General features: G+C 39.2%; 44 protein-coding genes (2 of these 44 running past the window's edge). 29 read left to right on the top strand and 15 right to left on the bottom strand.

Annotated elements, in window-relative coordinates; translation table 11 throughout:
• The 7 genes from M2448_RS09715 to M2448_RS09685 form a co-directional block, all read left to right on the top strand.
• Positions 1-295: the 3' portion of a DUF4099 domain-containing protein gene (locus M2448_RS09715; RefSeq protein ID WP_280645962.1), read on the top strand. 1,112 nt of this gene lie to the left of the window's left edge; the window shows 295 of its 1,407 coding nt (coding positions 1,113-1,407); its start codon lies off the left edge, out of view; its stop codon occupies positions 293-295.
• A 131-nt stretch (positions 296-426) separates the two neighbouring features.
• Complete coding sequence (gene topB / locus M2448_RS09710; protein ID WP_280645961.1) at positions 427-2,562, top strand: type IA DNA topoisomerase; 2,136 nt, start codon at positions 427-429, stop codon at positions 2,560-2,562.
• 216 nt (positions 2,563-2,778) lie between these two features.
• Positions 2,779-3,198 carry a DUF1896 family protein gene (locus M2448_RS09705; protein WP_280645977.1) on the top strand — a complete coding sequence of 140 codons (420 nt, stop codon included), beginning with the start codon at positions 2,779-2,781 and terminating at the stop codon, positions 3,196-3,198.
• The gene (locus M2448_RS09700; protein WP_280645960.1) at positions 3,188-8,737 is read left to right on the top strand and encodes a helicase-related protein; all 5,550 of its coding nucleotides are present in this window, start codon (positions 3,188-3,190) and stop codon (positions 8,735-8,737) included. The genes M2448_RS09705 and M2448_RS09700 overlap by 11 nt, the downstream gene beginning before the upstream one ends.
• 107 nt (positions 8,738-8,844) lie before the next feature.
• Positions 8,845-10,734: a hypothetical protein gene (locus tag M2448_RS09695; protein ID WP_280648021.1), complete on the top strand. Its 1,890-nt coding sequence runs from the start codon at positions 8,845-8,847 to the stop codon at positions 10,732-10,734.
• A 158-nt stretch (positions 10,735-10,892) separates the two neighbouring features.
• Positions 10,893-13,124 (top strand): beta-glucosidase BglX, encoded by a 2,232-nt coding sequence (gene bglX, locus M2448_RS09690; protein ID WP_280645958.1) that lies wholly within the window; start codon positions 10,893-10,895, stop codon positions 13,122-13,124.
• A gap of 10 nt (positions 13,125-13,134) precedes the next feature.
• The gene (locus tag M2448_RS09685) at positions 13,135-15,720 is read left to right on the top strand and encodes a glycoside hydrolase family 2 protein (protein WP_280645957.1); all 2,586 of its coding nucleotides are present in this window, start codon (positions 13,135-13,137) and stop codon (positions 15,718-15,720) included.
• 65 nt (positions 15,721-15,785) lie between these two features.
• On the opposite strand, the gene M2448_RS09680 is transcribed toward M2448_RS09685, so the two are convergent.
• The 9 genes from M2448_RS09680 to M2448_RS09640 form a co-directional block, all read right to left on the bottom strand.
• Positions 15,786-16,589, bottom strand: coding sequence for an alpha/beta hydrolase (locus M2448_RS09680; protein WP_280645956.1), 804 nt, complete (start codon positions 16,587-16,589; stop codon positions 15,786-15,788).
• A 91-nt stretch (positions 16,590-16,680) separates the two neighbouring features.
• Positions 16,681-17,865 carry a glycosyl hydrolase gene (locus tag M2448_RS09675; RefSeq protein ID WP_280645955.1) on the bottom strand — a complete coding sequence of 395 codons (1,185 nt, stop codon included), beginning with the start codon at positions 17,863-17,865 and terminating at the stop codon, positions 16,681-16,683.
• A gap of 11 nt (positions 17,866-17,876) precedes the next feature.
• Positions 17,877-19,361: a hypothetical protein gene (locus M2448_RS09670; protein WP_280645954.1), complete on the bottom strand. Its 1,485-nt coding sequence runs from the start codon at positions 19,359-19,361 to the stop codon at positions 17,877-17,879.
• A gap of 12 nt (positions 19,362-19,373) precedes the next feature.
• Positions 19,374-20,837, bottom strand: a complete 1,464-nt coding sequence (locus M2448_RS09665; protein ID WP_280645953.1) for a hypothetical protein — start codon at positions 20,835-20,837, stop codon at positions 19,374-19,376.
• Positions 20,838-20,887: 50 nt separating this feature from the next.
• On the bottom strand, positions 20,888-21,850 hold the full coding sequence (locus M2448_RS09660) for a hypothetical protein (RefSeq protein ID WP_280645952.1): 963 nt from the start codon (positions 21,848-21,850) through the stop codon (positions 20,888-20,890).
• Between the two features lie 15 nt (positions 21,851-21,865).
• On the bottom strand, positions 21,866-23,404 hold the full coding sequence (locus tag M2448_RS09655; protein ID WP_280645951.1) for a RagB/SusD family nutrient uptake outer membrane protein: 1,539 nt from the start codon (positions 23,402-23,404) through the stop codon (positions 21,866-21,868).
• Between the two features lie 12 nt (positions 23,405-23,416).
• Positions 23,417-26,560, bottom strand: coding sequence for a TonB-dependent receptor (locus tag M2448_RS09650; protein WP_280645950.1), 3,144 nt, complete (start codon positions 26,558-26,560; stop codon positions 23,417-23,419).
• A 94-nt stretch (positions 26,561-26,654) separates the two neighbouring features.
• Positions 26,655-27,671, bottom strand: coding sequence for a glycosidase (locus tag M2448_RS09645; RefSeq protein WP_280645949.1), 1,017 nt, complete (start codon positions 27,669-27,671; stop codon positions 26,655-26,657).
• A gap of 37 nt (positions 27,672-27,708) precedes the next feature.
• The gene (locus M2448_RS09640) at positions 27,709-29,286 is read right to left on the bottom strand and encodes a sodium/solute symporter (RefSeq protein ID WP_280645948.1); all 1,578 of its coding nucleotides are present in this window, start codon (positions 29,284-29,286) and stop codon (positions 27,709-27,711) included.
• 158 nt (positions 29,287-29,444) lie between these two features.
• Between M2448_RS09640 and M2448_RS09635 the strand changes: the two genes are divergently transcribed.
• The 7 genes from M2448_RS09635 (at position 29,445) to M2448_RS09605 (ending at position 38,304) form a co-directional block, all read left to right on the top strand.
• A complete protein-coding gene (locus M2448_RS09635; RefSeq protein ID WP_280645947.1) occupies positions 29,445-30,311 on the top strand; it encodes an AraC family transcriptional regulator in 867 nt (288 codons plus the stop codon).
• A 99-nt stretch (positions 30,312-30,410) separates the two neighbouring features.
• Complete coding sequence (locus M2448_RS09630) at positions 30,411-31,889, top strand: glycoside hydrolase family 30 beta sandwich domain-containing protein (protein ID WP_280645946.1); 1,479 nt, start codon at positions 30,411-30,413, stop codon at positions 31,887-31,889.
• A gap of 16 nt (positions 31,890-31,905) precedes the next feature.
• The gene (locus M2448_RS09625) at positions 31,906-33,564 is read left to right on the top strand and encodes a carboxylesterase family protein (protein ID WP_280645945.1); all 1,659 of its coding nucleotides are present in this window, start codon (positions 31,906-31,908) and stop codon (positions 33,562-33,564) included.
• A gap of 3 nt (positions 33,565-33,567) precedes the next feature.
• The gene (locus tag M2448_RS09620) at positions 33,568-36,414 is read left to right on the top strand and encodes a glycoside hydrolase family 2 TIM barrel-domain containing protein (RefSeq protein ID WP_280645944.1); all 2,847 of its coding nucleotides are present in this window, start codon (positions 33,568-33,570) and stop codon (positions 36,412-36,414) included.
• Positions 36,415-36,426: 12 nt separating this feature from the next.
• The gene (locus tag M2448_RS09615; protein ID WP_280645943.1) at positions 36,427-37,587 is read left to right on the top strand and encodes an esterase; all 1,161 of its coding nucleotides are present in this window, start codon (positions 36,427-36,429) and stop codon (positions 37,585-37,587) included.
• Positions 37,588-37,670: 83 nt separating this feature from the next.
• Positions 37,671-37,934, top strand: coding sequence for a hypothetical protein (locus tag M2448_RS09610; protein WP_280645942.1), 264 nt, complete (start codon positions 37,671-37,673; stop codon positions 37,932-37,934).
• On the top strand, positions 37,864-38,304 hold the full coding sequence (locus tag M2448_RS09605) for an RteC domain-containing protein (protein WP_280645941.1): 441 nt from the start codon (positions 37,864-37,866) through the stop codon (positions 38,302-38,304). Before M2448_RS09610 ends, M2448_RS09605 begins: the two co-directional genes overlap by 71 nt.
• 166 nt (positions 38,305-38,470) lie before the next feature.
• Here the strand turns inward: M2448_RS09605 and mobC are convergent, their stop codons facing one another.
• The 4 genes from mobC to mobA all read right to left on the bottom strand — a co-directional run bounded on the left by mobC (position 38,471) and on the right by mobA (position 42,645).
• Positions 38,471-40,474, bottom strand: coding sequence for a conjugal transfer protein MobC (gene mobC, locus M2448_RS09600; protein ID WP_280645940.1), 2,004 nt, complete (start codon positions 40,472-40,474; stop codon positions 38,471-38,473).
• Between the two features lie 156 nt (positions 40,475-40,630).
• The gene (locus tag M2448_RS09595; RefSeq protein WP_163309936.1) at positions 40,631-40,948 is read right to left on the bottom strand and encodes a DUF493 domain-containing protein; all 318 of its coding nucleotides are present in this window, start codon (positions 40,946-40,948) and stop codon (positions 40,631-40,633) included.
• Between the two features lie 58 nt (positions 40,949-41,006).
• Entirely contained in the window at positions 41,007-42,227 is a 1,221-nt protein-coding gene (mobB, locus tag M2448_RS09590; RefSeq protein ID WP_280645939.1) for a conjugal transfer protein MobB, read from the bottom strand.
• On the bottom strand, positions 42,211-42,645 hold the full coding sequence (mobA, locus tag M2448_RS09585) for a conjugal transfer protein MobA (RefSeq protein WP_280645938.1): 435 nt from the start codon (positions 42,643-42,645) through the stop codon (positions 42,211-42,213). The genes mobB and mobA overlap by 17 nt, the downstream gene beginning before the upstream one ends.
• 876 nt (positions 42,646-43,521) lie before the next feature.
• Here mobA and M2448_RS09580 point away from each other — a divergent pair.
• From M2448_RS09580 to M2448_RS09510, 15 genes are all read left to right on the top strand, one after another.
• Positions 43,522-44,283 (top strand): ParA family protein, encoded by a 762-nt coding sequence (locus M2448_RS09580; RefSeq protein WP_280645937.1) that lies wholly within the window; start codon positions 43,522-43,524, stop codon positions 44,281-44,283.
• A 3-nt stretch (positions 44,284-44,286) separates the two neighbouring features.
• Positions 44,287-44,703, top strand: a complete 417-nt coding sequence (locus tag M2448_RS09575; protein ID WP_280645936.1) for a DUF3408 domain-containing protein — start codon at positions 44,287-44,289, stop codon at positions 44,701-44,703.
• Positions 44,704-44,708: 5 nt separating this feature from the next.
• A complete protein-coding gene (locus M2448_RS09570) occupies positions 44,709-45,389 on the top strand; it encodes a hypothetical protein (protein ID WP_280645935.1) in 681 nt (226 codons plus the stop codon).
• Between the two features lie 133 nt (positions 45,390-45,522).
• Positions 45,523-45,822: a DUF4134 domain-containing protein gene (locus tag M2448_RS09565; protein WP_280645624.1), complete on the top strand. Its 300-nt coding sequence runs from the start codon at positions 45,523-45,525 to the stop codon at positions 45,820-45,822.
• Positions 45,823-45,901: 79 nt separating this feature from the next.
• Positions 45,902-46,231, top strand: a complete 330-nt coding sequence (locus M2448_RS09560) for a DUF4133 domain-containing protein (protein WP_280645934.1) — start codon at positions 45,902-45,904, stop codon at positions 46,229-46,231.
• Positions 46,228-48,723: a TraG family conjugative transposon ATPase gene (locus tag M2448_RS09555; protein WP_280645933.1), complete on the top strand. Its 2,496-nt coding sequence runs from the start codon at positions 46,228-46,230 to the stop codon at positions 48,721-48,723. Before M2448_RS09560 ends, M2448_RS09555 begins: the two co-directional genes overlap by 4 nt.
• Before the next feature lie 45 nt (positions 48,724-48,768).
• Positions 48,769-49,398, top strand: coding sequence for a DUF4141 domain-containing protein (locus M2448_RS09550; protein WP_280645621.1), 630 nt, complete (start codon positions 48,769-48,771; stop codon positions 49,396-49,398).
• 105 nt (positions 49,399-49,503) lie between these two features.
• Positions 49,504-50,607: a conjugative transposon protein TraJ gene (gene traJ / locus M2448_RS09545; protein WP_280645932.1), complete on the top strand. Its 1,104-nt coding sequence runs from the start codon at positions 49,504-49,506 to the stop codon at positions 50,605-50,607.
• Positions 50,608-50,634: 27 nt separating this feature from the next.
• Positions 50,635-51,258 carry a conjugative transposon protein TraK gene (traK, locus tag M2448_RS09540; protein WP_280645931.1) on the top strand — a complete coding sequence of 208 codons (624 nt, stop codon included), beginning with the start codon at positions 50,635-50,637 and terminating at the stop codon, positions 51,256-51,258.
• Between the two features lie 5 nt (positions 51,259-51,263).
• Positions 51,264-51,620 (top strand): TraL conjugative transposon family protein, encoded by a 357-nt coding sequence (locus M2448_RS09535; RefSeq protein ID WP_280645930.1) that lies wholly within the window; start codon positions 51,264-51,266, stop codon positions 51,618-51,620.
• Positions 51,574-52,866: a conjugative transposon protein TraM gene (traM, locus tag M2448_RS09530; RefSeq protein WP_280645929.1), complete on the top strand. Its 1,293-nt coding sequence runs from the start codon at positions 51,574-51,576 to the stop codon at positions 52,864-52,866. Before M2448_RS09535 ends, traM begins: the two co-directional genes overlap by 47 nt.
• Before the next feature lie 72 nt (positions 52,867-52,938).
• Complete coding sequence (traN, locus tag M2448_RS09525; RefSeq protein ID WP_280645928.1) at positions 52,939-53,922, top strand: conjugative transposon protein TraN; 984 nt, start codon at positions 52,939-52,941, stop codon at positions 53,920-53,922.
• 1 nt (position 53,923) lies between these two features.
• Entirely contained in the window at positions 53,924-54,499 is a 576-nt protein-coding gene (locus M2448_RS09520; protein WP_280645927.1) for a conjugal transfer protein TraO, read from the top strand.
• Between the two features lie 28 nt (positions 54,500-54,527).
• Positions 54,528-54,959: a TraQ conjugal transfer family protein gene (locus tag M2448_RS09515; protein WP_280645926.1), complete on the top strand. Its 432-nt coding sequence runs from the start codon at positions 54,528-54,530 to the stop codon at positions 54,957-54,959.
• Between the two features lie 345 nt (positions 54,960-55,304).
• A complete protein-coding gene (locus M2448_RS09510) occupies positions 55,305-55,682 on the top strand; it encodes a hypothetical protein (protein WP_280645925.1) in 378 nt (125 codons plus the stop codon).
• Positions 55,683-55,795: 113 nt separating this feature from the next.
• Here M2448_RS09510 and M2448_RS09505 read toward each other — a convergent pair whose 3' ends face one another.
• Entirely contained in the window at positions 55,796-56,491 is a 696-nt protein-coding gene (locus M2448_RS09505) for a hypothetical protein (RefSeq protein ID WP_280645924.1), read from the bottom strand.
• A gap of 29 nt (positions 56,492-56,520) precedes the next feature.
• On the bottom strand, positions 56,521-57,671 hold the 3' portion of the coding sequence (locus M2448_RS09500; protein ID WP_280645923.1) for a PcfJ domain-containing protein. The gene runs 118 nt beyond the window's last position; 1,151 of the gene's 1,269 nt are visible here — the last part of the coding sequence; its start codon lies off the right edge, out of view; the stop codon is at positions 56,521-56,523.

Below are 57,671 nucleotides of genomic sequence, written 5' to 3'. Positions count from 1 at the left end.
AACAGGTATGCTCGATAAAAAAGGAGAAACCTTCAATGCCTATATCAAAGTAAATACAGAAAAAGAAAAACTCGACTTTTTCAAATGGAATCCGGATAAAGCACAAAAGGTTACTCCCGACAACAACAGTAAGACTCAGGTTGCTGTCAACTCCGAAGGCAAAACCAATGAAGCAACCAAGAAGAATGAAGAACCTCTCAAACAGGGACAAACTCAGCCTTCTGAAAAACAACAGGAGAAGCAGGAAGAGAAAAAAGAGCAACAACAGACCAAATCACGAGGAGTAAAAATGTAGTTCCCTCTATTTCAGGCTAATTATCCAATATTTAGAGCAGCGAGAGCAGAGTCAAACCCTGTTTGAACTATGCCGAGTCGCGATAAATATCTTATTCAATAAAATTTATCCATTCTAACAAAAAAACAAATATGAAAACAGCTATAATAGCCGAAAAACTCAGCGTAGCCCGTGAAATAGCGGCTATTGTCGGAGCAAATGATAAAAAAGATGGTTACCTGTATGGTAACAGCTATCTTGTAACATGGGCACTGGGACATCTTGTAGGGCTATCCATGCCTGAAGGTTACGGATTCAAAGGATTCAAACGGGAGAACCTTCCGATTATTCCCGAAATATTTACACTTCAACCTCGGCAAATAAGAGGGGAAAAAGGTTATAGAGCTGATCCCGGAGCATTAAAACAGCTTAAAGTTGTAAAGAATGTCTTTGATGAATGTGATAAGATTATTGTTGCCACCGATGCCGGACGCGAAGGGGAGCTTATCTTTAGGTATATCTATTCTTATTTAGAGTGTAGAAAACCTTTTGACCGTCTGTGGATAAGTTCTTTGACTGAAAAGGCTATTCGTGAGGGATTAAAGAACCTGAAAGCAGGAACCGATTATGATAATCTGTACAAATCAGCCAAATCCCGGAGTGAAGCCGATTGGCTTGTCGGTATCAACGCCAGCCAGGCATTAAGTATTACTGTTGGGGAAGGTATTTATTCGTTGGGACGGGTACAGACACCGACATTAGCCATGATATGTTCCCGCTATAAGGAAAACAAACAATTCGTGCCTCAGACCTACTGGCAACTGGCATTAGGAATAGATAAAGACAATATCACATTTAAAGCTTATTCTAAAGACAAGTTTGATAAAAAAGAAGAAGCGGACAGGCTCTATGAATTACTGAAAAGTAATCCACAGGCAGAGGTAAAATCGGTTGAACGAAAAAATGTAACAGAAGAAGCTCCCCTGTTCTTTGACCTGACAGGCTTACAAAAGAAAGCCAACCGGTTATATGGGTTCTCGGCAGACAAATCATTAAGTCTTGCTCAGACTCTTTATGAAAAGAAGCTGATTACCTATCCCCGGACAGGTAGCCATTATATCTCTGAAGATGTGTTTGAGCAAATACCCGAATTACTCAGATGCCTGAAGATACATCCTCTATTTGTAGACCATGTAACCGGACTCCAAAAAGGCAACCTGAATAAGCAGGGAGTAAATGATAAGAAAGTTACAGACCATCATGCCCTGCTTATTACGGAAAACTATGCCCACGATATAGTAAAAGACGAACGTAAAATATATGACCTGATTGCAGGACGTATGCTGGAAGCCATTTCTCCAAAATGCAGTAAGGAACAGGTGAGAATTGCGTTTGTATCAAATAATTTGGAATTCGAAGTTAAAGGTTCTGTTATTATCAAAGCGGGATGGCGGGCTATCCTTTCTGAACAACCGGCAAAAGATAATGGTGAAAAACATACGGATGGAGAAGAAAACACATCAGTCCGTCTCCCTGCATTTAATGAAGGAGATACTATTCAATCCACTTCAAGTGTACTAATTGAGAAACAAACCAAGCCAAAACCACTTTATACTGAAAGTTCCTTATTGACGGCAATGGAAAATGCAGGCAAAGAACTGGATGATGAAGCACAACGAAAGGCCATGAAAGATTGCGGTTTGGGAACACCTGCTACCCGTGCATCCATAATCGAAACACTGATAACAAGAGGATATATCTTCCGTAAAGAAAAATCCCTTGTACCGACAGAGAAAGGACTGGCTATCTATGGAATTGTCAAATCGATGAAAATTGCTGATGTGGAAATGACAGGAATGTGGGAGGAAACACTGGCGAAAATAGAAAGAGGCGAGTTTGATGCAGATACCTTTATGAAGAGTATCAGTGTCTATACCTCTCAGGTAACGGGAGAATTGCTATCATCCAATATCGTATTCCGGGAAAAACAATCGGGAATATCCTGTCCGAAATGTAAAGAAGGAAATATCCGAATCTATCCGATGGTTGCCCGATGTAAGAATGAAAACTGCGATTTTGTACTTTTCAGGAACAAATCAGGGAAAACACTCAATGATACCCAGGTTGCCGAACTATGTAAAGGACAAAAGATCGGACCAATAAAAGGATTCAAAAGCAAGACCGGAAAAGACTTCGATGCTTCACTTGTTTTAGATGAAGAGTATAATGTAAAATTCATCTTTGCTGACAATAAGCAAAAAGGCAATAAATCCAAGAAAAAGCAATAACAAAGGGCCTGTGACTCCAAAACAAACGGCACTTGGGTATCCCTCCCAAGTGCCTAGCTAATTATCCAAGTTATCCGGTCTAACCCGATATGCCTCCCGACATATATCCGAAAACGGAGTAAATAACCTGAATAAACAAAGGTAGGCATAATTCCAATTCTCCAACAATCAAAAAATATAATTATGAAACGAAATAAGAATCAGAATAACAATCCAATGGAACTATCCTATTACAGACTAACCTTGCTTTCCTTTCTGAAAGAAAGCCATCCGCACCTGGCATCAGATAACAACTTCATTAAAAACAGAACAGACGAAGCATCCGAAGCCTATTCCAATGCCATAAAAGAAGGATTATCACAGACTGAAGCAGAAGAATTGGCAAACCTGACATTATTTAAAGGACTTCTATTCTCCAAGCATGATACTATTGTCAATGTGTTGTGGAACGAATTTTCTGATATTGTTCCACAAAGCGAAGCTAAAGATTATGCTGTCCGCATTTTATCCCAATGCGAGTTCCTGTTCCTGCAATATCCACTTTCCGATGAGTTCGCCTATTCTCCCGAATATGATGAACTCTATACCGAACTGACAGGATTCATTGACTTATGGCTGGAAGAAAATGAGCTTTAATAAAAAGGTTCATCTTCGGGCCAACATCGAAGCCATCCGTACTGTCCTTGCTCTCGAAAGGGAGCAACGGACAGCTACCGATAATGAAAAAAAGATAATGCAGGGCTATTCAGGATTCGGAGGACTTAAATGCGTTCTCAATCCTGCAACCTCTCTAGCTGATACATCCCAATGGGTTAAATCTGAACTGGAACTGTTTCCACTGGTAGCTGAATTACATCGGGTTATTAAGGATAATACTTCATCTGAAAAAGAATACAAGCAATACTTCAACAGCATCAAGAATTCTGTACTCACAGCTTTCTATACACCACCCGAAGCTGTACAAGCTATTACCGACGCGATTAAAGATAGCGGTATAGAAATAAGCCGTTTTCTTGATCCCTCAGCAGGTATGGGCGAGTTTTCCCGTGCCTTTGGTGGTACTAGTGAACGTATCAGTTTTGAAAAAGATATATTGACAGGAAAACTGTTATCCCATCTTCAACCTGACGATAAAGTAAAAATCGAAGGCTTTGAAACTATAGAGAACAGGTACAACAATTATTTCGATGTTGTTTCTTCTAATATACCATTCGGAGAAATGAGCGTATTTGATTCTGCTTTTATGAAGCAGGATGCCTTACATCGTGACTCTACACGGGCCATACATAACTATTTCTTTGTAAAAGGAGTAGAATCTCTTCGTGAAGGCGGTATTATGGCTTTTATAACATCTCAGGGAGTGATGAACTCTCCCAATAATGAACCTGTACGTCAATGGCTGATGGAAAATACAAACCTTGTATCGGCTATCCGACTACCCAATAACCTTTTTACCGACTATGCAGGAACAGAAGTTGGAAGTGACCTGATTTTATTGCAAAAAAATACAGCTAAAGACAAACTTCTGAATATCTGGGAGGAATACTTTATTAGCAGCTCGAAGTCAGAGGAAACGGAAATCTACAACAATGATTATTTCTATAATCTGAGCCGTGTCGTACAGACAAAAGAGTTCATAGATACCGATCCTTACGGCAAGCCTGCCCGGGTATTTATCCATGAGGGGAGTATGGAAGAAATCGCCGACTATATGGGGCAGATGCTCAAAAGTGATTTGAAGTTCAACCTCGATACTGAATTGTATAAGAAACATCGGATTAGCAATACTCAAAAGCAAACGGAGCCAAAAGTTGTCATTCCGCAATTTAACCGGCAGGAAGGAACAGAAAGACAAGAAGTAAAAGTAAGGACTTCTTATCAGGCCTTAGAGGTCAATGTTTCCGAGCCTGTAATGAGTTTATACGATTTGTTCGGTTTTACACAGGAAGAACGGACACAGGTAAAACCTGTCAGAAATAGAAAAAAAGCATCTGCATTGAAAGGAAAACCTGTACAGCTTAGCATGTTTTCTAAAGACAGCCCCCTAAATACCCCACTTCCTGTTCCTCCCCCTCGGGGAGGTCAGGAGGGGCTTTACCCCATAGAAGATGCCCGAATAGCCGAACAACAGGAAAGGCTTCGTGAGGAACAACGACAGGAAGAACGCAAACGCTCTTTTGAGCCACGTCCTTATTCCGGCGAACTGTTTGAGTTTCACAAAAGAGACTCTCTTGTAGAAGATAAGGGACAGGTTGGTTTCCTGAAAGAACGTTATCGGGATGATGCCGAATTTCAGGCACTGGACATATCCTTTGACCAACGTTCAAAGATTAGTCGCTATATAGAGATTCGGGATACCTACCATGCCCTCTATAACCACGAGGCCAAGCATTTGACCGAACACACCTCATTGCGCAGCAACCTGAACCTGTGTTATGACAAGTTTGTCCGTAGATATGGCTATCTGAATGACAAAAAGAATTTAGATATCATCAAGATGGATGCCGGAGGCAGGGAGATTCTCGCACTTGAAAGAAAAGCCCCCCTTAGTCCCCCCGAAGTGGGGAAACAGAGTCTCCCCTTTGGGGAGGTTGGAGGAGCTTTCATTAAAGCCGATATCTTCTCCATACCTGTTGCTTTTAACCCCAACGAGATTTCCGTTGCTAATACTTCAGACGAAGCCCTTATCGCATCATTGAATAAATATGGTGAAGTGGATATCGATTATATGCTCTCCCTGATGGAAGGAAAAGACAGGGATGAAGTCATTTCCGAATTGCAAGGACGGATTTACTTTAACCCATTGGTGCAAAACTATGAAGTCAGGGACAGGTTTATCGCAGGCAATGTGATTGAAAAGTCAGAAGCCTTAGAACGATATGTACTGAACCATCCTGATGATATTCCCTCGCAAGCATCACTGAAAGCCTTGCAGGAGGCTATACCGCAACCGATCAGATATGAAGAACTGGATTTCAATTTCGGGGAAAGGTGGATTGGTACGACTGTGTATGAGGATTACATGAGCAAACTCTTTGAAACGGATGTCGATATATCTTATTACGCATCCCGTGATGATTTTACCGTCAAAGCGGACAGAAGCAATATGATTATCAATGAAAAGTTTGCTGTACAGGGAGAAAGTAAACTCTATACAGGCATTCACTTACTCAAACACGCCCTGCTCAATACCACACCCAATATCACTAAAACTATCAAGGTAACAGACCCTGAAACGGGAGAAGACAAGAATGTAAAAGTACCCGACGGGCAAGCCATACAGATGGCAAATGCCAAAATAGATGAAATCCGAAACGGCTTTACCGATTGGTTAGATGGGCAATCGCCTGAATTTAAAAATGAACTGGCAGATAAATACAACCGCAAGTTCAACTGCTTTGTCCGTCCCCAATACGACGGCTCACACCAAACATTTCCCGGATTGGATTTGAGGGGCTTGGGTATTCCCGATTTATACCAATCGCAAAAGGATTGCATCTGGATGATTAAGCAGAATGGCGGGGGCATTGGCGACCACGAGGTGGGAACGGGCAAGACGCTGATCATGTGCTGTGCCGCCTATGAAATGAAACGATTGGGGCAGGCCAACAAACCGATGATTATCGGTCTGAAAGCAAATGTACATGAGATAGCTTCTACCTTCCGCACAGCCTATCCCAATGCCAGAATACTCTATCCGGGTAAGGAAGACTTTACGCTACAGAAAAGAGTAAAGATATTTAATGAAATAAAGAATAACAGCTGGGATGCTGTAATCCTGACCCATGACCAGTTCGGCAAGATACCCCAATCGCCGGAAATGCAGCAGCAGATATTCCAATCCGAATTAGAGTCCGTAGAGGAAAACCTGAATGTCCTGAGAGAGCAGGGAAAAGAAATCTCTAAAAGGATGCTTCGGGGATTGGAAATACGGAAGCAAAATTTAGAAGTAAAGCTGAGTAATCTGGCTGATACCATTAAAAACCGTACCGATGATGTAGTGGATTTTAAGATGATGGGCATAGACCATTTGTTCATAGACGAGTCGCACCAGTTCAAGAACCTTGCCTTTACCACCCGCCACGACCGAGTGGCAGGCTTAGGTAATCCCGAAGGAAGCCAGCGGGCCATGAATATGCTCTTTGCCATCCGCACCATACAGGATAGAAGGGATAAGGATCTGGGAGCGACATTCCTGTCGGGTACAACCATATCCAATTCATTGACGGAATTATACATCCTGTTCAAATACCTGCGCCCGAAAGAACTGGAAAAGCAGGGCATCAACTCCTTTGACGCATGGGCAGCTGTCTTTGCCAAGAAGACAACAGACTATGAGTTTTCGGTAACTAATCAGATAGTGCAGAAAGAACGCTTCCGATACTTTATCAAAGTGCCTGAACTGGCATCCTTCTATTCGGAGATAACAGACTTCCGTACGGCAAAGGATATAGGTATAGACAGACCCGAAAAGAATGAGGTATTATACAATATCCCACCTACACCACAGCAGGAAATCTTTATCGGAAAACTGATGAAGTTTGCTGAAACGGGAGATGCCACAATATTGGGCAGAGAACCATTATCTCGAAGTGAAGAGAAAGCAAAGATGCTGATAGCAACAGACTATGCCCGAAAGATGTCTTTGGATATGCGTATGATAGATATGTCTTACGGAGACCATGTGGATAACAAAGCATCCCATTGTGCAGCAAAAATCGCTGAATACTATAACAAATATGATTTTCAAAAAGGAACTCAGTTTGTCTTTTCCGATTTAGGAACCTATAAACCCAATGAATGGAATCCATATTCAGAGATAAAGAGAAAATTGATAGAAGATCATGGTATCCCTGCCCATGAGATACGCTTTATACAGGAAGCCAAGACCGATAATGCGAGAAAGACCATGATAGAAGCCATGAACGCAGGGCGTATCCGTGTATTGTTCGGTTCGACTTCTATGCTGGGAACAGGAGTCAATGCACAAAGGCGGGCTGTGGCTATCCATCATTTAGATACGCCGTGGCGACCAAGCGACCTGAACCAAAGGGACGGTAGGGCAATCCGCAAAGGCAATGAAATAGCCAAGTTGTATGCGGATAATAAGGTGGATGTCCTGATATATGCCGTAGAAAAATCATTGGACAGTTATAAATTCAACTTGCTTCAAAACAAACAGCTATTTATCAACCAGCTCAAAACAAATAATATGGCTACCCGAACCATTGACGAAGGTAGTTTGGACGAAGGTTCGGGCATGAACTTTTCGGAGTACGTGGCTATACTTTCAGGCAATACCGACCTGCTGGAAAAAGCTAAATTAGAAAAAAAGATCGCTTCTTTGGAGAGCGAACGCCAGGCATTTAACCGCAGTAAATCTTCTGCTATCTATAAGTTTGAGGATATTACGCGAACTGTGGACAGTAACTCTGAAATGATTAGCCGGATGACCAAAGATCTGACGGTATTCAATGAGAAACTTCAAGTAGATAGGGAAGGGAATAAGCTGAATCCAATAAAACTGGATAATCTCGACAGTACCGACCCAAAAGCTATTGGAGATAAGTTGAATCAGCTGGCGAATAACGCCAGAACCAATGGCGAATATTTTAAAATCGGGGAATTATATGGCTTTAAAATTCTTGTTAAGACTGAGGATAGCCAAAAAGAAGGCTCCATGTTCAAGGACAATCGTTTCTTTATCGAGGGAGAGGGGAATATTAAATACTCCTATAACAACGGGCATATTGCTACCGATCCGATATTGGCTTCAACTAATTTTCTGAAAGCTTTGGATCGAATACCTGCTTTGATTGATAAATACCAATCGGATAATCAAAAGCTGGAAAAGGATTTACCTGTATTGAAAGAGGTAATGACGGCTACATGGAAGAAAGAACCGGAACTGAAGGATTTGAAATCACAGTTGGATTTATTAAGCCGGCAGATAAATCTGAGTTTGGAGAATAAGAATCAGGAACTAAAAACCAATACAACAATCCCTGAAAGGAAACCAGAATTGTCTGCTTTAAAAATGAATAGTGAAGAACCTGATAGACATTCAGGAAAAATATTATCTATCAAAGATATAATAGATGCTAATCCTGATAGGATAATTATGGCAAAGCCTGATACTGGGAATCAAAATAAATCAAGAGGTATAAAAATATAATTATAAAATTAATTTTCAGAAAAGTATTAACATTTAGTTATATAGTATAATTGTTTGTCAATTAGTGTGTTTAGGTTTGCATTATACTAATTTTAACCATTATCATCATGAGAAAACTAATATTTAATTTAATTTTACTGCTAATTGCAATTACTAGTAGCTCTCAAAACAAAATTGTATCTAACTTTAATTATCTTTCGTCTAATTTTGATACGTGGGGAAATGTGTCAATCAATGTCCTAACATCTACGGACGGCAGTCTTGGTAAAGCAGGTCTTGTTTCTGTTCCTGCAAATAATGAAGGAGACGGAATTTATTTTAACCTGAATAACACATTTACAAAATCTAATTATTCGGGAATTAAAATACGGGTAAAGTCTGCTAATATAGGAACCTTCTCATTTGTGTATAAACTCGAAAATACTTCCACCGGAACTTCCGTGTCGGATTGGGAAACCTATCCAAAATACAATGCAAACGGGCAATGGCAGGATGTGATATTACCTTTAGACAGGCTTTCGGACGGGCAATTCAACAGGATTAGTTTAGTTCCGGGAGCCTATGAATCCAAACCGGCCTTTTCATTCTATATCGACGAAATTGCTCTTGTTAATAAAAACGTGAATTCTAGCAGTCCTACTGTAACCATCAGCGGTAATAAGTTCTATGCCTATGGTAAGCAAATTTTCTTCAACGGTATAAATACTGCATGGCAATGGAACAATGATTATCGTCTCGATTTTTTAGGAAGGAATTATAACCACCAATGGTGGCAGGAAGAATTCAGCCGTTACGAACAAAACAATATCAATCTGGCTCGGATATGGGTACATGGAGGAGGTAACACAAGCCCATCGTTGAATGGGGATGGACTGGTTACAGGCGCTACCTCACAGTTCTGGACCGATATGGACAAGCTTGTGGCATTGTCCAGAGAAAGACAAATATATATTATGCCCACTTTCTGGTCTTTCGATATGGTAATTAACAATTACAATGCAACCCGCTGGAGCCAGTTCCGGCAAATAATCAATGATGAAAACAAAACAAAATGGTATTGTGAATATTTTCTTGTTCCGTTTATAAAACGATATAATGACGAACCATATGTGATGGGCTATGATATATGTAATGAAATAGAACATATGTGGAGGGATGCCAGTTGTGGTAATTTATCCCGTGATAATGTTATACGATTTATAGCTATCTGTGCTTCCTACATACATAAACATACCAATAAACCTGTTACATCAGGTTCTATGTGGATTATATGCAATAGCAACAAATACAATAGTTGGACATGGGCAGATACCTATGCAGGCAATAATTATAGTGAAGCATCTTTGAGAGCACGATACAATGACCTTGATGCATTTCTTGACTTCTATTCTCCGCACTGGTATCAGTGGCAATCGTCAGGAGCTTTCTTTAATAAAACTATCGGAGAATGGATGGATGACGGATACAAAGCCGTAGTTATCGGTGAAACACCCGGATATAATGTAAATGAATCGGGCTGGAATATGACTTTGGCTAATGCTTACCTGAATGCATATTGGAATGGTTACAGCGGAGTATGTGCATGGAAAAGCCCTTGGGAAAATGACGGATACGGCACTTTTGCAGGAATAACACCGGCAACAAATAATTTTTATCAGAATTATCCACAATTAGTTTATCCTAATGGAAAACGACAGACATTTATGGCATCTGATTATTCCCTAACCGATAATCACCTTGTAGAAAGTAAAAAAATAGTAGATGATATTGAAATAACTGTTGTTAGCGGAGGTATACTGAAAGTTAACATAAAAAATGAATACAAAAATGCAACTATGCAAATAGTTGATGTATCGACAAGTCGTATATTATCCAATCAGAAAATAAAAAATCAAAACACAGAATTTAACCTCGACCATCTTGGTAGTAATAAAATAATAGGAGTTCAGGTCGTACGAGGCAACGATATAGTTTCAAGAAAGTTTTTCATAAAGTAATTACATCCTAATTTCAAAAATATAAGAGCAAAGCCGAAATATCAGCTTTGCTCTTTATGTTAAAGAAGAGTTATTTCAAAATAGTATAATCCTTCAATTATATTGTATAATTCATAAATCTAAGTTATTAATAGATTTGTACTATTAATATAAGTATTATGAAAAAGAAGCTTTTTACCATTATTGCTACTTATTTCTTATTCGGTAACTTATTTGCTCAAGTTAATATAGAATACAGAATAGAGGCTTTATTAAAACAAATGACCTTGGAAGAAAAAATAGGTCAGATGAACCAGTTGCATTGTGAAGACTGGAATAAGCTAAAAGAAGAAACTGAAAAAGGTCATGTCGGATCAGTAATGAGTATAACTGATCCCAATCTTTTTAACGAAATACAAAAAATAGCTGTTGAAGAATCACGTCTCGGCATCCCATTAATTAATGCACGAGATGTAATACATGGATTTAAAACTATATTTCCTATACCATTAGGTCAAGCTGCTACATTCAATCCGGAAATTGTTGAGAAAAGTTCGCAGATAGCTGCGACAGAAGCTTCTGCAGCAGGAATAAGATGGACATTTGCCCCAATGATCGATATTACTCACGATCCACGTTGGGGAAGAATAGCTGAAGGTTTTGGAGAAGATCCTTATTTAGTCTCAGAAATGGGTAAAGCATCTATCAGAGGATTTCAGGGTCGCAGTCTTCATAATCCTCGTAGTATTTTGGCATGTGCAAAACATTTTGTCGCTTATGGTGCTGCTGAAGGAGGAAGAGACTATAATTCAACTTTTGTGTCGGAAAGAAGATTGCGAAATCTATATCTGCGTCCTTTCGAAGAAGCAGTCCAATCCGGAGTGGCCACAATAATGACTTCATTCAATGATAATGATGGGATTCCGGCATCGGGCAGTAAGTTCTTATTAACTGATATTTTAAGGAATGAATGGGAATTCAATGGTTTTGTTATATCTGATTGGGCATCAGTCATTGAAATGGCAAAGCATGGTTATTGCAAAAACGGGAAAGAAGCCGCAATGAAAGCCGTTAATGCGGGATTAGATATGGAAATGGTCAGTGAAACATATATCAATCATCTACCTCAATTATTAAAAGAGGGAGAAGTATCCCTTTCAGACATAGATAATGCTGTAAGAAATATACTAAGGATAAAATTTGAATTAGGTATTTTTGAACAGCCGTACATACAAGATGAAAGAGAAGAAATATACTATGCTGAATCTCATTTAGAAGCTGCACAGGAGGCAGTCGAGCAAAGTACAATTTTACTGAAGAATGAAAATAATGTTTTGCCATTGAATATGAATAATATTAAGAGGATTCTTGTTACAGGTCCAATGGCAAATGCACCACATGATCAATTGGGAACATGGGTATTCGACGGAGACAAAAAATATACAAGAACTCCATTAATATCGTTACAAGAACAGTACGGACATATAATAGAAATAATATACGAACCTGCGCTGTCTATCTCCCGCGATACAAGTAAATACAATTTTAGTAAAGTCGTTGAATTAGCCAAAAAGGTTGATGTAATATTAGCTTTTGTAGGTGAAGAAGCTATACTTTCCGGCGAAGCTCATTCGTTGACAACTTTAAATTTACTAGGAGTTCAATCAGCACTCATTGAAGAACTGGCGAATACAGGAAAACCTCTTGTAACGACTTTTATGGCGGGGCGTCCTTTATCAATAGGGAAAGAAGTTGCTCTATCTGATGCTGTATTATACTCTTTCCATCCGGGAACGATGGGAGGACCGGCATTAGTTAGTCTATTGACAGGAAAAGTTATTCCATCAGGAAAATTACCTGTAACATTTCCTAAAAATGTGGGGCAGATACCAATATATTATAATCATAACAATACCGGAAGACCTGCCGATGGCAATGAAACAACATTATACCAAATACCTATAGAAGCTGAACAAACCTCATTGGGTAACAAATCTTACTATCTGGATGCAGGAAAAGACCCTTTATATCCATTCGGATATGGATTGTCTTATACTACATTTATTTATTCCAACCTCCAATTGTCACACAATAAGATCAAAAAAGATGATATTCTGGAAGTTTCTTTTGATTTATCCAATACGGGGAAATATGATGCTACTGAAGTTATACAGATTTATTTCCGTGATATAGCAGCAAGTATTATAAGACCAGTAAAAGAACTAGTACATTTTGACCGTATAAATCTTCAAGCTGGAAAAACAATGAAAGTTAAAGTTGAAATCCCTGTATCCAAACTTGCTTTTTGGAATATAGATATGCAAAAGGTTGTTGAATCTGGACAATTCGAATTATTTGTAGGAGGAAGCAGTGAAAATGTTATCAATACTAAATTTGAAATAATCAACTAAATATATACATATGAAAAGAATAACAGCAATACTACTTATGATTATGTCAACGATATTAATTTTAAATAATCTGCAAGCTTCTCCGATTTTAACGGAGATAAAATCGGAATGGAAATTTAAACAGGCAAGATTAAACAACTGGTATCCTGCTACTGTTCCCGGTGTTGTCCATACCGACCTGATGGATAACGGTATACTGGAAGACCCGTATTTCCGCTTGAATGAGAGAGGTGCACAATGGGTGGATAAGGAAGACTGGATTTATGAAACCACATTCCATTTGGATGAGGAAACTTTCCGAAAAGAAAATATTGATTTATACTTTAAAGGATTAGATACTTATGCTGATGTTTATCTCAACGAAACCAAGATACTTGAGGCAAATAATATGTTCCGGGAATGGCGTGTGGATGTGAAAAATATTATCCGACAAAAAGATAATAAGCTTAAGATATACTTTCATTCACCTATAAAGGTCGATATGCCAAAATGGGAAGCTTTGCCTTTTCAGTATGAAGCTATAAACGACCAATCAGAGAACGGCGGACTTTTCGACCGGAGATTAAGCGTATTTGCCCGCAAAGCAGGATATCATTATGGATGGGACTGGGGGCCCCGTCTTGTTACTTCCGGCATCTGGCGTCCTGTATTTGTGGAGGCATGGGACGGACTTCGTATTGATAACGTTCATTATATCCAGAAAAATGTTTCTGCTAAGAATGCGGATATCGAAACCGTATTGGAAATAGTAGGAGACAAAGACATAGCTTCCGCAAAAGTGGAAATAACAGATGAGCAGTCGGGAAAAGTATTGTCTTCTGAAGTCGTAAATATCCAAAAAGGGATAAATAAAGTGAAGTTGAACTTCACTATGAAAAACCCTGAATTATGGTGGTCGAACGGATTAGGCAAACCTCATCTCTACACTTTCAATGTAAAGGTATCGATAGACAACAGGACGATTGACAATAAAAGTGAAAAAATAGGAATTCGTTCTGTTAAGCTTGTAAGAGAGCCGGATAAATTTGGTAAAAGCTTTTATTTCGAACTGAATGGAGTACCTGTTTTCTCAAAAGGGGCGAACTATATACCCTGTGATATTTTCCTTCCGCGGGTCACAAAAGATATATACAAGAAAACTATTCTGGATGCAGTAGATGCTAATATGAATATGCTCCGCGTATGGGGAGGCGGTATTTATGAAGACGATTACTTCTATGAGCTTTGCGATGAATATGGCATCATGGTTTGGCAGGACTTTATGTTTGCTTGCAGTCTTTACCCTGCTGAGGGCGAATTATTGGAAAATATCCGGCAGGAAGCTATAGACAACGTGAAGAGATTACGTAACCATCCTTCCATAGCCATCTGGTGCGGAAACAACGAATGTCTCGATGCATGGAAAATTTGGGGATGGGAAAGGAATTATACCGCAAAAGACCCAAAAATTGCGGAAACTATATGGAAGCAGTTTTACGACCAGTATTTTGTAGTTCTGCCCGATGTAGTAAAAGAATACGACCCGATGGCAAGCTATACGCCCTCCTCTCCGTTTACCGATATAGACGGACGAAGGGACAAGACCGATGGCGATATGCATTATTGGGATACATGGCAGAAAGGGCTTCCTATAAACACTTATAACGATGAAAAGAGCCGTTATTTCAGCGAATATGGTTTTCAGTCGTTCCCCGAATGGGCAACCGTAAAACTGTACGCTCCCGAAGAAAAGGACTGGAATATCACTTCCGAAGTTATGATGTCACATCAAAGGGGCGGGGCACATGCCAATCAGACCATTGAAAAATGCCTGATAAATGAATATGGACAACCAAAGGATTTTCAGTCTTTCCTTTATATGAGTCAGGTTTTGCAGGGAGATGCCATGAAAATAGCCATGGAAGCGCACCGCCGTGATATGGGATATTGCATGGGCTCATTGTTCTGGCAACATAACGATTGCTGGCCTGTGGCTTCATGGGCAAGCCGGGATTATTATGGCCGTTGGAAAGCCCAGCATTATTTTACCCGTGAAGCGTTTAAAGATATACTTGTTTCGCCTATTTTAAAAGACGATAATCTGGATATATACATTGTTTCAGACAGGCTGAAAAATACCAAAGGTAAATTGCATATTTCCGTGATGACATTGGATGGTCGTGTAATTTCAGAAGAAAATAAATCCGTAAATATTCCTGCAAATGCAAGTACCAAGGTTTATTCGGAAACTGTAGCGAAACTGATAAAGGACAAATCTAAAAATGAAATTGTCGTAGTGGCGGATTTAATCGATGATAACAATAAGCAATACAGCAATAATTATTTTCTTCTCAATCAGAAAGAGATAAACCTGCCTGAAGCAAATATCACATACAAAATACGAGCCATAGACAATGGGTATGAAATAACCTTGAATAGTGATAAGTTCGCAAGAGCAGTATATTTATCAGTGGATGGAATCGACAATTTCTTTGAAGACAACTATTTTGATTTGTTGCCGAATAAGGAAAAACCAATTAGTGTAAAAACAGAATTATCAATGGAAGATTTTAAGAACCAAATAAAAGTCATTTCTCTGAAAGATTGCCTACAATAACTTTTCATAAATGTAAAAGAGATACTATTTCGATAGTATCTCTTTTCGTTTTTTTATAACTTGTCTTAATTCATTTTATTTATCCAGTTCAGCATTAGCAGACAACCCGGGGCATACACATTTCCATGGTCAAAACCCTGTAATTCGTAAAGTTTTACATCTTTGTTTCCTACTGACCTTAATATAGCATCTAAGTGTGCATTCTCTTCATAACGAGCAGGAAGTTCCATGTTTCTATCCCCTGTGATTAACAGTATGGGTGGAGCATCTTTCCGCGCATGTGTAATGGGTGCATATTCGTCCATATAAGGAATATCGAACGAAAGTCCCCTTTCTTTCTTGATTGTATAGTGCGTATTTGTTTGTCCGCTTATCGGAATCACCCCTTTAATTTTATCCGCATCGATACCTAATTTTTGCAGATAAGATTTATCCAGCGCAACCATTAGTGCCAGATAACCTCCGGCAGAATGTCCCGATACAAATATCTTGTCCGTGTTTCCGCCATAGGACGCAATATGATTAAAAACCCATGCGACAGACTCCGAAGCATCTTCTGTGTAAGCCGGATTTTTAGCTTTCGGACTGAGACGGTAGTTTACTGCAACCACGGCTACACCCGTTTCTTTCAATTCGAGGGGAATACCTTTTTCGCCACCTTCCAATCCACCGCCGTGAAACCATATTATAGTCGGATAATCTGTCTCTCCCTCAGGATAATATACATCCAGTTTACAACGTTCTCTCCGATATTCATCCTTCTCGTCCGATGAGATATAGGAAATATTTTCTTTCAGTATGTAATTTTGGCTGTATACATCAGCTAAAAACAAGCCCAGGAAAGCAATAATGATAATGGTTTTTCTCATTGTGATTTATTATGATGTATGAAAAAAGTTTGCACAACATTTTTTGTTATGCAAACTTAAGAATATTTTCAAGAATCTGTAATAATGGGAATTAATTCACTGTCAACCCCTCTGCCATCTGATACATATTGGGTAAATCTCCTGAAAAGAACGAAACCGGACTATCATACATTTTTATAAAGTTCTTCTCTGAAGCATGCCCTTTAAACGCTGAATAGAAATGTTTTCCACTCTCACCCGGATCATAAGCGTTACGCCACATTACAATCAAGCTGATAAATTGTCCTGATGCTGGAGTAAGTATCTGTTGTGTCCAATAATTCTTTTCAGGTACACCTCCGCGTTGTATTCCTTCAACTCCTGTTTCAGTAACTCCGCAAGGTTTTTTCAATTCTTTCGAAAGGCGTGACAAAGTAAACAGATTTGAGGTGAATGTATTTGGATTGAGTCCATGATAGGCGTCCATACCTAAAAAATCAACATAATCATTCCCTGGCCATCTGAAAAGGAAGATGTCGCGTCCCAAGACAGAATCTATCTGAGGAGAAATAGCATAGATGAAATTATGTACTCCTTTGGTATCACGAAGATAATTCACAGTAAATTTCCATAAAGCGATAAATTCCTCCTGTGTAGTGCAGGAACTTCCCCACCATGACCAGCCTTGTGTGTGTTCGTGGAACGGACGGAAAATTACGGGAATATTCTTACCGTCGGAACCTTTCAGGTTTAAAGCGAAATCAGCCAAGCGGTCAAGCCACAGTTTGAATTTCACATTTGTTTCACTACCTTCTGTAAGTATCTCTTTAGCTACATTTTTATTAGAATTGTCCCATGAATCACCTCCTGTCAATGGATTATTTAGGTGCATACATGCTGTCAATACTTCACCTCTATTATATGCTTCGATAGCTACTTTTCTGCGAATAGCATTTTCTGCGTTCTGATAGCGGTCATCCATTATTTCCCCAACATCAAAACTGAACACAGCCGGATAATCACCACACACATCCTTAGTATCCGAACGACCTTCTTCATTATACCATTTGCGACCATACCACAAGTCATCATGATGACCGAACATAAAACCTTTGGACTGTATAGCCCATAAATTAGAATATAAAGCTTTTGTTTCGGTTGTGGCATTTTTGTCAACTATTGAAAGCTCTTTTACTTCTTCATATTCTGGATACAGAGCCGGAACATCTTCCACATCTGTACAATTTGTAAACAGAATCGCAACCAGTGCAAATAATAAACTATATGTTTGTTTCATAATATTCATTTTTAGTCCATATTCGTTAATAAAATAAAGCTTTGTGCTTTAAGAATTGTTTTGTATTCTTTGCCAATATTTAAACTAGTTTCAGTCGGAACCGGATGTCCATCTTCATTCTTCTTCATATTGTTTTCTTCGTATAAATATTTTGAAACATTTTGAAGTTCCACCGGTAAAGATATATTCAGATTTTTATCAGTTTCTCCAATATTTACGGCAGCCAGGACATGCTTTCCATTATGTTCTGCTGCAACCATATAGATTCCCTGAGTGCGATCTATTGTTGTTTTCAGAATATTAGTTTCGGAAGGAAAATAGCGGCACATAAGCGACCATGTATAATACCACGGACGTATCTCTTCTTGCGATGGTTCATTAAATACTTCTTCCCCCAGAATATTCCACATTCCCCACAATTTGATATCTTCCGTTTTGCCTGAATCGCCACTGCTGTGCATAGCATCATCCAGCATCCATGCTGCAATACCCGAATAACCGCCGTTCATTACCTCCATACAGAGAAGAGGCATATCCAGCCCATAGAAGTAATCGTAGACCAGCATGTTAGAATCGCTTCCTTTCGTAAACGGGTGCCCTTCTGTTCGGCGGTTATATTCTTTCATCAGTAAAGAGTCTGCCTCACGCCAGTATTTATATCCCGCTTCACCTAAAACGATTTTTTTATCCTTCGGAACAAATTCTTTGTGCCGTGCCAGAATATCGGCATATTTACCCGAACGCACTTCGTATTGCCCCGGATAAGCATGTAAGTCATACAAACCGACAATAGAGTCTACATCGTTAGCTGTTTGCTTTACCCAGCCTATAGCGTCATAAGCAGATGCCGGATTTTTAAAATCCATGACAGCGTCTGGTGCTGCAAATTTCACTTTCTCACTCAATCCGGGGTATTCTTTCATCTTAGTATGGAAACGGAGCAACATAGATTTCCATAATTCATAATCGCCGTTCGTAGAGGCCCAGTCACCATCGGGTTCGTTGAAAATCACGAAATATTTGATACATGAAAATCCAAGGTCATTGACCAGATAATTGAGGTAATCGACAGACATATCCACCCATTTTTGGTCGACTTTCATATCCCATGTCGGAGGATTGTATTCTCCATACATAACGGTAATGTTATTATCGGTACAATATTTCAATACGCGCGAAAGCGATTCTATATTCCGTGTTTTATCATATTTGCCTGTTTCTGCATCATAATAACGGAAAGGGCTGTTTATCATACACCGCACATATCCCATCCGCATGAAATCTAGCCGTTTGAAAAGCTTTTGCCAATCTGCTTCGGATATGGATGAACCCCATGCTTCAGCTTCATCATACGGGTCCCATTCGACTCCGTTTCCGATATAGTCAGCATTGATAATATCGGAACTAATCGTAATCTGTAATTCCTCTTTGGGTGCAGAGCAGGACAAAACAACCATACTTAATGCAATAGTCTTTATTATATTTTTTATTTTCATATCGGTCATCTATTAATAATCAAAATTTGTATAAACAATGAGTGATTCAGCAGGCATTGTGAACTGTTCTCCTTTTGAGAGATTCAATTTCAGATTCTCTTCATTCGGTAAAAGTAAATAGTCACCTTCTGTTTTCAATGTACCATCAGCATAAACGAACTTCTTGCAACCCGTTAATTCAGGCATATTCGAACTTTCCAGCTTTATCTCTTTCTTTTCTTTTGAAACATTTACTATGGCGAGCATATATTTACCGTCTTTTCCCGATATTACCGATTTTACGTTGTTATCACCCATAATATCACCCATATAGATTTTAGATTTAGCAGGAATATATTTGCTCAACAACGACCAAGCATAATACCATGGACGTACATTCTCTTCCTCAGCTCCAAACTGTTCTTCTCCAAATATATTCCAGAATCCCCATATTTTCAATTTATCGGGAGCTTCATTGGAGTGCATGGCATCGTCGAGCATCCATACCACTGAACCCGAATATCCGCTGTTGATAGTCTGGAATAAGGCATCTGCCATATCCGTTCCGTACATATAATCGTAAACGAACATCTGTGAATCTTCAAGCGAAGCATGTTTTTTGGCCTTAGCACGTCGTATATTTTCCTGATTGTAAAGCGAATCGGCTTCTTCGACAAATTTGAAGCCGATTTCTCCCATTACAATCTTTTTATCCTTTGGTACGCTGTTTTTATAGGTTTTAATAATATCCGTATATTCTCCTGAATTAACGGTTATCTTAGATGGGTAAGTATGAATATCATACAGTCCGACCATATCGCCTAGCTGTACGGCTGTACTGTCTATCCACCATGCTTCGTCCTTACTCCATATAGCGACATCGGGTCCTACAATGTCAACTTTGTCATTCAACTTTAAAGTTTCCATATTCTTATGAAATTGCTTTATAGCTGAAGCCCATAAGGAATAGCTTGTATTTGTTGATGACCAGTCGCCGTTTGGTTCGTTTATCAGGTTATAATATTTGATACAGGTATAACCTTTTTCATTTATGAGGTAGTCGACCAGGTCGGCAGCATGTTTCAGATTCTTATCGTTAATTTTCGCTTCCCGGGTATTGATTACACTCCATCCCCAATCTCCGAACATTACCGTTACATTGCGACTCTGGCAATAATCCAGCATTTTCGATAAAGTTTCCATACCCTTTTCGGGAGTAAATTTCCCATTATCGAGGAATGAAGAAGTATTGACCATAATACGAATAAACTGCGGACACATAAAATCGAGCCTGTCATACAGTTTTTTCCAATCGGCTTCCGATATTTCCAGCCTGCCGTTGCCATAATCTAGTTGATATGGATCCCACTGTGCACCATTCCCAATATACGAATCGTTTATAACGGTATTTATATCAATAGATATAGTAGCATCAGGTTCCTTCTGTGAACAGGATAGAATGAGAACTGACAGAAATAAAAACAAACCTTTTTTCATTCTTTATACGATATGGGCAAATAAACACGAAGGCCTATCTGCCCGTATGATTATTGTTTAGTTATCATTATGTAATATTTACGCGCTTTCTTGGCAAATTTATCAAAATCGCTGTAAATATTATCCCAGTCATCCGTACCATTCAGGTTAAATGAAAAAGCATTATTATTAACAGTTACAGATTTTCCATTTCCTAAATCATATGTTCCCGCGTTTTCCAATACTCCGGTGGTTACTGTTCCATCTTCAGCAGTAAATGAAATAGTTCCAAGTGCATAGTTGCGTGTCCAACGACTCTCGCCTTCCGGTATTTGACGATAAAAATGTTTCAAATCTAAATCCACTCCAGGATTATCTTTATTCATAGAACCTTGAAAGATAAAATTTGCATATTTTCCGTCCGGTCCTGCATTATTGATACAAATACCCGAAGTGTTACCTTCATCGGTAATCTTATCCATCGTGAAAGTCAGAATATTGTCACATTCTGTTTTTGGAGCATAATCATCATACCAACACCATGATTTATCCTGCAATTGAAGGACTGCCCCTCCGCCATATTCAGGACCTGTTCCTCCATACACTATCAGATCATTTATAGCCCAAGTGCCTATTACCGTTTCACTAAACTCTGTCGCATTTATTTTATATTCACGCACTTGCCCTGTAGCAGAAGTTATTGTAAGGCTTGTACTTCTCTCTGCATTGCTAAAATCTAACGTGCCACCAATACTTACTGATGATTTGGCATCATACGATAGTTGTAATTTTTCCAACTCTACTTTAGAAAGATCAACAATTGCATCTACATTCAACGATAATTCTATTTCGCCCGTAGTATCATCTATCCTGGCTATCTCGGCTTTTCCAACCTGATTTTTTAATTTTATATCTAAAATCAATCGGTCATGGCTCCAGCCACCGTCATTCAAGTCGTCCTGCATATCCTTTACACAAGATTGGGTAAGGATAGCGATAATTACAAATAAACTATATTTTAATACTTTGTTCATGATATCTAAATTTAATTATGGTCTTAAACCTGGATTCAAATTGATTTCAGATTGTGGAATAGGGTAAAAAGTATATTGACTTTCATTCAATCCCATATTCTTCACTTCCTGAATATCTTTTATACGGTTGAGTCGTCTCAAGTCGTATAAATAAGCACCTTCGAACGCCAACTCATATTTACGCTCTTTGTACACAGCTTCCCTGAAATCAGCAGTGTTAAGTCCAGTAACCAAGTTTCCAAGTCCGGCGCGATTACGTATGAAATTAACAGCGTTATAAGCCTCCGATGTTGGCCCGGCAGCTTCTGCATAGGTTAATGCTATCTCTGAGTAACGAATTAGATAGGGACGTGTACTTGTTTTATCTCCGTCAAATTGGGGGTCGATAAATTTACGGCAGAAAGGATATGGAATTGCTCCTCCTGTCGGTGTCCACTCGGCTTTTACTGTACCATCTTCATTGTAGATTTTATCCACTAATAAGTGAGTCTTACGCTTGTCATTATTTTCATAACTTTCATAAAATACTGTTTCGGTACGATATTCACCCCATCCGTCATGCGATTTAATATATTCATTAGAATCGCCCTGTTTAAGCCAGATCGTTGCACCATCAATATAGGGAATATACATTTTGGATATTTTGGAATATTGCCCTTCACTTTCTCCCGTCCTATCCATCGACATCAGGAAAATGTTCTCTTTACCGTTAAAATTATCTATATCATAAATTTTTAATAAATCACTTTCGAAACCATATGTGTTTTGAGGATAAGCCGGATCGAATCCCATGACGCGTCCTGCATATTTTTTGGATTCTTCATACATAGAATTTACATCCTTATCCATATCTTTAAAAAGCAATACGCCTTTTTCTTTGCCCGAAGCAATAGTAAGATATGCCTTTGCTAATAAAGCTTGTGCCGCAACCTTATCCACACGTCCCATAGTAGGAGTGGAATACACCGGCATCAGTTCTTCTGCCAACTTTAAATCTTCAATGATAAAATCGTATAATTCATCCATATTAGTAGCTAGCGGTGCTGATGTCTGTTCCAAAGTCTCTACTATTCCTTTATGAATAGGAACTAACCCAAAATTGCAAGACAAATAATAGTAGTTATAAGCTCTTAAAAAGTAAGCTTCTCCCATATATTGGTTTCTTAAAGCATCTGGCATATCAGTATCGGGAAGCTTTTTTATCACTGCATTGGCACGGTTAATAGCTATGTAGGAATATTTGAAGAAGTTCATTAACGTACCATTAGTATTGAAATTGTCTGTTTTCCACAGATTCAATGCCTGATTGTCTGTTGCAGCATCCGATTTCGTCGTTATGATTTCAGTAGGCATATCCCCCAGAAACACCAATGCCCGGGAATATTCCAAATAGGTTAAAGTCGCATACGCATAGTTTATAGCAGCTTTTGCGTCTTCAGTACTTTTATAAAAGTTATCTTCCGAATAGAATCCATAAGGTTCTTCATCCAGATTACAGGCAGTAAAACCCATAATAGAACAGAAGATTAATAAAAAATATATTTTTGTTTTCATGATTGTCAGTTTTTAGAATGTTATATCAATGCCTACAGTCCATTTTCTCAAGCGAGGATATCCTCCTGTATATATACCCGTTTGATCTACTTCCGGGTCATATCCATCAAATTTACTGAATGTATACAAATTTGATGCATTCATATATAAGCGTACCTTTTCAGCAAATACTTTTTGTTTTGGTAATTTGAAAGTATACCCTACTGATAGATTTTGTATTCTTACAAAAGAGCCATCCTCTACCCAGTAGTCTGACAACATTGTTTGGCGATTGCTTCTCAGACTGGGATATTTATTCGTCGGATTATCTAGCGTCCAACGGAATGCAGCGTTATGAGGGTCTCCGAATGTTTTCGTGTTTAAAACATCGTTGCCAAAAACACCATTCAGGAATATACTTGCATCAAGATTTTTCCAACGAAAAGCAAGGTTTAAACTAGCTGTAAAATCCGGATTCGGATCACCGATGATGCATCTGTCATTCTCATTGATAACACCTGTAGTACCATCCCCATCATAAATATTCATGTATTTAAATTCTCCCGGCTGTGCATAATCTCCTGTAAGCCCTGCATCAAGCCCTTCTTGTAAGGTTTGTATAATACCATCTGTCTTATATCCGTAGAAAACATTGATAGGTTGCCCGATAGCCAGGATATTGGTATATGCCCGATATTGCTCACGGAGATTTCCGATAACCTCATATTGCATTCCTGTACGAGGATCGGTAATCAATCCAGATTCGAGACTACTACCCAAATCCAAAACTTTATTGCGATTCATTGAGAAGATAAACGTCGCATCGAATCCCCAATCTTTTGTATCCACTATGATACCATTAAATGTTGCTTCAAACCCACGGTTGCGTATTTTTCCATCATTTACCCACATGCGATCATATCCTGAAGATAATGCGAGGTTCCTTTCACGAAGCAGGTCGGAAGTTTCTTTACTGTAAATATCAAGAGTGGCTGTTAATCTTCTGTTGAAGAAAGCCATATCGAGACCAAGGTCCCATTGGGATGTTGTTTCCCATTTCAGGTCAGGATTTGGAATACCGCTCCAAACCTTATAAATTCCATCTTGTCCTGTATTTCCAGATACATATCCCGGACCGATGGCAGTCAACCATTGTCCTTCATTATAATATTTTGTAGTGCCATAGCGGCTTAATGTCTGAAATGGGCTAATTCCTTGATTACCCGAAATACCATAACTTAAACGGAACTTTAATTCATCGAAAACTTTCCAGCTTTTTACAAATTCTTCTTCATGTGCTTTCCAGCTTAACGCTCCTGAGGGGAAATAAGCCCATTTATTATTTTTACCGAATTTGGAAGACCCGTCGGCACGGAAGGTTAGTGTAGCTAAATATTTATTATCGAAAGTATAGTTAAGGCGTCCCATATAAGAAAGAAGTTTGCTCTTAGAGAATCCGTTTGATAACAAATTTCTTGCTTGTTCGCCTGACCCCATATTTTCATTTCCTAAAGATTCATTCACAAAACCACTGGCTGTCAGATACGAATCCCTGTATTGATACCATTCGTAAGAATGTCCCGCCATAACCCCAAGTTCATGCTTCTCATTAAATAGTTTGGAATAGTTTGCAAATGTTTCAGAAACAAAATTCTGACCTTCTGTATTGCCTATAATACCTCTTCCGCCATTTTCATTCCCAGCCTGCGTGTATTTTTTAGGAAAATACTGATCGTTAGTAGACTTTCCGTATTTATAGTTTAACTGACTTGTTAGTTTAAGTTCGGGAAGAATCTGCCACTCCAATGCTGCCGATGAGATAACATCTAACATCTTCGTTTTATTCTTTTTCAGTTCACGTAGAGCCACCGGATGGTCATAGTCAGTATTGTTTGCCTGCCAGTAAGAACCATCATCGTTATATACCGGATAAATAGGATTTCTCCAATAAGCAGTCCAGCCATTACTATCTCTGTCGCCTAGATATAGAATATTTGATGCACGTATTTTGAAATTGTCGTATATATAATGATCCACATTGAGATTGTATCCACCTTTAGAGTAATCATCGTCTTTATACATACCCATATCAGAGAAATAATTCGCACTTAGGTTGAAACTTGTTTTCTCATTCGAACTGGCTACAGAAATAGTAGTATTGCTTGATACCGGTGTATTTCTGAATACTAAATCATCCCAACGGGTATTGGTAGTCCATGTCGTTTGTAGCTCTTCTATCGAAGGGTAATAAACCCCAGCAGAATTCACGGCGCCGATATAAAGAGGTTGTTCACCTCCATTAGTACGGCTTTCATTATTTAACATTGCCATTAATACCGGATCTCTCCATAAGTCAAGCTTTGAAGAAAACTCAGAAAAAGTAAGCTGTTGTTTGACTGAAACTGTTGTAGTTCCTTTTTTTGCTCTTCTTGTCGTAACTATGATTACTCCGTTTGCCCCACGCGATCCATATATTGCTGATGCAGATGCATCTTTTAGAACTTCCATTGAAACGATATCATCTGTATTGATTTGTTTCAGGTCTCCGGCATCACCCAAAGGAAAACCGTCAACAACAATCAGAGGTGAATTAGACCCGCGTAATGAACTGTTACCGCGTATGCGCACAGTTGCTCCTGAACCCGGATCTTGAGAAGAATTGATTACTTGTACACCGGCAGCTCGTCCTTGTAAAAGACCCTCCACAGAATTGGCCGGGATATCGCTTATTACATCGGTTTTAATACTCGCCACCGATCCTGTCAGGTCGCTCTTTTTTACCGAACCATAACCAATTACGACTGTTTCTCCGAGCAAAATAGCATCATCTTGCATAGTTACATCAATCGTTTTTTGGTTATTAATGGCAATCTGCTGTTTTATCATCCCAATACTGGAGAATTCCAAAGTCCCATTTGATGGAATATTTGGTAAAGAATATTTACCATCTATATCTGTAACAGTCCCTGTATGTACATCAGCATTCTTAAGCACGATAGACACCCCAATAAGAGGCTCTCCTTTAGTATCTATAACAGTCCCGGAGACTGTTATTCTCCCGGGGTCCTGAGTTACGGCACCCTGTACCGTACTAAAACTACCCAACAAAAAATATATAAAAAACATTTTAAGGGATAGAAGACCCATAGACATTTTCTTGGTTTTAGGTTTCTTCATGTGATTAGCTTTATTTAAAATTGTTTTATAACTTATTAACAAAACAAAAGTATAGGGAAACAATGAATGAGAATTTACCTTTTCCACTGATTTATTATACTTTTCTGAAAGTTTTGATGAAATCATGAATATTGCATGTGGCAACGCCTATATATTTATCGGCACCTCCGTAATACACATATAATGTGTCATCAATAATTACGTTTCCGGTCGGAAACACACAACCTCTGTAGTATCCTTCAATCTCATAATCGTATTCGGGTTCGAGAATATAGTCCGGAGCCTTCGATATTATCTTCAACGGATTTTCTAAATCTAAGAGGATAGCACCCGCCCTGTAGTAACCTAAACCTCCGTTTTCAACGCCATGGTAAATAACCAACCAACCATATTCCGTTTTCAAAGGCGGAGTGCTTCCTCCTATTTTTTCTTCCCATGTGCCTTCGATACCAGTCAAAAGCAAATGACTTTCTTTGTCCTCCCAATCTAATAGATCATCGGAAAATTTGAGCCAGATAGAAGGATACTTTACTCCGTATTTTTCTCCTATATATTGCTTTGGACGATGCATCAATACATATTGCCCATTTATCTTTTCAGGGAAAATTATTACATCCCTGTCATCCAAAATCGGAGAGGTCAAACGCCCTAAGCGACGAAAATTTTTAAAATCAGTAGTAACAGCAAGGCCCGTATTTCCCAGATTTTTAGCAATTGCTGCAGGAGCATCTGCACCGACTTTAGGTATTTTCACCACATCGTGAGCAAATTTCCAATATTGTCCTGGAGGAAAGGGGCGGTATGCATATGTTACATAATATTCATTATCGAATTTAACTATACGCGGATCTTCCACACAACCTGAGTCGAAATTGTTTGCTCCAGGTCCGAAGACTGGTTCATCCGAAGCTCTTTCGAAATGAAAGCCATCTTTACTTGTCGCCAATCCTAATCGGATTACATGTTCTTCATCATTCCCTGCAGCACGATAGAGCATGTAAAAAGTTCCGTTGTCATAGTATACTCCCGGATTGCATGTCACTAATGATTCCCAGTCATTCTTTTCGTTAGGAGACACAATAGGGTTTCCCTGAAATTTTTCTAATTTCATAGTTTCAAATTTTATAATATTTATTTTTAGTTGATTATTAGCTGAATACGATCCAGAGAAGTGCGCTTAATCCCAACAAAAGAATTGCCCATCCCAGATAACTTTTATACCAGGCATTCCCTCTCAGATCTTTAAATTCTGTAATCAGGTCATTTTTCCTGAAAGTAGTATCTGCAAGTTTATCATTGGCAGGTGCAGCACTCATCAGGCTTGTGAAATACATAATCAACATGCTGGTACTAAGCAGGAACGGAACCACAAGCAAGAAGTGCATATCTCCGAAAATCTCCTGTCGGAAGAAAAGCATCAGCACTGCTATTGCCAACCCGCTTATCAGTCCAATGAAAGTACCATTTCCATTTACCCTTTTACTGAAAATACCCAGAAGGAAAGCCGCCACAATCGGAGGTGAGATGTATGAAAGCATCTCCTGATAGTATTTTAATAATGAGCCAAATTTACCAATTTGTGGAGCCCATATTGCAGCCAAAATAATGATAACTAATGAAGCTATTTTTCCCACCTTTACCAGTTTCTTTGAATCGGCATTTTTGTTGAAGTGAGAATAAAAATCCATTGTAAATAAAGTGGATGTTGAATTTAAAATGGCGCTCAAGGCAGATGTCAATGCAGATAACAATGCAGCTAATATAATAGCCAGCAAACCGATAGGCATTAAGTTGATTACCATGGTCGGATATACCATATCCGGACGGTCGAGTCCCGGGAATAATCCTCTGGCAATAAGTCCGGGAATGGCTATTATAAACAAAGTTGCCATGGTCAAGAATCCGTTCAGCATAACACCTTTCCGTCCTTCATCAACCGTTTTGGCGCTTAACACCCGTTGTACCATCGTCTGATTATTCGCCCAGAAATAGATACCCAGAATCGGCATGCCGACTATCAGTCCCAGCCATGGAGTAGCAGGGTCATCCATCGGACGAATAAGTTTTGCCAGAATATCTCCGTTCTTATACAGATCGATAAAGTAATCTCCACCCTGCTGGAAACAGAAGATGGTAAGTATTACCGAACCTATAATCAGTATAATTGCCTGTATCAGTTCCGTTTTTATCACAGAGGACAATCCTCCTGGAATAGTGTATGAGGCTGCTATGGCTGCGAATATAATGATGATTAATTGCAAATCGGCAGCCGGATATATCAGTTTTATAATCAGTGCTGCTGCGTATAATGCCCCGGCGGCATCTAAAAATATATTACCAATAATACAAATTGCTGAGAAATAGAAACGGGAGCGTTTATCAAAACGTTTCTCTAAAAATTCTGGAATGGTGAAAACTTTAGACCTTATATATAAAGGCAGTAAAAATACCGCAAAGAATACCATTACGACTATCCCGGTCAGATTATAATTGAAAACGGCAAGCCCTGTATCATAAGCGTCCCCCGATTGTCCTATCAAGGTCGTACTGGATATGCTCGCTGCAAATAGTGATAAGCCGACAATCCACCAAGGCATCGACCTACCGGCAAGAAAGTAAGACTGGGAATCCGAACTTTTCCCATTTTTAAGCCCCCACCATATTATAAATATAATGTATAAGACTACTATAATTAAATCTACTGTACTGATTGAAAAATTCTCCATGGGTATTAATTTATATTCATGTTACAAAAGTATATGTTAAGTTGTATTAATAATTATACAATCCTATTGAAACGTTGTACTTTTTTGAATTAACTATTGCTTTTTTTATTTTATTTCTAAATTTGTATGTGGTATCACATATATAAATAACTTTCATTATGCGAGAAATTCAAAAAGAGATTACACCATTGTCGGATAATGATTTATTCATTGTCTTGAATCATCCGTCTGCCAAATTCGATTATCCGGTGCACCATCATTCCGATTATGAAATTAATTTGGTAATTGACACGTACGGGAAACGTATAGTTGGAGATTCCGAGGAAGAATTTTCCACTTTGGATTTGGTAATGATAGGTCCAAATATTCCCCACGCCTGGCAAGGGGAAATTGTAGACGGCAATCATGTGGTAACTATTCAGTTTTCCGAAAAACTACTGAATTTTCCGATGCTGGAAAAAAGACTATTCTCGCAGATTAAAGCCTTACTTTATGAAGCTCAACGAGGTATCTGTTTTTCAGAAAAAACACAGTTGGAGATGAAAGACCGTATATTAAAATTAACCAAGATGCAGGGTTTCCAGACAGTATTGGAGTTCTTTTCTATTCTTCACGACCTTTCTATTTCTGACAGGAATGTGCTGATGGATAACAGGTACGATGCCGAATCGATTGTACGGGTATCCAAAAGCCGGCGTATCGCTAAAGTATGTGATTATATTGAAAAGAATTATGAGAATCAGATTAAGTTAAGTGAAGTAGCTGAAATGGTAAACATGTCTGAATCTGCATTCAGCCATTTTTTCAAAAAGAAGACCCGTTGTACATTTATTGATTATGTTATCAATCTGAGAATAGCAAAAGCTTGCCAGATGCTATCGGAAACAACGCACTCCATAGCAGAAATATGTTTCCTTTGCGGGTTTAATAATTTATCCAATTTCATTCGTATTTTCAAAAAAAAGAAAGGATCTACTCCGAGCGAGTACCGTACATTAATAGAACAAATGCTCATTAAATATTAGCATATTCATAATAGTATAACAAATCAGCGACATTGTATAACGATAAGTTTACATACCAAAGTAAATTTGTTGTATGTAAACTTTTAATGAATAAATACAATGTTAAATCTAATATCGTTAAAAAAATTGTTTTTACTGGCATTAGCCCTACATGCAATTTGCATACAAGCACAACAAATAGAATCGTGGATAACTACACCTGACCGGAATACTCTTTTTCAGCAACAATCCGAAAAGATAACTTTCGGAAATGAGCAGGGAAAAGGCTTGCCTATCATAATTGATGACCGTCAGGAATATCAAATAATGGATGGTTTTGGTTTCGCTTTAACCGAAGGAAGTGCGTTTCATCTGAATCGCATGAGCGCAAATGCTCGTGAAAATATTCTCAAAGAAATGTTCAGGAATGATGTGAACAATGTCGGATTCAGTTATATCCGGTTAACCTTAGGAGCATCCGACCTGAATAATTTTGTCTATTCATACAACGACCTTCCCGATGGAGAAAAAGATACCGGATTAAAGAAATTCAATCTTGGACATGATTACGATGATGTAATTCCTGTAATGAAAGAAATATTGAAAATCGTACCTGATATAAAAATAATGGCATCACCCTGGTCTGCACCTGTATGGATGAAGACGAATAATAATGTACAGGGAGGAGCTTTAAAGAAAGAATATTACAATGTATATGCACAATATTTTGTGAAATACATTGAACAAATGGCAAAAGAAGGAATAAATATTGATGCTGTTACTATACAAAATGAACCGTTAAACTCGCGTAATACTCCCAGTATGCCGTGGTATTGGCAGGAGCATAATGAATTTGTAAGGGACCATCTCGGACCTGCATTTAAAGAAGCAGGCATAGAGACCAAGATTGTTATTTTCGACCATAATTGCGACCGCCCCGATTATCCTTTAGCTATTTTAAGTGATGCAATCACAGCGCAATATGTCGATGGTTCTGCATTTCATCATTATCGGGGATATCTCAGCGGTATGAGTATCGTACACCGGGCAAGACCGGATAAAAACATTTATTTTACAGAGCAGATGCTTACCGAGAAACCAGATAGCCGAACAATAAATATTGCATCATCGGTGAAAAGGCTTCTTATTGATGTGACTCGGAATTGGAGTAAGAATGTTGTTCTCTGGAATTATGGAGCCAACCCGCTAAACGACCCACATACCGATAACGGAGGCTGTTCGATGTGTCAGGGTGCAATAACTATCGATGGAGACCATGTGACTCGAAATATAGCCTATTATACAATAGCGCATGCGTCCAAATTCGTTCGCCCGGGTTCTGTACGCATTTCATCAACTCATCCTTTCGACTCTGGTGTGGATATTACTGAGGATGAAGAACGGGCGGAAGTGCGTCGTACAACGGTTGTGGAGCATAGCGATGTATTACCGAATGTAGCTTTTAAAACTGCCGAAGGCAAGATTGTTTTGATTGTCGCTAATGACAGTTGGTCTCGTAACCAAGTTAAGGTACAATATAACGGACGTTTCGCTAATCTACCACTCGCTCCCGGTTCTGTGGGAACCTTCATCTGGTAAATAAACAAATAGAATTATGAATAAAACAAGTGAAGTATTTATTAAGGCTGTTACGATAGCATCAGCATTATTTATCACCGTTACGTCTCCATTACCGGCACAGAATCATACTAACATTCCCGAAGATGAACCGCAAATTCAAATCGGAGAAAATATCGCTATAGCCGATACAGAATACGGCAAAGTGAAAGGATATATTTCTCGCGGGGTATATACATTTCTGGGTATACCGTATGCTTCTGAAACATCTGGAAAGAACCGTTTTATGCCTCCGCAGAAACATGAAAAGTGGGATGGCATCCGCCCGGCTGTATTTTACGGCAACAGTGCACCGCAAGATGTGTACAGCCGTGCGTCTACTTCGTACGATATGTTTGTAGACCATTGGAATTACGATGAAATCAGCGAGAATTGCCTCTCTCTGAATATCTGGACAAATGCAATTGCCGACGGCAAAAAACGTCCGGTGATTGTCTGGTTGCACGGTGGCGGATATACAAGGGGTAACGGCTTCGAACAGGATGGTTACCATGGTGAAAATATTGTTCGCTATGGTGACATTGTTTTCTGCTCCATAAACCATCGGTTGGGTGTTTTTGGTTTTACCGACTTGTCTGCTTTCGGAGAAAAATATAAAAATTCGGGAAACGCCGGATTATTGGACATGGTTTTCGCTTTGCAATGGATACATGACAATATTGAAAATTTTGGAGGAGATCCCAACAATGTCACCATTATCGGTCAATCTGGTGGAGGAGCTAAGGTTTGCTTGCTGGCAACGATGCCCGAAACAAAAGGTCTTATCCATAAAGGTGTTTCGCTCAGTGGTTCGGCTATACGTGCTAATAATAAAGATTATTCGAAACGCTTAGGAGAATATATTGTAAAAGAAGCAGGACTATCTGAATCGGAAGTAGATAAATTACAGGATATGTCGTGGAAAGATTATATGGAACTTGCTTACCAGGGAGCATCACGTATGGAAAAAGAGAGCGGAGGAGCGGGAATGGCAAGAGGAAGTTTCGGTCCCGTAGGAGATGGAATTCATTTGCCCGAAGGTGAATTTTTCAGCAATCCGGACTCTCCCGATATACCCATGATTTTCTGTACTACTTTTCACGAGTGGGGAGTGGAGAGAAATAATCCTGCTCAGGAAAAAATAACCAGAACAGAAGCGATTCAAAAACTTTCGGAACGATATGGAGAGAATGCACAAGCTATATATGATGCATATTCACGTAATTTTCCTTCAGCAAAACCGTTTGACGTTCTTGTATTGATTTATTCGAATCGTATGTCGGTAGTGGAATCGGCAATTGCTAAGAAAAAGCAGGATTCACCTGTATATATGGCATGGTTTGGATTCGAACCCTTTTTATTTGACGGGCGTATACGTGCTTTTCATTGTCTTGATATTTCTTTCTGGTTTTTGAATACTGACCTGATGCTGACACATTCAGGAGGAGGGACCAGACCTCGGAAACTATCGTATAAAATGGCGGATTCACTCCTTAACTTTGCACGTACAGGTAATCCGAATTGTGCATCTTTACCTCACTGGCCGGAGTTTTCCTTGGAGAATGGAGAAACAATGATATTGAATGATAATTGCGAAGTAAAAAACGACCCAGATAAAGAGGGACGTGCAGTATTAACAGAGAGTCTAAAAAAATAAGTAATGAAATATTTCATACCCTTGTTCAGTATATTTATTCTAATTTTCCATACCGGATTGTCTGCACAAAATAATGTTGTAACTAATGATAATATAAAGAAAACAGATACATTTCCTATCGGGAAAAATTATGGACTATCTGTCCCTCAGGATTCTGCAACATTACCCTATTCCAGATTCGATTCTTTATATACTATAATTGATAATCAATCCTACCACAAACCAATAAGATTATCAGAAAAGGAATACTGCCTTAATCAAGGATGGGTATTAACAGCCGACGAAATATATGCAAAAAGATATAAAGCCACGGTTCCGGGTACAGTTTTAACAACATTGGTAAATCAAGGTGAATATGAAGATCCTTATTTTGGACTCAATATGATGAAAATCCCGGATGATCTATGCCGTAAAAACTGGATTTATACATTGAAATTCAAATCACCGGAAAAGAACAGTAAAAATGTGTTCCTCAATTTTCAAGGTATTAATTACATGGCGGATGTGTTCCTAAATAATATTTCTATCGGTAGAATAGAAGGAGCATTTAAAAAAGGTATTTTTAATATTTCTTCTCACATCAGGGATGAAAATGAACTTAAGGTTATAATTTACCCTCCCAATAATCCGGGTATACCGCACGAACAATCTGCCCGCACCTCTTATGGCCCAAATGGGGGTGTTCTGTGTCTTGACGGACCAACGTTTATATCCTCCGAAGGCTGGGATTGGATGCCTGGTATCCGAGACCGCAATATTGGAATCTGGCAGGATGTATCTTTATCTTACACGGACGATATTAGGTTATCAGACATGCAGATAATTACTGACCTGAATCTACCTGATACCACTCAAGCTTTGGTAACAGTAAACGTAGACGTCAGTAATTTATCGTCAAAAAGACAGAAAACAACCTTATTACTACATATAGCTGGAATGCAGATATCCAAACAAGTAGAAATGTCCCCACAATCTAAACAAACCATTTCATTCACCCCCTCCACTTATTCAGAATTATGTCTAAATAATCCGAAGCTATGGTGGCCTAATGGATATGGTGAACCTCATCTGTATGAGGCAACTGTGAGTGCCTCAGTTAATAAAGTACAGAGCGATAAGGTAAAAGAGCGTTTTGGAATACGTGAGGTTTCATTTGAAATGCTGATTGCAGAAACCCCTGATTCAGACAAACATGTAAGGGTAGATTATAATCCTTTGCAATGGCTGCAAAATAATCCTTATCCATGGAACAATGGCATTCGGGTTAATTTATCTGATGGTATAAGTATTCCGACATTTACAGATAAGTCTTTCTGTTCAAAAATGCCTGTTATAAAAGATAATACTAATCCTTATCTGGTTGTAAAAGTCAATGGTGTCCCTATCTTTTGCAGAGGTGGAAATTGGGGCATGGATGATGCTATGAAAAAGGTATCCCGTTTGAAAATGGAACCATATATTAAATTACACAAAGAAGCTGAATTCAATATGATTCGTAACTGGACTGGAGAATCAACAGAGAAGGTATTTTTTGATTTGTGTGATGAATATGGAATTTTGGTATGGAATGACTTCTGGTATTCAACACTTGGATTTAATCTGGAACCCGAGGACAAAAATTTATTTATGGACAATGTAAAAGATGTGATTGTACGGTATCGCAATCATCCTTCTTTGATTATCTGGTGTCCTCGCAATGAAGGATATGCACGCCCTGAGCTAGAAGCTGAATTGGTAGAAGCAACATCTAAAATAGATGGAACAAGATTATATATCGGAAGTTCCCGTTATTTAAATCTGCGTTCGAGTGGTCCGTGGGATTATAAACCAAATGAATCGGTATACTTTACTCAGATAGCGGAGGGATTCTCTACCGAATTGGGAACAATGGCTGTACCACTAGCTTCTTCTATGAAAAAGATGATGAGTGAAGCTGACCTATGGCCTATTGGTGATGTTTGGTATTACCACGACTTTTATTTTGGTAAATGGGGATATAGTGCTACAATAGATAGCCTTTATGGTGAAGCTGTTTCCATGCCGGATTTTTGTAAAAAAGCACAACTAATAAATTACAATAGCCACCGTGCCATGTTTGAAGCATGGAATAACAAACTGTGGAAGAATACATCAGGACTATTGCTATGGATGTCGCATCCGGCCTGGCCAAGTACAGTTTGGCAAACTTATTCATGGGATTATGAAACTACAGGAGCATATTATGGTGCTAAGAAGGCTTGTGAGCCTTTTCATATTCAAATGAATGCACATGATTACACTATTGCTGTTGTAAATACAACAAATCATAACAGAAAAAATATTTTGATAGAAATGAAAGCATATTCATTATCCAATGAAGTGCTTTATTCGGAAAGAACAAATATTGACCTGAATGCAAATTCACGTGACAGTGTCCATTTATCGTTTATTGAAAAATTAAGGAATACAAATGTACCTTATCTTTTACGCCTTAAATTGATAGATGAGGAAGAAATACTTTCTTTGAATGAATACTGGCTTACAGGTAAAAGCGGAACTTACAGATCATTCAACGATTTGCCGTATACAGGATTGGAAGCAAAGATTATATATCAAAACGATAACCTAATTTATTTTAAACTTTATAATCCTACCTCGACTCCTGCCATAGGAATAAAAATTAAAGTTGTAGATATAGAAACAGAAAAAGAGATTCTCCCTGTTTCTGTTTCTGACGGTTATTTTACACTGATGCCACAGGAGGAGCGAATACTTATCATTGATCAAACACTTTCTCCGAAAGCAAATTTGTATGGTATATATACAGAAGGTTATAACATTCAAACAGGAATTATTCAAACATATAAATAAAAACATCATAAAATGAAAAAATATATATTATTAATATTAGCTTTTTTTATAATCGGGGCATTAATTACACCAACAAATGCACAAAAAAAGAAAAATAAGTTTAGTACAGATGAATGGTGGAAACCTGCCGAGCCTCCTTTTTCTCCTGTAGTAAACGAGGATAATAGTATCACATTCCGGATAAAGGCTCCCAGTGCAAAGAATGTCATTTTGCATTTTGATGAATGGGATGTCTTATCACAGCCGATGGTAAAAGATGAGCAGGATGTATGGTCTGTTACAATCCATCCTGTGAAGCCACGTTTGTACCAGTATGTATTCGAGATTGATGGTATCCGTACAATAGATTTTGCCAATCCGGTTGTAAAAGCTGGAACGTCAGTGTATGGAAGTGTCGTTGAAGTATATGGCGGTTACATTCCACGTTATGATGAACTGCAGAATGTACCTCATGGGGAAATTCATATCTTGAAGTATATCTCTACTCAACTTCATAAACCGCGGGAAATGTATGTATACTTACCAACTGAATATCATAAAAATAATTTGGAAGAATTTCCTGTCTTATACTTGCGACATGGAGGCGGGGACAGCGAGAGCAGTTGGACAAAAGATGGCCGTTCTAGTATCATATTGGATAACCTGATTGCTTCGGGAAAAGCTAAACCGATGTTAATCGTTATGTCTAACGGATTGACGGACGGTTCATGGGCAGGAGGAAGCACTGTGGAAGGAATGGATATATTGGAAGAGGAACTCCTAAATGATATTATTCCGTATATCGAACAACGTTATCGTGTAAAAAGAGATAAAAGAAACAGGGCTATTGCCGGGCTTTCTATGGGAGGAGGTCAAGCTTATGTTATTGGATTAAGAAATTTGGATAAATTTTCATATATAGGTCAATTTAGTGCTGGGATTATAGGAGATGGCAATTTCAACCATGACAAATACATTCCGGGCGTTATATCTGATGTTGGAAGAGTCAATCGCGAACTAAAGCTGCTCTGGATTAGTTGTGGAACAAAAGATCCTCGCTATGACGGGCACGTCGAATTTGTGGAAAATCTTAAAGAGATAGGAGTTAAATACGAATTCTATGATAGTAATTATGGTCATGAATGGGAATTCTGGAGGCAACAATTACGGGATTTTGTACAGAGATTATTTTAAAGAATTAATTAAAAGATTAGAATAAAGTAGACTCTACGTATTGAGTCTTTGTATCACTAATTAATAATTATAATTTTTTTAAAATGAAAAATTTAATGAATTTGAAATTATTTTCTATCTTATCTAAACAAGATGAAAGTAACAATTTTCTAACAAAACTTGAAGAAGCCTATGACGAATTTGCACTAAAACTATTAGACAAGCTACAAATTGAAACAAACATTGCAAAGCTGTATTATCATCTTGGTTTTGTGCGTTTGGAGTTAGTTGGAGTTCGTGATATTTTATCTAACGGACAGGAAAAAAAATGCCTTAAAATATACAATCAAGGCAATCTCTCTTATTGATATAGAACTGAAAATCTTACAATGGCAATTACAGAATAATAGTAATAAAGGAAATCAAAAAGAAAAGAAATCAGAACAAGACCTTCATTGGACCGGAACCGCAGCTGATTTAGTCGAATTTGCATATGGAGCCTTAGAAACCAAGAAATTTGATAATGGAGATATAGACATAAATTCTCTGATTGAAATTCTCTGTCAACTATTCTCCTTTGAAGTAAAAGATTGTTATGATACATTCAGAGCTATCCGAAGGAGAGTCGGAAGCCGCACTCTCTTTCTTGATGAAATGATTGAAAAGCTAAACGAACGAATGGATAATATGGATAATGGAATTTTTAAAAAGAAAAAAATAAGAAGGAAAGATAAATAATAGATCATTGTATTTCATTTTCTTTAGCGAATAGAAAACTGGTAATTTAAAATTCACGAACAAAAGAAAAGGAAATAATGTTCATGCACATAAAGCATGGAGCATTACTCCTGTTCGTAAGGTATACCAGTACCCCTATAGCTGGAGATAATGCATCCATGCTTTTTTATCCTTTAATCAGGTGCTTTAGATTCTCATCACTACTTATCCGTTCCAATTCCTCCTTTACAATCTGCCCGATATCCGCTTTAATCTGAGAATAATTCTTTTGAATCTCTTCTTCCATTAAATCAACACCTTCCGTATTAATAAAGTTGGTCAAGATAGGAATTTTTCGATAGTTTTTCATCTCTGCTGAAACTTTAACATTATCCACCACAATTTCAGCATGAAATATCTTCTGCTCAATCCGTTCATCAAAGTTATCTGAAACCGCACCTACAAACATACCTTGAGTAAGATTCGATATCTTGCTGGCAGGAATAAGGCTATCCAGTTGAGTGCTGATAGACGTCGATTTATCTTGACGATTTATTGTCATAGACTGACGCTTCTGTAAAACCTTTCCAAAACGATCTGATAATGTCTTTGCCGATTCTCCTACAACCTGTCCCGAAAAGATATTTCCAACGGTATTTTGCACCACTTTCGATTCTTTATCTCCATAATCACGGTTCAACTGACTATAATCCTGAAATCCTAAACACACAGCCACTTTGTTGCTACGAGCAGTAGCAATCAGGTTATCCAATCCACGGAAATATATGGTAGGCAACTCGTCAATAATAACAGATGATTTGAGTTGTTCTTTCTTGTTTATTAATTTCACAATACGGCTATTGTATAAACCCAATGCAGCCGAATAGATATTCTGCCTGTCAGGATTATTCCCTACACAAAGGATTTTAGGTTCTTTCGGATTATTGATATCCAATGTAAAATCATTACCTGTCATTACCCAATACAGTTGAGGACTAATCATCCTGGACAAAGGTATTTTGGCAGAAGCTATCTGCCCTTGGAGTTGGTCTTGCGCCCCACCTTCCCATGCATCCATAAAAGGAGAAAGATAGTTTTCCAATTGAGAGTACGATGTCAGTATGGGAAATATATCTGCATATTTCTTATTAAGGAATTCGATTGCATGGGGAAATGTACAATATTTTCCATCCTTATATATTTTGAGATACCAAATTATAGCAGCCAATAAGATAATTGGCGATTCCACGAAAAAATCCCCTTGTTTCTGAATCCATGTTTTATTAAGATTTAGCATTATCGTATAAGCTGATTCATATGCATCACTGATATCCGTCATAAACTCGGGAGCAATCGGGTTGCATCTGTGGCTCTTTGCCGGATTATCGAAATTGATTACATAGAATTTAGGTTTGATTTCATATTTGTCAAGATTTTTGAGTAACTCATTATAAGCGATAGTTGATAGATCGTCGAACTTATAATCATATATATACATTGAAAAACCTTTTGCAATCTGCTGTTTGATGTAGTTGTTTACTATTGCATAAGATTTACCACTACCTGGAGTTCCTAACACAATAGATGCCCGGAACGGATTAACAACATTAATCCACCCATTATTCCACTTCTTCTTGTAGAGAAATCGAGTCGGTAGATTAATGGAATATTCGTTCTCTATTAATCGTGTTTCCTGCATAAAGGATTCGTTCTCCAAATTGAATACATCCTCCATCAGGTTGTTCTTCAATAGCCTACTCATCCACAACCCTGCCATTAGTAATAGGATATAACCAGTCGTTATCGTAAATACATAGATAGCAGTATTGGCTATCAACGGTAGAGATAAAGCCAGTATCCACCAATTGAGAAAAAAGAAGATAAAGCCAAAGAACAGGAATATGTATATCTTATTCCATGTGATTTTTTCTTCTTTTACTCCCTTTGTCCCCAAACAGGATAGACCAAGAAATACTACGGCAAATAGCTTTGTCCAAAGTATATTAGAAAACAACCCTGCTGTATTTTGAAAATTCAGCAGGATTTTATCTACAACTCCGATATTGATTCCTGTTTCCCTTATTGATTGGTAGCAGAACCAATAAATATGGATTACTACAAATAATATACTGATAGCCCTCATGAACTCCATGACTTTGGCTAACCCTCTTAAATCGTCTTCTTGTTGCATAATACTATTAGTTTTGAATTTGAGTCCAAAACTAATATCTATACAGTTCTAAAAATGAGACAGTTTGCCGCCAACACTCGGACATGATATAATTCTATATAATGAATAATCCCCAAACATTATCTGTTTGAGGATTCTTATTTTAGGTAGTTCGAGTTAAAGCATCATTACACCATCAATGGCTGCTACCTGCCTGTAATAAATTACAACATCATCAGCATCACTGACTGGGGCTTTAACCGTAATACTTGAATATTTACCGTTTTTACTATCTCTCATTGAAAAACTCGCATTTGCATTTTCAAAGATTGAATGCACTTTCGCGATATTGCTCTGTTCAGCAGATACAATAAACTTAAAAACATAGTCAGAAGGAAATGTGTGTATTTCCTCCAGTTTCTTTTTAAAAGTCAGATAAAAATCATCTATACGTTGATTCTTATCATTTTCCAAGATTTCTATTTTTCCATTCATGGTAAATCTATATCAAACATCGCACCAAGAATAACGTTAAGTCAATCTGTCATATATTTTATAGATTAGGTCCTCTGTGCTTTTTCTTTTTCCGTTTCATTCGATTCGTAAAGGCAATTTCTTCATAGTTATCACCATGTTGTACCATATCCAGTAATCCACCCAAAGATTCCATCTCGTTGTTCTGTTCCTGGAAGTAATTATTATCATGCAATAGATAATTGGCTTCCGCTTTATGATTTTCATTAAACAAGCTATGAAACACATTCGCTGAAAACTCTTTACCTAAACGAGAACCATTAAATACCGCTTTTTCTTGATAGTCGATAAATGTTGCCCCATAGATGCGACCTTCATCATTCTCTCTAAATAATACAGATATATTATTCTTTGCGAGTTCTCTCTCAAAAGTCTTTCGGTTAGGCTTCTGGTTTAAAAGAGGAAATATAATATTCCTACACCTATTATATATAGCCTTATCCTTCATAGATTGTTTAGAAAAAGTAATCCGCTTTTGCAGAGCATCATAACCAACTGCTTTTCCAATTAATGATGCTTTGAACGGATTACCAATTTTTTCTCCTTTCTTATCCAGAGCAGAATACACTAATCCATTATAGGTTTTACCTCTGACTTCGCCTTTGACTTCTTCTACTGTCACTCCATAGATTGAAAGTACAGCCTTATATTCGTTGAAGCTTTGGAAACGATAATCCTTCATCACGGATTTGGCTACACCAGAAACCTGTTTTTTTACATCGCCGCCTTTATAATCTACTCGTTTGAGAGGCAGATTATCCGATTGCTTTTGCCTTTCGGCAGGAAGTAGATTGTACTCCTTTTCTAAAGCTCGGGCAATTTTTTTCGATTTATAAAAATCATTGGAATTGCTGATTTTCTTGCCTGTTTCATCTACATTGATGCTCACAATATGTAGGTGATGCCGATCCAGATCCTCATGCTTATATATAAGATAAGGTTGGTCGCCATATCCCATCTGATTCATATACTTTTGTCCGATTTCCAATAGTTGTGCATCTGTCAGTTTATCATCGGGATGAGGATTGATTGATATATGAAGTATCGGTTTTTCAGTTCTATTATTGGCATCCAAATAAGGTTTGAAAGATTCCATCATATTTTGCATTGTATATTCGGAATCCATATTTTCAACAATACGGTTGCCGAAAAGAACCTTTGCTTCTCCCTGTTCAACCTTTTCGTGGTTATAAGATAATGCTCCGAACAATGAACTTCCTGCGCTAATTTTGGCTATCATCGTTACTGATTTTTTGTTTTAAATCGTTGGTTAGAGCCACAATCTTTTTCTGTAAATCCACCAAATCAATGGTCGCTTTCTCCAGTTTATAGAGAAATGCGAGTGCTTTTTTCTCTGAAAAATTGGAATTAAGAGCTTTCACAACCTGATTATAATTGACTCCAATTGCCCGAAATTGACCAAAAAATGTGGTTAAGCGCATATAATAATCATGTAGTCCTTTGTCTATTTTGACCACCTTTACAGGATTATTGAAGATGCAGGATGTGATAAAATGAGCTTTGTTTTTTGCTCCCGACAGTTCAAACAATGATAAGAACTTGGCTTCTTTTTCATCATTCAGGTAGAAAACATGGCGATTTTTCGCCGGATCTGTTTTGGGAATTCGCCCTCCTTTTCTTGATTCATTTCTTTTCATATTCATATGACATTTGGATAATTAGCTTTGTCGCCACAGGACGACCATTTATTAATACTGTTTCTTCAAAATCTTACGACTTCGGAGTAAGATTATCCCCCGACTTTCAAAGGAGTGGGCAAGGTGTTTTAAGGCACTTAAAACGGTTTTGAGTGTACTCAAAACATACCTTGCTATTGTCTGACGACAATAAAAATCCACCTTGAAAGGGTGGATTAACGTTAGCTTCGAAAATGACTGATGCTATCAAATGGAGAATGAGAATAACTATCCCGAATATTACCATTGTTATGCACATCTATTATCCTTAAAAAGCCAGCTTCTTTTCAATAAGCAATTTCAAGATTAGAGCATCTTTATACTCCGATTATGCAAAGTTAGAGGCTTCTATTAGGTTAAAATAATCCTTGACCTGTGCCAACCACTGCCAACCGCTACCACCTCTCATGAAAATGAACCATTTTTGATTAATGCTCCCTTAATTTTGTACTATAGAACGATAGATAGAACAAAAAATGTATTCATATATCGCTCTATCTCCATAACGATGCATGGTTCGATTCTTAGATATAAGATTCTTTCGATGGATAGAATTATCGAATAATCTACTGATAGAACATTCTAACAATCTGACATTCGATTTTTAGATATATCGATAAATCGAACAAAAAACAGGTCGATAGTCCTATCGGTAAAAAGAACGATAAAACCATATACCTTTAAATATATAGACAGCTATATCGCTCATTAAATCTATCTATCGGCTGATTTATAGAAAGATCAAACGATATAACGAACTATAAATATTCAGAATAATAGAACGACAAATAGCTCTATCGACAGAAATATAGATTTATTCAACTTAAAATTATTGACATGAGAAGAGAACCCTTATTCGTATCATTCAGTACCCAAAAAGGAGGAGTCGGAAAAAGTGCCTTTACCGTATTAATGGCCAGTTACTTTAACTATGTATTGAAAAAAAATGTAGCCATCATCGACTGCGACAGCCCGCAACACAGTATTAAGGACGAACGAGAGCGGGAAGGCAGACTCGTTACCAATGATCCGTTTTACAAGCAGCTTGCCCACAAGCAGTTTTCGTTAGATAAAAGAGGTGTTTATCCGGTCATTGCCGGCAATGTGATTGATGCTCTTCAAACAGCCCAAAGATTGATCGAAACTACCGAAAGTCAGTTCGATATTATTTTCTTCGACTTGCCCGGCACATTGAATACTAAAGGTGTGCTTACCCTTGTCGCTAATATGGATTATATTTTTTCCCCGATGATAGCAGATCGCTTAGTAGTGGAAAGTACCCTGCAATTTGCCATCACGATGAACGAGAGTTATATCTCTTTGGGAAAAGGGAATGTGAAAGGATTATTCCTTTTCTGGAATATGGTGGACGGCAGGGAAAGGACTAATTTGTATGATGTGTACGAAAGCGTGATCGGCGAACTGGGGCTTCAATTAATGAAGACATCTGTGCCCGATGCCAAACGTTTTCGCAAAGATTTGGGAGCCTCTCAAAAAAGCATCTTTCGTTCTACACTCTTCCCTGCCGATAAAATTCAAATCAAATTGGCTGCGCTAGATCAGTTTGCAGAGGAAATGCAATCCCTAATGAAAATTTAATTTATGGCAAAGAAGATTATAACACATGAAGAATCGGACGAAGACCTGATATTGGGGGCTTTGATGAAAGGCAGCAGGCCCGAATTGGAGGGAAAAGTTCAGGAAAGCAACTCTGCCACTATTGAGAAAGAAAAAGACGGAGGAGATGAGCCTGTTGCTGTAAAAGAAGAACCCAAAAAGCGGAAAGCCAAAGCTCCTGATTTTGTTTCAACTTTTCTGAAAGAGAACAGGACTTCTTCACGCAAAGGAAAGAATATCAATATACGCCAAGAATTCCATAATAAAATAAGGAAAGTTCTCAGCGTAATTGCAGATAACGAACTGTCGTACTTCGGCTATATAGATAATATACTGGAAAATCACTTCAATGTGTATGAAGATGAGATAAACGAGTTGCTGCGAAAAAACAACCAATTATAAACGCCATGATACTGACAATAACAGTTTTGTCCGCAATCCTTCTGCTCTGGATTTTACTTTACCCGATAATAAAAAAAGCATATTATATTTTTCGCTTGGGAAAGGCGCAGTTGGAAAAAGAGCAAAAAGGCGAAACAGATAAACCGAAAAGCAGCGAAACGGAAGTCTCGATAGTAGGTAAAAGTAACTTTAGCCTGTGCCAACCACTGCCAACCTCTACCACCCCTCTTGCGAAAGAACCGGAAATAGCAGAGGATGACCATAACTTTGCAGAAGAAAGTGATCCGGCTCCATTAGATATTGACTATTCACTGGATAGAGAACCAAATGATGAAATTGACGAGGAGCAAGAGGTTATCGAATTGAAGGAAATGTTTGGGAAAGATGTATATTATGCTTCTGGGCTGGAAATCAACGATCTGTATAAAATAAAATACGTTGTTGAATCTACGGAAGTATCACAAATTGAACAGCAGAAAGCAGGCAAAATATTATACGAGAACAAAGAAACCGAGATCGTGGAGCAACTTTCTTCCGGAAAAACGGCAAGTATAATATCCGAACTAATAGACCTGCATATAGCTCTTCAGAAGAAAGAAAGTGAAAATTCCGACGATTTAGATAATATTCCCGAATCCGACGATCTGGGAAATTTTGATGTTGCAAAATTTTTAAACCCTAAATAAAAGCTTATGTAAAAAATAGTAAACAAGTCTACAAGACGGCCTGCGGCCTCACTAATTATCCATTTTAATTATCCAAGTCTAACCCGCCGTGGGGACTATCCACCCCCACGGCAATTAAAACAAATCAATTTTTATGAGAAAGAAACTTCTTCTTTCTATGGCTATGATTTTAGCCATAGCATCAAGCCTTTTTGCTCAGGGAAACGGTATCGGCGGTATTACCGAAGCCACCAATATGGTAACATCGTATTTCGAGCCCGGCACAAAACTCATCTATGCCATCGGAGCCGTTGTCGGACTGATCGGGGGTGTGAAAGTGTACGGGAAGTTCAGTTCGGGCGATCCCGATACCAGTAAAACCGCCGCATCGTGGTTCGGAGCCTGTATCTTCCTGATTGTGGCGGCAACCATCCTGCGTTCTTTCTTCTTGTAAACCCACAGACCCTCACTTCCCCCGAAAGGGGGAAATAAGGAATCTACATGAGTTAAATAAATTTTTAAACACAAGAAGAATGGAATACTCGATTAATAAAGGAATCGGCAAGCCCGCCGAGTTCAAGGGCCTCAAATCCCAATACCTGTTCATCTTCGCCGGAGGACTGCTGTCCGTATTCGTGATTTTCGTAATCATGTATATGATAGGTATCAGCCAGACTATCTGTATCGGCTTCGGAGTTGTTACGGCTTCCACGTTGGTTTGGCTTACCTTCCACCTGAATGATAAGTACGGGGAATTCGGACTGATGAAGATGCAGGCTGCCCGCAACCACCCCCGATATATCATCAACAGGCTGCGCATCGAACGGCTTTTCCGAAGAAAAAAGGAAGGAGCCGGCCGATGAGAAATACAGCCAAAGCAGCCACATTGGAAAGTAAATTTCCACTGCTGACTGTCGAACACGACTGCATCCTGAGCAAAGACGCTGACTTGTCGGTAGCCTATCGGGTAGAGCTGCCCGAACTCTTTACCGTTACTTCCGCAGAATATGAAGCGATGCACGCTGCCTGGCTCAAAGCGGTCAAGGTACTTCCCGATTACACTATTGTCCATCGTCAGGACTGGTTTGTCGAGGAAAAGTATGAGCCGGAGGTAGACAAGGAAGACATCAGTTTTTTATCCCGCAGTTTCGAGCGTCATTTCAATGAACGTCCGTATTTGAACCATAGCAGTTATCTGTTCCTGACCAAAACAACGAAAGACAGGGCACGCCAACAGAGCAACTTCAACGCACTGACACGGGGATTTATCATCCCGAAGAAAATGCAGGACAAAGAAACTATCCAAAAGTTCTTAGAAGCAGTCGGACAATTCGAGCGGATTTTGAATGATTCGGGATTTGTAAAACTAACTCGCATTACTACCGACGAGATTGTAGGCACGGAATCCGAAGCCGGTATTGTGGAAAAGTATTTCTCCCTGTCGCAGGAAGACACTACCTGCTTGCAGGATATAACACTTGGGGCAGGGCAAATGAAGATAGGCGATAAATGCCTCTGCCTGCATACCCTTTCCGATACCGAAGACCTGCCGGGAAAGGTACAGACCGACAGCCGATACGAACGCTTGTCTACCGACAGAAGCGATTGCCGCCTGTCTTTTGCCGCGCCGATAGGTGTTCTCTTGTCCTGCAACCACATCGTGAACCAGTACATTTTCATTGACGACCACACGGAAAACCTCAAACGTTTTGAAAAGCAAGCTAGAAATATGCACTCGTTATCTCGGTACAGCCGTTCCAATCAAATAAACAAAGAGTGGATCGAAGACTACCTGAACGAAGCGCATAGCTACGGGCTGACCTCGGTACGCTGTCATGTCAATGTAATGGCTTGGTCGGAAGACAAGGAGGAGCTTTCCCGCATCAAGAACGATGTGGGCAGTCAGCTGGCTCTGATGGAATGTAAACCCCGGCACAATACGGTGGATACCCCGACACTCTTTTGGGCAGGCATCCCGGGCAACGCGGGAGACTTTCCGGCGGAAGAAAGTTTCTACACCTTCATCGAGCAGGCTCTGTGCTTCTTTATCGCCGAAACCAACTACCGGAGTTCGCCTTCGCCTTTCGGTATCAAGATGGTAGACCGCCTGACGGGAAAACCCTTGCATCTGGATATTTCCGACCTGCCCATGAAAAAAGGGATTATTACCAACCGCAACAAGTTTGTATTGGGGCCGAGCGGTTCTGGAAAATCCTTCTTTATGAATCACCTTGTGCGCCAATACTACGAACAGGGAACACACGTACTGTTAGTCGATACGGGTAATTCCTATCAGGGATTGTGTGAGCTGATAAACCGCAAGACCAAAGGAGAGGACGGAATCTATTTCACCTATACGGAAGAAAATCCCATTTCATTCAATCCTTTCTATACGGACAACGGGCAGTTTGATGTGGAGAAAAAGGACAGCCTGAAAACCCTCTTACTGACTCTTTGGAAAAGTGAGGATGACAAGATCAGCAAGACCGAATCGGGCGAGTTAGGCAGTGCTGTCGATGAATATATCAAACGAATACAAACCGACAGGAGTATTGTTCCCGGCTTCAACTCCTTCTATGAATTTATGCGGGATGAATATAAAGCGGAATTAACCCGACGGGATATTAAGGTGGATAAGGAAGATTTTAATATCGACAATCTGCTGACCACCCTCCGCCAGTATTACAAGGGCGGCCGCTTCGACTTCCTGCTGAACTCGGACAAGGAATTGGACTTGCTGAATAAACGCTTCATTGTATTCGAAATTGACCAGATAAAGGAGAATAAAGAACTTTTTCCGGTGGTAACCATCATCATCATGGAGGCATTCATCAACAAGCTCCGGCATCTGAAAGGCATTCGTAAACAACTGATTGTGGAAGAAGCCTGGAAGGCTCTATCTTCCCCCAATATGGCTGATTATCTGAAATATATGTATAAAACGGTCCGGAAGTATTTCGGGGAAGCCATTGTCGTTACGCAGGAAGTGGATGATATTATCTCGTCTCCGATTGTCAAGGAAGCCATTATCAACAACTCCGACTGCAAGATACTGCTTGACCAGCGCAAGTACATGAATAAGTTCGACGCGATACAGTCCTTGCTGGGACTGACCGATAAGGAACGCTCGCAGATACTCTCCATCAATATGTCGAATAATCCGCAACGGATTTATAAGGAAGTCTGGATAGGATTGGGCGGTATGCAATCGGCGGTATATGCCACCGAAGTGAGCAAAGCGGAATACCTGAGTTATACAACCGAAGAAACCGAAAAGCTAGAAGTCTTCCGTTTAGCTGAAAAATTGGACGGCGATATAGAATTAGCGATTAAGCAATTAGCGGACAAGAGATAAATCTCTTAAAAATCATACAAGTATTCATTTAAAAACAATTTCAATATGAAAGCAAAATTTTTCATGTTGTGCATAAGCCTTATGCTTTTCACAACCAATATGAGTGCCCAATGGACGGTCTGGGACCCAAGTAATTTCACACAGAGCATTGTCAATACCAGCAAGCAGATTGTACAAACTTCGAGTACTGCCCAAACCATGATCAGTAATTTCAAAGAAGTTCAAAAGGTTTATAATCAAGGGAAAGAGTATTACGATGCGCTCAAAGCGGTCAATAATTTAGTAAAAGACGCGAAAAAAGTTCAAAAGACCATCCTGATGGTTGGAGAAGTGTCGGAAATCTATGTTACTAATTTTCAAAAAATGCTGTCCGATCCCAACTTCTCGATAGACGAACTCAATGCCATTGCTCACGGGTATACTAAACTGTTGGAACAATCAGGTGATGTACTGAATGAATTGAAAGGAGTAGTAAATATCAGCACCTTATCATTAAGCGACAAAGATCGTATGGATGTGGTCAATCATTGCTATGACGAAATGGTAAGCTACCGTAATCTGGTGAAATACTATACCAACAAGAATATCAGTATTTCTTATCTCAGAGCCAAGAAAAAAGGGGAGACATCCCGTGTCAATACCTTGTATGGTAATCCGGATGCTCGTTATTGGTAAATCAATGTGCTAATGTGCTAATGTGTCAATTAGCAAATTCGGAAATTAACACGAAGCGAACCTCATTGGCACATCGGCATATTCTCACATTAAAAAATTGAATTTATGGATTTTAATCAATTTCACGAAACACTGCGGACACTCTACGAACAGATGATGCCCTTATGCGGCAATATGGTTGGCGTAGCCAAAGGAATAGCCGGACTGGGAGCATTGTTTTATGTCGCCCATCGGGTTTGGCAATCCCTTTCAAGGGCAGAGCCGATTGATGTTTACCCCCTGCTCCGTCCTTTTGCCATCGGGCTATGTATCATGTTTTTTCCGTCCATTGTAATCGGTACGATTAACAGCGTGATGAGCCCGGTTGTAAAGGGAACACACGGGATGCTGCAATCCGAAACATTCGATATGCAGAAATATGCGGAACAGAAAGATAAGCTGGAATATGAAGCTATGCGGCGGAATCCAGAAACGGCTTATCTGGTGGATAACGAGATATTCGATGCCAAGATGGAAGAGCTGGGTATCACCGATGTGGGAACAAAGGTAGGGCTATATCTGGAACGGGAACTGTATGATGTCAAGAAATGGATACGCAATACTTTCCGTGAACTGCTGGAGATAATCTTCAAAGCTGCGGCGTTGGTTATCGATGTGATTCGTACTTTCTTTCTGATAGTATTGGCTATACTGGGACCTATCGCTTTCGGCATATCCGTCTGGGACGGTTTTTCATCTACCCTTACCCAATGGATAACCCGCTATATTTCTGTTTACCTGTGGCTACCCGTATCGGATTTATTCAGTACGATACTGGCGCGGCTTCAATCCCTGATGCTGCAAGCTGATATCGAGCGCATGGAGATTGACCCGAATTTTTCTTTAGATAACTCGGATGTAATCTATATCCTGTTTATGATCATCGGCATTGTAGGCTACTTCACTATTCCGACAGTTGCAGGCTGGATAATCTCGGCCGGGGGTATAGGTAACTTCGGTAAGAATGTAAACCAGACGGCAACCAAAGGCAGTGCAATCGCCGGAGGAGCTGCCGGAGCTGCAGCAGGAAATATTACAGGACGATTGAAAGGAGGCGGTAATCCCGGTAGTAGCAGTAGTAGTTCTGCCGGCGGCGGCAGTCAGCCACAAGGAAGGAATTACGCCACAGGAGATGGTGGACAATCCGGCTCTTCAAGTAAGACTCCTTAATAATTATCAAATTTTCAAATTGAATTTATGGAATTTAAATCATTAAAAAATATCGAAACGAGTTTTAAACAACTCCGCATTTTCGGCATTGTGTTTCTATGTATGTGCGCCGTCGTTACAGGCTACTCCCTATACAGTGCGTATGACTTTGCGGAAAAGCAACGTCAAAAAATATATGTGTTAGACAACGGGAAATCGCTGATGCTGGCTCTCTCGCAGGATTTGTCGCAAAACCGCCCTGTAGAAGCGAGAGAACACGTCAGGCGTTTTCATGAACTCTTCTTCACACTGTCGCCTGACAAGAGTGCCATTGAAAGTAATACCGGCAGGGCATTACTCCTGTCCGATAAGTCGGCTTTCAATTATTATAAAGACTTGTCGGAGAAGGGTTTTTACAACCGCATCATCTCCGGAAATATCAATCAGACCATCCGGATAGACAGTGTCGTATGCAATATGAATAGCTATCCTTACGAAGCAGCGACTTATGCCCGGCAGATGATTATCCGGGAAAGCAATATTACCGAACGCTCTTTGGTAACCTATTGTCGCCTGCTGAACTCCGTTCGCTCGGAAAGTAATCCGCACGGCTTTATTATCGAAGGATTCGAAGTCAGGGAGAATAAGGATGTCAGGGTATTAGCACGCTAAGGATTATGAAAGAACGATTAAAAGAATTAGGCTATTGGTTGGAAGGTAAGATCAAAGACCTGTGCGGAGAACTGACACCCGACAAACGGATAACGGCGATAGTGATAATGCTCCTGATACTGACCATCGGAAACCTCTACTTTACCTTTTCCACAATTTATAATTGGGGAAAGCAAAGCGAAAAGAAGAAAGTATTGGAGATAGAGCAAATGATGGATTCTCCTGTTGACAAGGAACTCTTCGACCTGTATCAACAAGAAACCCGAAGGGATTCTATCGACAGTATAAGAATTAATCAACAAAAATTCAAAGAATATGAACGAACGACTGAAAATATCTTCGGAGCAAAAGCAAAAGCTTAAAAAATATGCTGTTTTTGCCCTGATGGCAATTATCTGTGTGGGGTGCATATGGCTGATATTTAAGCCATCGGATGCAGACAAAATAAAGCTACAGGAGGGTATCGGCTTCAATGCCGACATACCCGATCCGGGCAAAGACGAGATTATCGGCGACAAGAAAGACGCCTATGAAAAGGAACAGATGCAGAATAAGCAAAAGGACAGAATGCAATCCCTTCAGGGATATATAAGTATGCTGGAAAACGAATCCGGTACAGACAAAGTAAACATTGTTATCCCCGATGATCCCGCGACAGACGTGGAAATTCCTGAAAAGGAGAAAGAGCCTATCGGCAGTTCAGTTTCCGCCTATCGGGACATCAATCGCACACTGGGTACTTTCTATGAACAGCCGAAATCCGATCCCGAAAAGGAAGAGATGAAGAAACGGCTGGAGGAACTGGAAGCCAAAATGAACGAAAAGGACAGCAAGCAATCGGCGATGGATGAGCAGTTGGAGCTGATGGAAAAGTCCTACCAGATGGCTGCTAAGTATATGCCACAAACCCAGCAGGACAACAGTAACGAAAGTCTGAGCAAGCGCATTTCCAACGGTTCGTTGAAAAGTAGTAGCAGCAATAGTAACAACAAGACTAAAATTACTCCTATCCGGCAGATACAAAACCAGACGGTATCTGCATTAGCACAGTCCATAGGTGGCGATGAGTATTACCAAATGTATGATCAGCCGAGAAACATCAGCTTTAATACGGAGGGTGGGACAGTCGGGGTATCGGAGAAAAATACGATTGCCGCAATCGTTCATGATGACCAGACTGTGGTAGACGGACAAACCACCCGTCTGCGCCTGACCGAGCCACTCATGGCAGGAACTACTCTTATCCCCGAAAACACCATTGTAACAGGCCTTGCAAAAGTGCAGGGAGAACGAATGGAGATTCAGATTTCCTCTATCAAGTACGAGGGGACAATTATCCCTGTGGAAATGGTGGTGTACGACTCAGACGGGCAGCGTGGAATCTATATTCCCGATTCGTTGGAAATGAATGCTGCCAAAGAAATCATGGCCAATATGGGAAGCAGTGTCGGCACGAGCTTTACCATGACCGAAAGCACGGGTGCTCAACTGACCTCCGACCTGACCAAAGGGGCGATACAGGGTTTATCGGCTTATATGCAGAAAAAGATAAGGCATGTAAAGGTAACGCTCAAATCGGGATATAGGGTAATGCTGATGCCTAAATAGTTACGAGTTACAAGTAGACGAGTAAACAAGTAAAATGAAAAGCTAAGAATGAACAATTTAAAACAAAAAACGATGAGAAAATATATTGTATTAATAATACTGGCGGCAATAACTGTCGCAGCCAATGCCCAGACGGATACTATTCCGGTTATCAATCAGACACCGGAGGAAATGCAGAAAGACTTGCAACATGTACTCAAACCGACCTATGGAGACTATTACGAGGGGCTGACCAAGAAAATCACATTCGACCGCATGATTCCGCCATACGGGTTGGAGGTTACTTTCGAGAAGACCGTGCATATCATCTTTCCGGCAGCTATCCGTTATGTCGATTTAGGTTCGAATAATATCATCGCAGGAAAAGCAGGTACATCGGAGAATATCCTGCGGGTAAAGGCTGCTATCCGGAGTTTTGAAACGGAAACCAATATGGCGGTTATCACCGAAGAAGGCAGCTATTACACTTTCAATGTAAAATTCGCCGATGAACCGGAAAAGCTCAATATCGAGATGAAAGATTTTATGCACGACGGTGTTTCTGTCAATAAGCCCAATAACAGTATGGACATCTACCTGAAGGAGTTGGGCAGCGAATCGCCCCGCATCGTCTACCTGATAAACCGTGCTGTCTACAATACTGATAAGCGGATAGTTAAGCATGTCGGTTCCAAACGTTTTGGAATACAATACCTATTAAAAGGCATCTATTCGCATAACAACTTGCTCTACCTGCATACTTCCATCAAAAACGCATCTAATGTGCCTTTCGATGTAGACTTTGTGCGTATGAAAATAGTAGACAAGAAAGTAATGAAGCAAACAGCTATTCAGGAAACGGTGATCTATCCGCTTCGGGCTTATAATTTAGTTTCGTCTGTCGGGGGTAATAAAAGTGAACGCACCGTGTTCACAATCGATAAAATTACCATACCCAACGACAAGCAGTTGGTAGTCGAACTTTTTGAGAAAAACGGAGGCCGAAACCAATCTTTTGTAATTGAGAATGAGGATTTATTGAGAGCCGAAGAAATTAACGAACTAAAAGTGAAATAAGATGAAGCGTATCACATTACTTATAATTCTGAGCCTTGCCCTAATCGGGCAGGCTCATGCTCAACGTTACCTACCCGGCCAAAAAGGTATTCAGCTGACAGGCGGCTTTGTAGATGGCTTTACAGTGGAAAAGAAGGACGGACAGGCATTTTACGGCGGTATCGCCTTATCTGCCTATACCAAAAATAGCAACCGTTGGGTATTCGGAGGGGAATACCTGCAAAAGAATTATGCCTACAAGGATAAGTTTATTCCTCTGTCCCAGATAACAGCCGAAGGCGGTTACTATCTGAACTTCTTGTCGGACAGGAGTAAAACCTTATTCTTCTCGGTCGGATTATCAGCTGTCGGAGGCTACGAAACGATTAATTGGGGCAAGGAGTTATTGTTCGATGGGGCAACGATTACATCAGAGGATAACTTCCTGTATGGCGGAGCGGTGTCTTTCGAGATTGAAACATTCCTGTCCGACAGGTTCGCCCTGCTCATCAATGCCAGGGAGCGTATACTCTTCGGCTCGGAAGTTAATAAGTTTCATACACAGATGGGATTTGGAATCAAGATAATTATAAACTAAAAGTTAAAAACTAAAAATCAGATTTAACATGAAAAAATGTGTATCTTACATCATCTTTACGCTATTGCTGGCCGCAATAGCGTGTGCCTGTAGCGATCGTTTTGATATTCGCCAAAGTTATGAATTCGAGGTTACTTACCTGCCTGTGCCGAAAAAACTGAGAGTCGGGGAGGTAGCCGAGATCAGGTGTCAATTGCTGCGTTCGGGTTACTATGAAGAGGCTGAATATTACCTCCGTTTCTTCCAAAGTGAAGGGGCAGGCTCTTTACGGATAGGCAATAATGAACCTTTCCTCCCTAATGATACTTATAAATTACCCAATGACACATTCCGCCTGTATTACACTTCCGAATCGGAAGAACAGGCGGTTATCGACTTGATTTTTTTCGATTCATTCGGAAATAAATACCCATTATCATTCCAGTTTAATGCTGATTCAAGCAAGGAAGAAGAGCTATGACAACGATGATGGTAATTTCGTATATAGTTACATGGATAAATATTATTTATTCATGGCTGATTGCCCCGGATGAAGAAGAATCTTCTGATTATCTGTAATTTTTAAAGTTTGTACAGCCAACTTTCTTTGAAGTTTTCTAAAAATTTGAGAAGTCTCCGATGTGATATCGGAGGCTATTTCTGTTATTACTGGAAAATGTAATTATATTTGTGATATATGAACAAAGAAACCATGATAGAACTGACTATCAGACAAAGTTACATCCGCTACGGATTGTTTAGTATAGCAACCTTTTACTTATTATTTGTTTTCTATATTTGTATTTTAATATTTCATATATAAATCATGGAAGCTAGTCCTATCAAATATACTGTTATAGAGCCAGTCAAGCACGAATTACTAAATCCTATAATTGATAAAGTTGAGCTAAACCATAACGTTGAAAGAAAATTTACCTATGATGTGGATGATAAGATAAAGATATCCATAACAATACTTTCTCTTCATAATGGAAAAGAGATAATAAGGACTACAGCTGTATATGAAATTTCATATATTCCCAATTTAGAACATTCAGAGAGAAGTTTATTATGTGCGACCATTTTAAGGGAGATATACAATGATTTGAACTATTTTATAAGGAGTAAAAGTGAAGGTAGAGTTAATATGAGAATCCCTCCATTTCGTATAATATATAAAGTATGTTTAAGTACTTCTGATTAATTAATTCAATTTTCATAGTCCCCCAAAAATAGAGATTTGAAAATTTCACTGTCGGTTTTTTGTTTCTTTTTTATCCGCGTCAGGCTCACTGAAAAAAGAAACGGACTGAAAAATCAGTCCGCATCGTCTTCGCTGTTGTCTTGTTTCTGAGAATCAAAAACATACCAACTGTCCTTATACAAATGACCTATCAGATTAAAAACTCCCGTTTCTCCACACCTGTCGGCAAACAGCTTGGCTTCAGATATACTCTTGAACTCTCCTAATTTCTTAAATCCCACAAATAGTTTATACATATCCTTGTTATTTTTGTGTTTGATTACTTCCGCCTGTAAAATAGCATAGGCATCGTTATAATTCTTCCTTTTCTTTTCTAATTTGGCATTGGCTTTGAGTAATTGTTCGTCTGTTTCTATATTGAAAAACAAATCGTTGTGCGTCATATAATCAATATATTCTGCTATTTTCCTTTCGACTTTGGTTATCTGTGCTTTTGCCGATGCGACTTTCGATAATAGGAAGTTGAATCCTGTTTGTAAGCCTGTACGCTTATCGTATGCACAGTGATATACCTCTATTTTCTTGCGTGGGTACTTGCAGACAAGTTTTGCTCTGCGCCATTCAATTACCCACCGCCAGCGGTCTACTATCTCACGAGGGAGGTCTATCTTGTGTAATATCTCCCTGTGTCCGTCTTGGTGTCGTATCTCAAAAGTGATATATACCCAATGTTCTATTTTTAGTTCCCGTTCAGCTTTTGCCAAATCTTTGGCATATTGCATCCAATCGTCCGGTATTTCCTGTGCCATATTAATATAGATTAATTGTTACTACTGCTTTATGCTGCTAACCGTTTTTGAATAAGTGGAATGTATTTATTGACAAGGTTCAATATCCTGTCATGGTATTCTGTATTTTCATTGCATAGCCCTCTACATTGCAGCACTTTGAGTTCAGACAAGGACAATTCGATGGTTTCGAGCCGTTTGTCTTCGGTATAGGCAGAAAGGATAAGACTGTCGGGTTTCAGATGGTAGTTATTGGTAAATACGCAATGATGCAGCATATCTCCTTCTTGCATAATCTCGTCTACACTCTCCAATACCCGAATGTGGATAAAACCATCTGTAAATTCAACGCCGAAGAATCGGGATTTCAGTTCTTGGAATAACTTTTCGTTTTCCAATGCCTTCCTGCGTTGTTCTTCCTTGCGTTGCCTGTCATATAATTCACGTTTTTTATCCACATATTTATCATGTTCTTTCTTTAGGTTCTTCGGGCAGATATATTTGGCATTATGCAAGTCTTTACCAAAGAATCGGAGCAAATCTATATAGTCAGTCCAGATAGATACATCGCTAATGGCATAGCCGTTTCTAAGGCAAATACGGATAGATGCCCAATAGTCGTTTATATCTTTTCGGGTATTATAGGCGAAGTATCGGAAGAGTTCTGCTTGTCCTGTTTTGAGCAGGGTTTCGGCTTTGCTGTTGCCTATCAGAAAGCTAAACATATCAAAGGGAGTAAGGTCAAAGAACTGCTTGTTATATCCGCTTCTTTGTACTTCGGGAATAAGTTTCTGACGGGGATAAACTTCTGTCGGGGTTATATTATACAATGACCTTTCGGGACGGATTTCAAGGTTGCTCCACCAATTCCAATCCTGCCGACAGAATCCCATCGGACGGAGTTTTGCCATAGTTGCATATTTACCGTTGGGAGCAATCCAACGTTGTACGACTTCCATATTGAAATATCGGGGTGCTTCGCCTTTCTTCATTTTGCACTCTATGTACACGAAGCGTAAAACTTGAAAGCCCTCACAGGCGGTAACGATGCACAAGTATTCGTAATCTAAGAATGTACGTTTACGTGTTTCTATTACCCTTAGTTTGGTTTTGCAGTTCGAGCAAGTACAATGTTCCTTTTCTTTTGTATCCGTCCATTGGTGGTTACATTCCAAACAAGTGATAAGACCTTTTGATGTCT

The organism is Dysgonomonas sp. PF1-14, from assembly GCF_029892965.1.
Taxonomy (GTDB): domain Bacteria; phylum Bacteroidota; class Bacteroidia; order Bacteroidales; family Dysgonomonadaceae; genus Dysgonomonas.
Note: the sequence above shows the minus strand (reverse complement) of the source record. Positions and strands in the feature narration are given on the sequence as shown.

What these genes read in the sequence shown, in the direction of transcription:
- traN (WP_280645928.1), top strand. Translation starts at nt 52,939, where the DNA reads ATGAGAAAATATATTGTATTAATAATACTGGCGGCAATAACTGTCGCA.
- M2448_RS09655 (WP_280645951.1), bottom strand. Translation starts at nt 23,404, where the DNA reads ATGAAAACAAAAATATATTTTTTATTAATCTTCTGTTCTATTATGGGT.
- traM (WP_280645929.1), top strand. Translation starts at nt 51,574, where the DNA reads ATGAACGAACGACTGAAAATATCTTCGGAGCAAAAGCAAAAGCTTAAA.
- M2448_RS09550 (WP_280645621.1), top strand. Translation starts at nt 48,769, where the DNA reads ATGAAAGCAAAATTTTTCATGTTGTGCATAAGCCTTATGCTTTTCACA.
- M2448_RS09705 (WP_280645977.1), top strand. Translation starts at nt 2,779, where the DNA reads ATGGAACTATCCTATTACAGACTAACCTTGCTTTCCTTTCTGAAAGAA.
- M2448_RS09610 (WP_280645942.1), top strand. Translation starts at nt 37,671, where the DNA reads ATGAAAAATTTAATGAATTTGAAATTATTTTCTATCTTATCTAAACAA.
- M2448_RS09535 (WP_280645930.1), top strand. Translation starts at nt 51,264, where the DNA reads ATGAAAGAACGATTAAAAGAATTAGGCTATTGGTTGGAAGGTAAGATC.
- M2448_RS09630 (WP_280645946.1), top strand. Translation starts at nt 30,411, where the DNA reads ATGTTAAATCTAATATCGTTAAAAAAATTGTTTTTACTGGCATTAGCC.
- mobA (WP_280645938.1), bottom strand. Translation starts at nt 42,645, where the DNA reads ATGAAAAGAAATGAATCAAGAAAAGGAGGGCGAATTCCCAAAACAGAT.
- M2448_RS09595 (WP_163309936.1), bottom strand. Translation starts at nt 40,948, where the DNA reads ATGAATGGAAAAATAGAAATCTTGGAAAATGATAAGAATCAACGTATA.
- M2448_RS09510 (WP_280645925.1), top strand. Translation starts at nt 55,305, where the DNA reads ATGGAAGCTAGTCCTATCAAATATACTGTTATAGAGCCAGTCAAGCAC.
- M2448_RS09675 (WP_280645955.1), bottom strand. Translation starts at nt 17,865, where the DNA reads ATGAAACAAACATATAGTTTATTATTTGCACTGGTTGCGATTCTGTTT.
- M2448_RS09615 (WP_280645943.1), top strand. Translation starts at nt 36,427, where the DNA reads ATGAAAAAATATATATTATTAATATTAGCTTTTTTTATAATCGGGGCA.
- traJ (WP_280645932.1), top strand. Translation starts at nt 49,504, where the DNA reads ATGGATTTTAATCAATTTCACGAAACACTGCGGACACTCTACGAACAG.
- M2448_RS09520 (WP_280645927.1), top strand. Translation starts at nt 53,924, where the DNA reads ATGAAGCGTATCACATTACTTATAATTCTGAGCCTTGCCCTAATCGGG.
- topB (WP_280645961.1), top strand. Translation starts at nt 427, where the DNA reads ATGAAAACAGCTATAATAGCCGAAAAACTCAGCGTAGCCCGTGAAATA.
- M2448_RS09665 (WP_280645953.1), bottom strand. Translation starts at nt 20,837, where the DNA reads ATGAAAAAAGGTTTGTTTTTATTTCTGTCAGTTCTCATTCTATCCTGT.
- M2448_RS09560 (WP_280645934.1), top strand. Translation starts at nt 45,902, where the DNA reads ATGGAATACTCGATTAATAAAGGAATCGGCAAGCCCGCCGAGTTCAAG.
- M2448_RS09660 (WP_280645952.1), bottom strand. Translation starts at nt 21,850, where the DNA reads ATGAACAAAGTATTAAAATATAGTTTATTTGTAATTATCGCTATCCTT.
- M2448_RS09670 (WP_280645954.1), bottom strand. Translation starts at nt 19,361, where the DNA reads ATGAAAATAAAAAATATAATAAAGACTATTGCATTAAGTATGGTTGTT.
- M2448_RS09645 (WP_280645949.1), bottom strand. Translation starts at nt 27,671, where the DNA reads ATGAAATTAGAAAAATTTCAGGGAAACCCTATTGTGTCTCCTAACGAA.
- M2448_RS09515 (WP_280645926.1), top strand. Translation starts at nt 54,528, where the DNA reads ATGAAAAAATGTGTATCTTACATCATCTTTACGCTATTGCTGGCCGCA.
- M2448_RS09565 (WP_280645624.1), top strand. Translation starts at nt 45,523, where the DNA reads ATGAGAAAGAAACTTCTTCTTTCTATGGCTATGATTTTAGCCATAGCA.
- M2448_RS09570 (WP_280645935.1), top strand. Translation starts at nt 44,709, where the DNA reads ATGATACTGACAATAACAGTTTTGTCCGCAATCCTTCTGCTCTGGATT.
- M2448_RS09695 (WP_280648021.1), top strand. Translation starts at nt 8,845, where the DNA reads ATGAGAAAACTAATATTTAATTTAATTTTACTGCTAATTGCAATTACT.
- M2448_RS09555 (WP_280645933.1), top strand. Translation starts at nt 46,228, where the DNA reads ATGAGAAATACAGCCAAAGCAGCCACATTGGAAAGTAAATTTCCACTG.
- M2448_RS09650 (WP_280645950.1), bottom strand. Translation starts at nt 26,560, where the DNA reads ATGAAGAAACCTAAAACCAAGAAAATGTCTATGGGTCTTCTATCCCTT.
- bglX (WP_280645958.1), top strand. Translation starts at nt 10,893, where the DNA reads ATGAAAAAGAAGCTTTTTACCATTATTGCTACTTATTTCTTATTCGGT.
- M2448_RS09680 (WP_280645956.1), bottom strand. Translation starts at nt 16,589, where the DNA reads ATGAGAAAAACCATTATCATTATTGCTTTCCTGGGCTTGTTTTTAGCT.
- M2448_RS09640 (WP_280645948.1), bottom strand. Translation starts at nt 29,286, where the DNA reads ATGGAGAATTTTTCAATCAGTACAGTAGATTTAATTATAGTAGTCTTA.
- M2448_RS09625 (WP_280645945.1), top strand. Translation starts at nt 31,906, where the DNA reads ATGAATAAAACAAGTGAAGTATTTATTAAGGCTGTTACGATAGCATCA.
- traK (WP_280645931.1), top strand. Translation starts at nt 50,635, where the DNA reads ATGGAATTTAAATCATTAAAAAATATCGAAACGAGTTTTAAACAACTC.
- mobB (WP_280645939.1), bottom strand. Translation starts at nt 42,227, where the DNA reads ATGATAGCCAAAATTAGCGCAGGAAGTTCATTGTTCGGAGCATTATCT.
- M2448_RS09505 (WP_280645924.1), bottom strand. Translation starts at nt 56,491, where the DNA reads ATGGCACAGGAAATACCGGACGATTGGATGCAATATGCCAAAGATTTG.
- M2448_RS09620 (WP_280645944.1), top strand. Translation starts at nt 33,568, where the DNA reads ATGAAATATTTCATACCCTTGTTCAGTATATTTATTCTAATTTTCCAT.
- M2448_RS09700 (WP_280645960.1), top strand. Translation starts at nt 3,188, where the DNA reads ATGAGCTTTAATAAAAAGGTTCATCTTCGGGCCAACATCGAAGCCATC.
- M2448_RS09685 (WP_280645957.1), top strand. Translation starts at nt 13,135, where the DNA reads ATGAAAAGAATAACAGCAATACTACTTATGATTATGTCAACGATATTA.
- M2448_RS09635 (WP_280645947.1), top strand. Translation starts at nt 29,445, where the DNA reads ATGCGAGAAATTCAAAAAGAGATTACACCATTGTCGGATAATGATTTA.
- M2448_RS09575 (WP_280645936.1), top strand. Translation starts at nt 44,287, where the DNA reads ATGGCAAAGAAGATTATAACACATGAAGAATCGGACGAAGACCTGATA.
- M2448_RS09580 (WP_280645937.1), top strand. Translation starts at nt 43,522, where the DNA reads ATGAGAAGAGAACCCTTATTCGTATCATTCAGTACCCAAAAAGGAGGA.
- mobC (WP_280645940.1), bottom strand. Translation starts at nt 40,474, where the DNA reads ATGCAACAAGAAGACGATTTAAGAGGGTTAGCCAAAGTCATGGAGTTC.